The sequence below is a fragment of the Halovulum sp. GXIMD14794 genome (assembly GCF_054457455.1).
Map to the genome: position 1 here is coordinate 505,270 of NZ_JBTLNF010000003.1, position 57,472 is coordinate 562,741.

At 66.4% G+C, this 57,472-nt stretch carries 45 protein-coding genes and 2 pseudogenes (2 of these 47 running past the window's edge); 25 read left to right on the top strand and 22 right to left on the bottom strand.

Features of this window, described 5'->3' with window-relative positions; genetic code table 11:
• Nucleotides 1–1,060, bottom strand: the 5' portion of a protein-coding gene (locus ACW9UR_RS04740; RefSeq protein ID WP_458915767.1) for a Na(+)-translocating NADH-quinone reductase subunit A. Its footprint begins 191 nt before the window's first position; 1,060 of the gene's 1,251 nt are visible here — the first part of the coding sequence; the start codon lies at nt 1,058–1,060; its stop codon lies beyond the left edge, outside the window.
• A 126-nt stretch (nt 1,061–1,186) separates the two neighbouring features.
• On the opposite strand from ACW9UR_RS04740, the gene ACW9UR_RS04745 reads away from it, so the two are divergent.
• Nucleotides 1,187–2,248, top strand: coding sequence for a polyheme membrane-associated cytochrome C (locus ACW9UR_RS04745; RefSeq protein WP_458915768.1), 1,062 nt, complete (start codon nt 1,187–1,189; stop codon nt 2,246–2,248).
• An 8-nt stretch (nt 2,249–2,256) separates the two neighbouring features.
• Here the strand turns inward: ACW9UR_RS04745 and ACW9UR_RS04750 are convergent, their stop codons facing one another.
• Nucleotides 2,257–2,769, bottom strand: coding sequence for a hypothetical protein (locus ACW9UR_RS04750; protein ID WP_458915769.1), 513 nt, complete (start codon nt 2,767–2,769; stop codon nt 2,257–2,259).
• Nucleotides 2,770–2,906: 137 nt separating this feature from the next.
• A complete protein-coding gene (locus ACW9UR_RS04755) occupies nt 2,907–4,337 on the bottom strand; it encodes a Do family serine endopeptidase (protein ID WP_458915770.1) in 1,431 nt (476 codons plus the stop codon).
• Nucleotides 4,338–4,513: 176 nt separating this feature from the next.
• Here ACW9UR_RS04755 and ACW9UR_RS04760 point away from each other — a divergent pair, with 176 nt between their 5' ends.
• Genes ACW9UR_RS04760 through pyrC form a run of 3 tightly spaced genes read left to right on the top strand, consistent with a single transcriptional unit; the run spans nt 4,514 to nt 7,671 of the window.
• Entirely contained in the window at nt 4,514–5,194 is a 681-nt protein-coding gene (locus ACW9UR_RS04760; protein ID WP_458915771.1) for a response regulator transcription factor, read from the top strand.
• Nucleotides 5,191–6,567, top strand: coding sequence for a sensor histidine kinase (locus ACW9UR_RS04765; protein WP_458915772.1), 1,377 nt, complete (start codon nt 5,191–5,193; stop codon nt 6,565–6,567). Before ACW9UR_RS04760 ends, ACW9UR_RS04765 begins: the two co-directional genes overlap by 4 nt.
• Nucleotides 6,568–6,627: 60 nt before the next feature.
• The gene (gene pyrC, locus ACW9UR_RS04770) at nt 6,628–7,671 is read left to right on the top strand and encodes a dihydroorotase (protein ID WP_458915773.1); all 1,044 of its coding nucleotides are present in this window, start codon (nt 6,628–6,630) and stop codon (nt 7,669–7,671) included.
• Here the strand turns inward: pyrC and ACW9UR_RS04775 are convergent.
• Nucleotides 7,668–8,474, bottom strand: a complete 807-nt coding sequence (locus ACW9UR_RS04775) for a sugar phosphate isomerase/epimerase family protein (RefSeq protein WP_458915774.1) — start codon at nt 8,472–8,474, stop codon at nt 7,668–7,670. The two genes, pyrC and ACW9UR_RS04775, sit on opposite strands and share 4 nt — an antisense overlap.
• Entirely contained in the window at nt 8,471–10,168 is a 1,698-nt protein-coding gene (locus ACW9UR_RS04780; protein ID WP_458915775.1) for an FAD-dependent oxidoreductase, read from the bottom strand. The genes ACW9UR_RS04775 and ACW9UR_RS04780 overlap by 4 nt, the downstream gene beginning before the upstream one ends.
• A 111-nt stretch (nt 10,169–10,279) precedes the next feature.
• Here ACW9UR_RS04780 and ACW9UR_RS04785 point away from each other — a divergent pair, with 111 nt between their 5' ends.
• The 6 genes from ACW9UR_RS04785 to ACW9UR_RS04810 all read left to right on the top strand — a co-directional run bounded on the left by ACW9UR_RS04785 (nt 10,280) and on the right by ACW9UR_RS04810 (nt 17,246).
• Entirely contained in the window at nt 10,280–11,200 is a 921-nt protein-coding gene (locus tag ACW9UR_RS04785; RefSeq protein ID WP_458915776.1) for a LysR substrate-binding domain-containing protein, read from the top strand.
• Between the two features lie 118 nt (nt 11,201–11,318).
• Nucleotides 11,319–12,320, top strand: a complete 1,002-nt coding sequence (locus tag ACW9UR_RS04790; protein ID WP_458915777.1) for a Bug family tripartite tricarboxylate transporter substrate binding protein — start codon at nt 11,319–11,321, stop codon at nt 12,318–12,320.
• 102 nt (nt 12,321–12,422) lie between these two features.
• Nucleotides 12,423–12,992 carry a tripartite tricarboxylate transporter TctB family protein gene (locus ACW9UR_RS04795; RefSeq protein WP_458915778.1) on the top strand — a complete coding sequence of 190 codons (570 nt, stop codon included), beginning with the start codon at nt 12,423–12,425 and terminating at the stop codon, nt 12,990–12,992.
• 8 nt (nt 12,993–13,000) lie between these two features.
• Nucleotides 13,001–14,509: a tripartite tricarboxylate transporter permease gene (locus tag ACW9UR_RS04800; RefSeq protein WP_458916166.1), complete on the top strand. Its 1,509-nt coding sequence runs from the start codon at nt 13,001–13,003 to the stop codon at nt 14,507–14,509.
• Entirely contained in the window at nt 14,506–15,360 is an 855-nt protein-coding gene (locus tag ACW9UR_RS04805; protein WP_458915779.1) for a shikimate dehydrogenase family protein, read from the top strand. Before ACW9UR_RS04800 ends, ACW9UR_RS04805 begins: the two co-directional genes overlap by 4 nt.
• On the top strand, nt 15,357–17,246 hold the full coding sequence (locus ACW9UR_RS04810) for a bifunctional sugar phosphate isomerase/epimerase/4-hydroxyphenylpyruvate dioxygenase family protein (RefSeq protein ID WP_458915781.1): 1,890 nt from the start codon (nt 15,357–15,359) through the stop codon (nt 17,244–17,246). Before ACW9UR_RS04805 ends, ACW9UR_RS04810 begins: the two co-directional genes overlap by 4 nt.
• A 70-nt stretch (nt 17,247–17,316) precedes the next feature.
• Here ACW9UR_RS04810 and ACW9UR_RS04815 read toward each other — a convergent pair whose 3' ends face one another.
• From ACW9UR_RS04815 to putA, 9 genes and pseudogenes are all read right to left on the bottom strand, one after another.
• Nucleotides 17,317–18,825 (bottom strand): aldehyde dehydrogenase (NADP(+)), encoded by a 1,509-nt coding sequence (locus ACW9UR_RS04815; RefSeq protein ID WP_458915782.1) that lies wholly within the window; start codon nt 18,823–18,825, stop codon nt 17,317–17,319.
• A 17-nt stretch (nt 18,826–18,842) separates the two neighbouring features.
• Nucleotides 18,843–19,982: a fumarylacetoacetate hydrolase family protein gene (locus ACW9UR_RS04820; protein ID WP_458915783.1), complete on the bottom strand. Its 1,140-nt coding sequence runs from the start codon at nt 19,980–19,982 to the stop codon at nt 18,843–18,845.
• Between the two features lie 309 nt (nt 19,983–20,291).
• Nucleotides 20,292–21,137, bottom strand: a pseudogene (locus ACW9UR_RS04825) (ABC transporter permease); the annotation flags it as partial.
• Nucleotides 21,138–21,149: 12 nt separating this feature from the next.
• Complete coding sequence (locus tag ACW9UR_RS04830; protein WP_458915784.1) at nt 21,150–22,883, bottom strand: ABC transporter permease; 1,734 nt, start codon at nt 22,881–22,883, stop codon at nt 21,150–21,152.
• A 92-nt stretch (nt 22,884–22,975) separates the two neighbouring features.
• Nucleotides 22,976–24,091 carry an extracellular solute-binding protein gene (locus tag ACW9UR_RS04835; protein WP_458915785.1) on the bottom strand — a complete coding sequence of 372 codons (1,116 nt, stop codon included), beginning with the start codon at nt 24,089–24,091 and terminating at the stop codon, nt 22,976–22,978.
• 108 nt (nt 24,092–24,199) lie between these two features.
• A complete protein-coding gene (locus ACW9UR_RS04840) occupies nt 24,200–25,300 on the bottom strand; it encodes an ABC transporter ATP-binding protein (RefSeq protein WP_458915786.1) in 1,101 nt (366 codons plus the stop codon).
• A gap of 177 nt (nt 25,301–25,477) precedes the next feature.
• A complete protein-coding gene (gene argE / locus ACW9UR_RS04845) occupies nt 25,478–26,629 on the bottom strand; it encodes an acetylornithine deacetylase (RefSeq protein WP_458915787.1) in 1,152 nt (383 codons plus the stop codon).
• A 1-nt stretch (nt 26,630) separates the two neighbouring features.
• Entirely contained in the window at nt 26,631–27,821 is a 1,191-nt protein-coding gene (locus ACW9UR_RS04850) for a M24 family metallopeptidase (protein ID WP_458915788.1), read from the bottom strand.
• A gap of 65 nt (nt 27,822–27,886) precedes the next feature.
• Nucleotides 27,887–31,390 (bottom strand): bifunctional proline dehydrogenase/L-glutamate gamma-semialdehyde dehydrogenase PutA, encoded by a 3,504-nt coding sequence (gene putA / locus ACW9UR_RS04855; protein ID WP_458915789.1) that lies wholly within the window; start codon nt 31,388–31,390, stop codon nt 27,887–27,889.
• Between the two features lie 96 nt (nt 31,391–31,486).
• Here putA and ACW9UR_RS04860 point away from each other — a divergent pair, with 96 nt between their 5' ends.
• Nucleotides 31,487–31,981 (top strand): Lrp/AsnC family transcriptional regulator, encoded by a 495-nt coding sequence (locus ACW9UR_RS04860; protein ID WP_458915790.1) that lies wholly within the window; start codon nt 31,487–31,489, stop codon nt 31,979–31,981.
• Here the strand turns inward: ACW9UR_RS04860 and ACW9UR_RS04865 are convergent.
• Nucleotides 31,978–32,604 carry a glutathione S-transferase family protein gene (locus tag ACW9UR_RS04865; protein WP_458915791.1) on the bottom strand — a complete coding sequence of 209 codons (627 nt, stop codon included), beginning with the start codon at nt 32,602–32,604 and terminating at the stop codon, nt 31,978–31,980. The genes ACW9UR_RS04860 and ACW9UR_RS04865 overlap by 4 nt on opposite strands.
• A 316-nt stretch (nt 32,605–32,920) precedes the next feature.
• Between ACW9UR_RS04865 and ACW9UR_RS04870 the strand changes: the two genes are divergently transcribed.
• Nucleotides 32,921–33,253 carry a hypothetical protein gene (locus tag ACW9UR_RS04870; RefSeq protein ID WP_458915792.1) on the top strand — a complete coding sequence of 111 codons (333 nt, stop codon included), beginning with the start codon at nt 32,921–32,923 and terminating at the stop codon, nt 33,251–33,253.
• 15 nt (nt 33,254–33,268) lie between these two features.
• A complete protein-coding gene (locus tag ACW9UR_RS04875) occupies nt 33,269–35,125 on the top strand; it encodes a M10 family metallopeptidase (RefSeq protein WP_458915793.1) in 1,857 nt (618 codons plus the stop codon).
• 19 nt (nt 35,126–35,144) lie between these two features.
• On the opposite strand, the gene ACW9UR_RS04880 is transcribed toward ACW9UR_RS04875, so the two are convergent.
• Nucleotides 35,145–36,194 (bottom strand): dipeptidase, encoded by a 1,050-nt coding sequence (locus tag ACW9UR_RS04880; RefSeq protein WP_458915794.1) that lies wholly within the window; start codon nt 36,192–36,194, stop codon nt 35,145–35,147.
• Nucleotides 36,195–36,420: 226 nt separating this feature from the next.
• Between ACW9UR_RS04880 and ACW9UR_RS04885 the strand changes: the two genes are divergently transcribed.
• Nucleotides 36,421–36,921, top strand: a complete 501-nt coding sequence (locus ACW9UR_RS04885; protein WP_458915795.1) for a GNAT family N-acetyltransferase — start codon at nt 36,421–36,423, stop codon at nt 36,919–36,921.
• A 98-nt stretch (nt 36,922–37,019) separates the two neighbouring features.
• Here the strand turns inward: ACW9UR_RS04885 and ACW9UR_RS04890 are convergent, their stop codons facing one another.
• The 3 genes from ACW9UR_RS04890 to ACW9UR_RS04900 all read right to left on the bottom strand — a co-directional run bounded on the left by ACW9UR_RS04890 (nt 37,020) and on the right by ACW9UR_RS04900 (nt 42,945).
• On the bottom strand, nt 37,020–40,379 hold the full coding sequence (locus tag ACW9UR_RS04890) for an error-prone DNA polymerase (RefSeq protein WP_458915796.1): 3,360 nt from the start codon (nt 40,377–40,379) through the stop codon (nt 37,020–37,022).
• Between the two features lie 267 nt (nt 40,380–40,646).
• Entirely contained in the window at nt 40,647–42,251 is a 1,605-nt protein-coding gene (locus ACW9UR_RS04895) for a Y-family DNA polymerase (protein WP_458915797.1), read from the bottom strand.
• Complete coding sequence (locus ACW9UR_RS04900) at nt 42,136–42,945, bottom strand: ImuA family protein (protein WP_458915798.1); 810 nt, start codon at nt 42,943–42,945, stop codon at nt 42,136–42,138. Before ACW9UR_RS04900 ends, ACW9UR_RS04895 begins: the two co-directional genes overlap by 116 nt.
• Nucleotides 42,946–44,440: 1,495 nt before the next feature.
• On the opposite strand from ACW9UR_RS04900, the gene ACW9UR_RS04905 reads away from it, so the two are divergent.
• The 8 genes and pseudogenes from ACW9UR_RS04905 (at nt 44,441) to ACW9UR_RS04940 (ending at nt 51,514) form a co-directional block, all read left to right on the top strand.
• Nucleotides 44,441–45,658 (top strand): amino acid ABC transporter substrate-binding protein, encoded by a 1,218-nt coding sequence (locus ACW9UR_RS04905; protein ID WP_458915799.1) that lies wholly within the window; start codon nt 44,441–44,443, stop codon nt 45,656–45,658.
• 69 nt (nt 45,659–45,727) lie between these two features.
• Entirely contained in the window at nt 45,728–46,594 is an 867-nt protein-coding gene (locus tag ACW9UR_RS04910; protein WP_458915800.1) for a branched-chain amino acid ABC transporter permease, read from the top strand.
• Nucleotide 46,595: 1 nt separating this feature from the next.
• Nucleotides 46,596–47,507 carry a branched-chain amino acid ABC transporter permease gene (locus tag ACW9UR_RS04915; RefSeq protein ID WP_458915801.1) on the top strand — a complete coding sequence of 304 codons (912 nt, stop codon included), beginning with the start codon at nt 46,596–46,598 and terminating at the stop codon, nt 47,505–47,507.
• A complete protein-coding gene (locus tag ACW9UR_RS04920; protein WP_458915802.1) occupies nt 47,504–48,232 on the top strand; it encodes an ABC transporter ATP-binding protein in 729 nt (242 codons plus the stop codon). The genes ACW9UR_RS04915 and ACW9UR_RS04920 overlap by 4 nt, the downstream gene beginning before the upstream one ends.
• On the top strand, nt 48,225–48,938 hold the full coding sequence (locus ACW9UR_RS04925; RefSeq protein WP_458915803.1) for an ABC transporter ATP-binding protein: 714 nt from the start codon (nt 48,225–48,227) through the stop codon (nt 48,936–48,938). The genes ACW9UR_RS04920 and ACW9UR_RS04925 overlap by 8 nt, the downstream gene beginning before the upstream one ends.
• A pseudogene (locus ACW9UR_RS04930) lies at nt 48,823–50,142 on the top strand (aldehyde dehydrogenase); the annotation flags it as partial. The gene ACW9UR_RS04925 and the pseudogene ACW9UR_RS04930, both read left to right, overlap by 116 nt.
• A 254-nt stretch (nt 50,143–50,396) precedes the next feature.
• A complete protein-coding gene (locus tag ACW9UR_RS04935) occupies nt 50,397–50,885 on the top strand; it encodes a twin-arginine translocation pathway signal (RefSeq protein ID WP_458915804.1) in 489 nt (162 codons plus the stop codon).
• Between the two features lie 17 nt (nt 50,886–50,902).
• The gene (locus ACW9UR_RS04940; protein WP_458915805.1) at nt 50,903–51,514 is read left to right on the top strand and encodes a ferric reductase-like transmembrane domain-containing protein; all 612 of its coding nucleotides are present in this window, start codon (nt 50,903–50,905) and stop codon (nt 51,512–51,514) included.
• Between the two features lie 46 nt (nt 51,515–51,560).
• Here ACW9UR_RS04940 and ACW9UR_RS04945 read toward each other — a convergent pair whose 3' ends face one another.
• The 3 genes from ACW9UR_RS04945 to ACW9UR_RS04955 form a co-directional block, all read right to left on the bottom strand.
• Nucleotides 51,561–52,334, bottom strand: coding sequence for an ion channel (locus tag ACW9UR_RS04945; protein ID WP_458915806.1), 774 nt, complete (start codon nt 52,332–52,334; stop codon nt 51,561–51,563).
• 96 nt (nt 52,335–52,430) lie between these two features.
• On the bottom strand, nt 52,431–52,886 hold the full coding sequence (locus ACW9UR_RS04950; RefSeq protein WP_458915807.1) for a hypothetical protein: 456 nt from the start codon (nt 52,884–52,886) through the stop codon (nt 52,431–52,433).
• A gap of 255 nt (nt 52,887–53,141) precedes the next feature.
• Nucleotides 53,142–53,432: a hypothetical protein gene (locus ACW9UR_RS04955; RefSeq protein WP_458915808.1), complete on the bottom strand. Its 291-nt coding sequence runs from the start codon at nt 53,430–53,432 to the stop codon at nt 53,142–53,144.
• Nucleotides 53,433–54,681: 1,249 nt separating this feature from the next.
• On the opposite strand from ACW9UR_RS04955, the gene ACW9UR_RS04960 reads away from it, so the two are divergent.
• From ACW9UR_RS04960 to ACW9UR_RS04970, 3 genes are all read left to right on the top strand, one after another.
• Nucleotides 54,682–56,283, top strand: a complete 1,602-nt coding sequence (locus tag ACW9UR_RS04960; protein ID WP_458915809.1) for an ABC transporter substrate-binding protein — start codon at nt 54,682–54,684, stop codon at nt 56,281–56,283.
• A 117-nt stretch (nt 56,284–56,400) separates the two neighbouring features.
• Nucleotides 56,401–57,342, top strand: a complete 942-nt coding sequence (gene nikB / locus ACW9UR_RS04965) for a nickel ABC transporter permease (protein WP_458915810.1) — start codon at nt 56,401–56,403, stop codon at nt 57,340–57,342.
• Nucleotides 57,339–57,472, top strand: the beginning of a protein-coding gene (locus ACW9UR_RS04970) for an ABC transporter permease (protein ID WP_458915811.1). The gene runs 745 nt beyond the window's last position; only the first 134 of its 879 coding nucleotides appear in the window; it begins with the start codon at nt 57,339–57,341; its stop codon lies off the right edge, out of view. The genes nikB and ACW9UR_RS04970 overlap by 4 nt, the downstream gene beginning before the upstream one ends.

Sequence of the window (57,472 nt, forward strand, 5' to 3'; positions counted from 1 at the left end):
CGAGGTCCAGCGCGCGTGTCGGAATGACGGCTTCGGGGCGCGCCTGCCGGTGATCCGCAGGCCAGAGGCTCCGCCGGCGCGGTGGTGGGGCGGGACGGTCGGGCAGGGCGGTGATCTGCCAGTGATGCCGCCCCAGGAAGCTCTGCCCCCGTCCGGAGATCGGCGAGCCGGAGATGAGATGCCAGTTGCCCTTTCGCATCTCTCCCACGGCAAGCGCCGCGAGCGAGGCTCCCCCGGGCACCCGCAGCAGCCGCGGATCCTCGAGCCCGGGGCCGGAGAGCGCGATGACCCGGTTGGCGGGGAGCGTGCCGGTTTGCAGCAAGTGCCCCAAAGCGACGACTTCCTGTGCGTGGATCTGCCAGACGCTGCGATCTTGCGCGACCGGGTGCAGGTGCTCGATGTGGGTGCCTGGCAGCCCGGCGGGGTGGACGCCGGAAAAGCGCGCCACGCGCACGCGGCCACGCTCGAGGGTGAGGGCGCCGCCCGGAGGCTGGCACAGGTAGACCGGCCCATCTGTCAGCAACTCCAGCGCCGCAAGCCCGCGCTCGAGCAGCGGCGCCGATCCGGCCAGCGCCGTGGGTATGTCCGCCGCCAACGGCTCGGTATCCATAGCGGTCACGAAGATCGCCCCGGGACGCGCGCCCGGGTCAGGCACACGCCCGAATGGCCTGGTGCGGAACGCCGCCCAGAGCCCGGAGGCCTGCATCGCGCCTTCGACCGCGCCCGCGTCATCGCCGCTGCTGTCGAAGGAAACCGGGGCAGGCGGCGCGTCGGTCGCCCTGATCTCGATCCAGGCCAGTCGGCGGCGGGCGCCGATCTCGATCCGTGCCACATGGCCCGCCATCGGGGCGGTGATCAGAATTTCGGGCCGGTGCCGGTCGCGAAACAGCGGCGCGCCCAAGCCCACCGCGTTACCTTCGGCCACGAGGACCTCGGGCCGCATTCCCGGATAATCGCTGCCAAGCACCCCTGCAGAGGCAACGTGGCGTTCATCGCCGATCGCCTGTCTCGGCGCACCGGGCAGGCGGATCTGCAAGCCGCGACGAATCCTGTGCTCCATAATGCCTTGTCCGAATCCCTTTTGCGGCACCTTGGGCAGCGGCGCCGTCCACCGCTTTGAGCCAGATCAAGGCCTCGCAGTCACGTGTGCCCTAGTCACTCGGTATACTGCCACCGGGGGTAAGCCATGAGATTTTCATTCTTTTCCTACCCCGCGATCCTCACTGCCGGGGTATTCGCGGCTTCAGGCGCGTTCGCGCAGCAGAACGCCGAATCCATTGTCGCGGAATGGGCCGCGTCTGCCCATGCAAAGGCGGACGCTGAGGCTTTCACCCATTGGAACGACGAGGGGGAGATTCCCGCGGAATGCGCGCTCTGCCATGCAGGTTCGGGCTTCCGCGACTACTACGGGCTCGACGGCAGCCCGGTGGGCGAGATGTCCGGCCCACATGCGATCGGTGGCGTGATCGACTGCGACACCTGCCACGCGGACGGGGTGGCGGCGATCTCCGAAGTCACCTTCCCTTCGGGCGTGGTGCTTCCCGCACCCGAAAACAACGCCACCTGCTTCACCTGCCACCAGGGTCGCCAGTCTGGTACCGGAATCGCCGGGGCGGTCGAAGGCATGGAACTCGACACCGTCAATGCGGATCTCGGGTTCATGAACCCACACTATCTGCTGGCGGCCTCGACGCTGCACGGGGCGCAGGCGAACGGGGCCTACCAATACGACGGCAAGTCGTACGCCGGCCGATTCGACCATGTCGAGGGTGTCGACAGCTGCACCGATTGCCACAGCCCGCACAGCCTGGAAGTCGCGCAGGAGGAGTGCGCCACCTGCCACAAGGTCGACGATCCCCGGTCGATCCGCGCCGGTGTGACCGACTGGGACGGCGACGGGGATTCCGGCGAGGGGCTGTCCGGCGAGATCGCGACGCTGCTCGAGCAACTGAAGCCCGCGATCATCACCTATGCGTCGGAGACCGCCGGCACGCCGATGGTCTACTCGGGCAGCAGCTATCCCTATTTCTTCATCGACACCGATGCGGATGGCGAAGTCGACGACGGTGAAGCCACCTTTCCGAACCGCTATGCCAGCTGGACGCCGCGGCTGCTGATGGCAGCCTACAACTACCAGTTCGCCGCCAAGGATCCGGGCAACTACGCACACAACCCGCACTACGTGCTGCAGGTCCTGATAGACAGCATCGACGATCTGACCGGCGAGGCGCCCGGCACACGTCCCTGAATTTGGGTCTAGTGGCGGTTAACCTGCTGCGGCCAGACCGGGGTCGGATGGACGGTTCCTGGTCGCGCGGGCGAGGGGGTGAGGCCAAGCGCGGCCTCGCGCCCAAGGCCGACCAGCACCGGCGCCATGTCCGCGCGCACCAGCAGACTCGCGATCATCATCGCATCTTCGTCCTCGCCTTTCGCGGTCAGGGCGAGGAACTGCGCGAAGACAGCCTCGTCCGCGCCGACGCAGCCGCAGCCGATCGAGTGTCGCATCAGGCCCCGGCGACCATGTTCGAGGATCAGGTTCAATACCCGTTCGAACGCGGTGAGGCTGGCGGTTGCCCGTCCAGCGCCAAGGCTCGACGAGGCCGACGCCCAAACCTGCGCCTGCCCCTCGGGACCGTCGCACCAGAGCCGTAGCCAGGTGACAGCCCGCGCCTCGCAGGGCGGCAGCGTGTCCAGCACGGCCACGGGCGCGCCGCCGCGGCGGGCTTCACGGTGGTCAGGGCTTCGGGACGTGTCGGTCGGAAAGGTCATGGCTCGCGCTCCAGGTTGCGTGAGTCATTTCTGACCAATTAACTCGGATATGTCAATTCCGACAAAATTAGTCATAAAAAAGGCGGCCGCATGTCGGGGATCCATGCGGCCGCAAGTTGGCAGGGTCGTAGTGGTTGTCAGGCGTTGGCAAGCGTCAGCGTCAGGAACCGCCGGGCGCCGTCGCGCTCGACCAGCAGCAGGACGCTTTCCCGGTCGTTCTTCTTCGCTGCCTCGATCACCTCGGAGAGCGCGTTGCTGTCAGACACCTCAGTCTGATTGACCGAAACGATCACGTCGCCAGGGCGCAGGCCGTTCTCGGCCGCCGGCGAGTTCGGCTCGACTTCGGTCACGGCCACACCGCCCTCTGCGCTTTCGACGCCGAGTCCAAGGTCGGGCAGATCGAACTTCGCGGGTGCGATCTGTGGTGTGGCCTCATTCTCGGCCGAAGCGGTTTCCATCAGCGCCGGGCGGATTTCCAGCGTCTGCCGTTCCTCGGCGCGCCAGACCTCGATCTCCGCTTCGGCGTCGATCTCCGAGGCCGCAACGGCGCGGGTGAGGTCGCGCACTTCGTCGATCTCGGAACCTTCGAAGGCGAGGATCACGTCGCCGGGCTTCAAGCCAGCAGCCTCGGCCGGGCTGTCGGGCATGACTTCGGCGACCAGCGCGCCGGTGGCGTCGGCAAGGCCCAGGCTTTCGGCGATGTCCTTGTCTACCGGCTGGATCGACACACCGATCCACCCACGCTGGACCATGCCGTCGTCCAGCAGGTCCGCGACGATCATCTGCGCTTGCTCGGCCGGGATCGCGAAGCCGAGCCCGATGTTGCCGCCCGAAGTCGACAGGATGGCGGTGTTCACGCCGATCACCTTGCCGTTCATGTCGAACAGCGGCCCGCCCGAGTTGCCCCGGTTGATCGCGGCGTCGACCTGCAGGTAGTCGTCATAGGGACCCGACCGGATGTCCCGCCCACGCGCCGACACGATCCCGGCCGTCACGGTGCCGTCGAGGCCCAGCGGGTTGCCGATGGCCACGGCCCAATCGCCGACGCGCACGGCATCCGAGTCGCCCCAGTCCACGGTTGGCAGGTCGCCTTCGGGTTCGATCTTCAGTACCGCGATGTCGATACGGTCGTCGGTGCCGACGACCTCGGCCTCGTATTCGGTGCCGTCATCCAGCACGACGCTGACCTTGCTGGCGCCGTCCACCACGTGGTTGTTGGTGACGATCACGCCGTCCTCGCTGATGATGAAGCCCGAGCCGAGGCCCTGCTGCGCGCGGCCGGGGGCGTCGGGGCGCGGCATCCGCTCTTCAGGGAAGAAGCGGCGCATGAACTCTTCCATTTCGGGGGGCATGTTGCCGAAGCCCTGGATACCATTCGCCTGCGGCGTGGCTTCGATCTCGCTGACCACGGCGACCACGGCGGGTTTGGCGGCTTCGACCAGGGGCGCGAAGCTCTGCATCGCGACGGGTGCCTGGGCATGGGCGGGCAGGGCCGGCAGGGTCGCCATCGGGGCAACGGCAACGGCGCTGGCCACGAGTACGGATTTTAGGGTCTTGTCGGAAGGCATGTTCGTCTCCGGCTGGTTTGCATCCTCCCCGTCTTCGGGGCACAGGTTGCAATCTGGGACGGCGATCTGTCGCCCTCATTGCGGGGGCATTAAAAAATCTTCATCTGCGCGGGCGGTGCTTGCGCTCGGGCACGGTCCGGCGCAAATCGTAAGCCGGACAAGAGCTTGAGGGAGCCATGCGTCTGCTGATCGTCGAAGATGACGTGGAAACCGCCCGCTACCTTTCGGACGGGCTGCGTGAGAGCGGACATGTCTGCGATGTCTGCCATACCGGCCCCGAGGGGCTGGCCGCTGCGCTGACAGGGAGCCACGACGCCATCGTGATCGACCGCATGCTGCCGAGCATGGACGGTCTTTCGGTCGTGCGCACGCTGCGGGCCGAGGGCAGGGCAACGCCGGTGCTGGTGCTTTCGGCGCTGGCGCAGGTGGACGACCGGGTTCAGGGTCTGCGCGCGGGAGGCGACGACTACCTGACCAAGCCGTTCGCCTTTTCGGAGCTGCTGGCGCGGCTCGACGCGTTGACGCGGCGCGGCGGCGCGGGCGATGCCGAGGCGACCACGCTCGAGGTGGGCGATCTGGTGCTGGACCTGCTGGCCCGCACGGCCACAAGGTCGGGGCAGGAGATCCCGTTGTTGCCGCGCGAGTTCAAGATCCTCGAGTATTTCATGCGCCGCCCCGGCCGCGTCGTCACCCGCACCATGCTGCTCGAAGGCGTCTGGGACTACAATTTCGACCCGCAGACCAACGTCATCGACGTGCACATCAGCCGGCTTCGGCAGAAGATCGACAAGGGATTCGACAAGCCGCTGCTGCACACCGTGCGCGGCGCCGGCTACATGATGAAGGCTGGCGCTTGAGCCTGCCGCGCGGTCTCTGGCGCACCACTCCGGTGCGTTTCGCTGCCGTGCTGACGCTGCTCTTCTGCCTTGTGCTGGGCGGCGGTCTGGGGGCGGTCTATTTCGGCACGGTCGCCGTCGTGGACCGGCAGACCGAGGCGACGCTGGACGCCGAAATCCGGGCATTGTCGGAGCGGTTCGAGGAAGGGGGGCTCACACGTCTCGTCGAGGCGATCGAGGCCCGCACCGGGCCGGACGCGCGCGGTGACAACGTCTACTTGCTGATCGGGCCCGACGGACGACGGCGGGCGGGGAACCTTTCGGCCTGGCCTGCAGGACACGACGAGCCGGGGGAAGTCAGCTTCCCGGTGACCAAACGCGACGGCGCGTCCAGTACCGAACGCCGGGTCAGGGCGCTGACCTTTGATCTTCCCCGCGGCTATCGACTGCTGGTCGGCCGCGACAGCGAGGATCAGTTCATCGTTCGGCAGCGTTTCATCCGCACCGCCGTGTGGGTGATCCTCGGCGCCATCGCGCTGGGCCTCGTATCAGGCGTCCTGCTGGGCCGCCGGGTGCTCCGCCGGGTCGAGGTCGCCGCCGAGGCGGGCGAGCGTATTGCCGCCGGAAACCTCGAGCGCCGCGTGCCGCTCGCGGGCTCGGGCGACGAGTTCGACCGGCTGGCGGGCAGCGTGAATGCGATGCTCGACCGGATCGAGGCCTTGATGAGCGGCATGCGGTTGGCGACCGACGCGATCAGCCACGACGTTCGCAAGCCGCTGACCCGCGTCCGCGCTGAACTGGAACTGGCGCTGCTTCGAAACGCCGAGGGCGAGGACGCGCAGGTTGTCATGACCCATGCGCTGGAGCAGATCGACGCCGCGATGAAGATCCTCGCGAACCTGCTGGATATCGCGCGCGCCGAGGCACGAGTGCCGGGCGACGCGTGGAAGCCGCTCGACCTTGCCGCCATCGCCGAGGATGCCGCCGAGCTGTACCAGCCGGTCGCAGAGGCGCGTGGCATCGAGGTCGCATTGGATGTGCAGCAGGCCCCGGCGCGGGGTGAACCGCAACTAGTCGCGCAGGCAGTCGCCAACCTGATCGACAACGCCCTGAAATACGCCCCGGCGGGCGAGGGGCGGGTAGAGGTGCGCGCCCACCCCTTGAAGGACAGCGGCGCCTGCGTCGAGGTGGCGGACAATGGTCCCGGCATCCCCGACAAGGACCGTGCCACGGTCGCGGACCGTTTCGTACGACTCGACAGCGCGCGGGGCGGCGATGGTTCGGGGCTGGGGCTGAGCCTCGTTCGGGCTGTCGCCCATCTGCACGGCGGCAGGCTTGAACTGCTCGACAACGCTCCGGGGCTGCGCGCGCGGATCACTCTGCCGCCCGCCTGAGCTTGCGCGGGCGCCCGGGCCATGCCAGACAGCCGCAACCCCTGCCAGCCGGAGAGCCCGATGACCCGCACCCTGACCCTGCCGCTGCCCGACGACATGCACCTACACCTGCGCGACGGCGCAATGTTGCGCACGGTCACTCCGGTCACGGCGGCGCATTTCGGGCGGGCGATCATCATGCCCAACCTCGTACCCCCGGTGGTCACGGGCGCTGACGCCGCCGCCTATCGCGAGCGGATCCTCGCGGCCCTGCCCGAGGGCAGCACGTTCGAGCCGCTGATGACTCTCTACCTGACCGAGACGACGGATCCCGATGATCTGGCTGCCGCGGCGGAATCGGGGCTGATCAAGGCGGTGAAGCTCTATCCGGCGGGGGCGACGACCAACTCGGACTCGGGTGTGCGCGACATCGAGAAGGTGATCCCGGTACTGGAGCGCATGGCCGAGATCGGCCTGCCACTTTGCGTCCACGGGGAGGTGACGGACCCGGATATCGACATCTTCGACCGCGAGGCGGTTTTCATAGACCGGGTGCTCGACCCCGTACGCCGCCGCGTGCCCGGCCTGCGCGTGGTGATGGAGCATGTCACCACGAAGGATGGTGTCGACTACGTGGCCTCGGTGGAGCAAGGGCTGGGCGCGACGCTGACCACGCACCACCTGATCATCAACCGCAACAACCTGCTGGCGGGCGGCATCCGGCCGCACTACTACTGCCTACCGATCGTCAAGCGCGAGGAGCATCGACAGGCGCTGCGCAAGGCGGCGACCTCGGGCGACCCGCGCTATTTCCTCGGTACCGACAGCGCGCCGCATCTCGACGAAGGCAAGCTCAGTCCCTGCGGCTGCGCGGGGTGCTTCACGGCGTTGAATACGCTCGCCTGCCTCGCGCATGTCTTCGAAGAAGAGCGCGCGCTCGATCGCCTGCCTGATTTCGTCGGCGCGTACGGCGCGGCTTTCTACAGGCTCCCGGCCCCGACCGAGACGATCCGGCTGGAGCGGCTGGATACGCCTGTGGACCTGCCGAGTTCGCTTGAAACCGGGGAAGGCCCGCTGACGGTCTTCGATCCCGGCTTCGCCCTGCACTGGCACGTCGCGCGCTAAAGCCCGTTTAGTAGCGTGCGGGTCGCGGTCATCACTTCGCCAATGACGGCATCAGCTCCGATTTCTTTCGTTCGGGCCGTCATCGGGACCTCCAGCCCCAGCGGCAGATCTGGCGGAAGCGCGGTCAGGAACGCGCGCAGGTCGATCTGGCCACATCCGGGCGGCAGCCGTTCGGCGCGCCCGGCGTGGAGCAGGTCCTCGGTCGAATAGGGCGGGTGCACCGGGGCGTCGCAGAGATGCGCGAACCTCAGGCGATGAGGCGGGACGGTGCGCAGGCTTTCTAGGCTGCTGCCCGACCGGTCGAAATGCAGGCTGTCCGCGAGGATTCCGACCGATGCGCCGGCCTCGCCCGCCAGACTGAGAGCCACGTCGAGGTTCGGCACCACGGTCCAGGGGAAGAATTCCAGCGAAACGCCAACTCCACGTCGTGCGGCCAGTTCAGACAGTTTCCCAAGCGTATCGGCCAGCCGGGCGAGGTCTGTGTCATAGGGCGCGGCGATAACTTCACGCGCGCCCAACTCGGCCCCGGCGTCCAGGAACGCTTCCAGTGACCTTGGAACAAGTTTCGGCGTGATCCGGACGAACTCGATGTCGTGAACTGCGAGGCCGGTTTCGGCCAGCGTCGCGCGGGTTTCACGCATCATCGCGGGATCGTCCATCAGCGGATAGCCGGGGCTGTCATCCGTGACACGGATCAGGCGAAGACCCACGGCGTCGAAGCCCGCGCGTGCCGCTGCGTGGATCAGCGCCGGTGGAGGCAGGCCGATGGCGGTCAGGTGCGCCAAGGACAGCAGGCGGCTCATGGCGCAACCCCGGCGGCATTGCGCCCGGCGATATATCCGAAGGTCAGCGCCGGGCCGAGGTTGATGCCCCCGGCGGGATAGTGCCCGCCCATCACGCTCGCCATGTCGGTGCCCGCGGCATAGAGCCCCGGGATCGGCGCGCCGTCCGCGTCCAGCACGCGCGCCTGCCCGTCAGTGCGCAACCCCGCGAAAGTGCCGAAGCTGCCGGGGACGACACGAACGGCGTAGAACGGCGCGCGCTCGATCGGCGCGAGGCAGGGGTTGGGGGCGATCTCCGGATCGCCCTGAAGCCTCATGTAGGGCGTGGTGCCCCGCGCGAAGTCGGGATCGTTGCCTTGCCGTGCACCTTCGTTGTAGCGCTCGATGGTAGCGGCCAGCCCGCCCGGGTCGATGCCGCAGGCCCGCGCCAGTTCCTCGACGCTCCGCGCGGTCTTGAGATAGTCGCTGCGCAGCCATGGCCCGATGGGCAGCGGGGCGGGGCGTACGATACCGAGGCCGTAGCGGCGCAGGAAACGGTGGTCGCATACCAGCCACGAGACGGGTTGTTTGCCCTCGGGCGTCGCCTCGAACATCGCTTGCACGTAGTCGTGGTAACCCAAGCCTTCATTGCAGAACCGCTTGCCGTCCGCGCTGACGCCGATCACGCCCGGCTTGCCGCGGTCGATGATGTGCGGGAACACGCCCTTCCTGCCGTCGGGCCAGGTGACCTCGGACACCGGACACCACGCGCCGGGCGCGGCGAGGTTCATGGCTTGCTGCCCGCCCGCGGCTTCACCGAGGCGCAGCCCGTCGCCGGTGGCGGAGGGGACGGCCAGCGGCAGGTGCACCTCGGGATGCGGGAAACTCGCCGCGCGCCGCGGCAGGTCGTGAGGGTACCCGCCGCAGGCCAGCACTACGCCGCGCCGGGTTCGAATGGTCGTTTCGGTTCCGGCGGAGGTCTGCACGACACCGCAGACGCCGGTCTCGTCCATCTCAAGCCGTGTCACGGCATGGCCGGGCCGCAGGTCGATATCCAGATCGAGCGCCGAGCGGATAAGACGTGCGACCAATGCGTTGCCGTTCCGGACCTGCATGCCGCGCCCGTACCGCGCCCGCTCCCACAGGTGGCGTGCCAAGCGGCGCGTAGCGTAGAGCGCCGAAGACGGCGACCGGGAGGCGGTCATGAAGGCGCGAAGGTCGGGGCCGGCCTGAATCGTCATGCCGAGGAAACTGGTCTCGGGCAGTGGCTCGCGCAGAAGCTGCCTCTCCGCACCCAGTGCGCGGGCGTCGTAGGGCCGGGCGATTACCGAGCGGCCGCCGGTGCCGGCGCCGGGCAAATCACCGTAGGTGTCGGGGATCTTCGCGCCGCACTCGAACTCCAGAGCAGTTTCGGCTTCGAGGAAGCCGATCATCTCGGGCGCGGCCGAAAGAAAAGCATCGACCAGCTCTGCATCGAAGTTGTTTCCGAGCACAGCTTCGAGATATCGCCTCGGTGAACCGTCATCTTCGGTGATGCCGAGGCGCTGCGCGACCGGATTGCCGGGCGCCCAGATCCAGCCACCCGACCAGGCGGTGGTGCCGCCGAGCACGGCCTCCTTCTCGGTCAGGATGACCTTCAGCCCATGGTGTGCGGCGGTGACGGCGGCGGCCAGCCCCGCAGCGCCGGATCCGGCCACGACGAGGTCCGCCTCCTCGGTCCACGCGGTTGTCGTCACGTTCGCTCCCCGTTCGTTTCCCAAAAGGTCGAGCAGCGGCGACTTAACGTCAAATGCTTGTCGGTTCTCGTCGTTAACGTCATGTTAAGCCAAGCGGTACCGGAGGACGCCATGCCCGAGATGACCCTGCGCCAGATCGAGGTGATCCGCGCGGTCATGATGACCGGCACGATCAGCGGGGCGGCGGAGATGCTGCACGTCTCGGCCCCCGGAATCAGCCGCCTCGTCAAGCATACCGAGGAATCGCTGGGCCTGAGGCTGTTCGAGCGCAAGGCCGGACTTTTCGTGCCCTCGGTCGAGGCGGGCCGTGTCTTCGATCAGGTGCGCGAGGTCTACAAGGGGGTCGAGAACCTGCAACATGCGGTCGGTGCGCTGCAAAAAGGGGAGGACGTTCGGCTCGCCTTCGCTTCGGCGCCTTCCATCGCGCAGTTCATCGCGGCAAGGGTGCTGCGGCAGGTCCGTAGCCGATATGCCGATCTGTTCATCGACCTCAACATCCTGAAGATCGAGGAGACGGTCGACTACCTGCTGCTCGAACGTGGCGAGTTCGTGATCATGAGCTCTGCCGTCCAGAGCGCCGCCATTGAGAACGAGCAGATCGCCGAGGGGAGACTGGTGGTGATCCTGCCCGAGGGGCATCGGCTTGCCAACGAACCGGCCGTTTCGGTTACCGATCTGCGGAACGAGGACCTGATCGGCGTCGATCCCTCGGACCCCTACGGCGCGCTGCTCGCAGAACCGTTCCAGCAATCCGGGATACCTCTACGCCACTCGATGCGGGGCCGGTTCGCGCAGACGGTGGTAAGCTTGGTCCGGCACGGGCTGGGCGTCGCCGTGATCGACGAGTTTTCGGTTGCCGAGATCTACATGCCCGGGCTGGTGCGCCGCCCGCTTGCCGAGGAGGTCAAGGTTCGTAGCTACGTCGCGCGCAAGAAGGGGCGGGTGTTGTCCGGCTTCGCCGAGGAAACGATCCAGCACTTTCGGCGCGAGCTTGGCCGCGCGATCCGCCAGCGGCCTTGGGAGCGAGCATAACATAAGGTTAATCTGCGGGATGAACGGGTATTTGACGTTATGCTCGTTTGTGGCGATCCTTGTCCCCACAACAACGCCGGCCCGACCGGCGCATAACGGCACGCAAGGGAGAGATGCCATGAAACGACTGCTGATCGGCGCGCTTGGTGCGCTGGCGCTGAGCGCGACCGCCGCTAACGCGGAATATCCCGAGAAAGAGATCCAGGGGATCATCCAGTGGGGGGCGGGCGGCTCCACCGATACCGTGATGCGTTCGGTCACGCCTCATGCCGAAGAGGCGCTTGGCGGTACGGTCGTCATGCAGAACATGACGGGCGCGGTGGGTGCGATTGCCTTGAACCACGTCGCGGAGTCGGACGCCGACGGCTACACCCTGCTGATGGGCGCGGAAAACCCGATGCTCTACAAGGTGATGGGGCTGGGCGAAAAGGACTACGGCGAGTTCGTCCCGATCTCGATCCTTGCCCGCGGCACGCCGATCCTGGTCGCCAACCCGGAAGCGCCGTTCGCCGACTACGCCGAGATGGTCGCCTACATCAAGGAGAATCCCGGCGAGGTCCGCTTCGGCTCGACCGGTCCCGGCGGTTTGCCGTCGGTAATCAACGCCATGATCGGCGCGGTCGAGGGCGAACTGGAGGTGATCTCGGTTCCCTATGATGGCGACGGCCCGGCGCTGACCGCGCTTCAGGGTGGCGCCATCGACGTGATGCCTGCGGTGTTGGGCGCCGCGATAGAGGGCATCCGCGCTGGCAACATGAAGCCGCTGGCGGTCTTCGACGTGGCGGCGAACGAGAAACTGCCCGACGCGCCCTTCGTCACTCAATTCAACGACGCTTACAGCACCTATCTGCCCTGGGGGCCGTTCTTCGGAGTATTCGCCCCGAAGGGCACGCCGGACGACGTGATATCCAAGTTGTCGGCCGCCTACGCAGAGGGCGCTCAGCATCCGGATTTCGTGCAACTGATGGATGACCGCGGCTTTACGCTGATGGGAATTTCGGGCGCAGAGGCCGAAGAATTCCTGACCAAGTGGCAGCAGGGCACTGCCTGGCTGTTGCAGGACGCCGGCCTGACCAAGGCTTCGCCCGAGGAATTCGGGATCGCCCGTCCCGGCGAGTGAGCCGGCCCGCGGCGGTCCGAACGACCGCCGCGGCCTCTCAGGTGCCGTGTGTTCCCATCGCGGCTCCCGATTTTTCCTGACGCACGCGCAAGGGAGACCACGATGCAACGCATCGATCCCGACCATCATGATGGCACCTCGGACGCGACACCGGGCGGCGAGCCCGGTCTGCGCCGCCCGGGAGAGTTGGCCTTCGGCATCGTCATGCTCGCTGCCAGCCTGTTCCTGCTCTGGAGTGCCTACGGCATCTCGGGCTTCGAGGCACTGTCCGCTCCCGGCTCGGTTCCGATGGCGACGACCTTCGCGATGGTGGTCAGCGCCGCAATCATCGTCCTGCGAACCGCCCGGCTGCCGCTGGACCGCGCCGAGACGCTGGCGCGCGACATCCTTCCCGGCGTCGTCCTGATCTTCGCGGCCTTTCTCGTCGCCTACGGTGCGCTGCTTCGCCCCTTGGGCTTCCTGCCGACCTCGGCACTGTTCCTCGTCGCTTCGATCAAGATCCTCTCGCGCCGCAGCTGGTTCTGGACCGTCACAGTGTCGCTGGGCAGCCTGGCCGCGATCTGGCTGATCTTCCGCATTGTCTTCACTGTGCTGATGCCCGCAGGGATCGTCCCCGAGGCCGAGTTCATCCAGATGTTCCGTGATCTCATGGGCGAGGAGCCGTCCCAGTGACCTCGCTGATGGACTTCCTCACAGTCTTCACCCAGCCAAAGCTTCTGATGCTGGTGGGCCTCGGCACCTTCGCAGGCGTCTACGTGGGCGCGATCCCGGGTCTGTCGGTGACGATGGCAGTCTCGATCCTGATCTCGTTCACCTTCTCATGGGACGTTTACCCTGCAATATCGCTTATGATCGGGATCTACATGGGGGGCGTCTACGGCGGCTCGCGGACGGCGATCCTGCTGAACATTCCCGGCGCGCCCTCGGCCATCGCGACGGCGCTCGACGGCTATCCGATGGCCAAGCGCGGCGAGGCCGGGACCGCGATCGGCGTCACCACGGTGATGTCGTTCATCGGCGGCTTCGTCGGCATAGGCGTGCTGGCTCTGGCAGCGCCCATGGTCTCGGACTTCGCGCTGCGCTTCCAGCCCAGGGACTACATGCTGCTGGCGATCCTCGGCATCCTGCTGGTCGGTTCGCTCAGCCAGGGCAGCCTCGTCAAGGGCATCTTCGCCGGCGCGCTTGGCATCGCCATCGGCGCGGTCGGTCGTGACCCGCTGACCTTCGCCGAGCGCTTCACCTTCGACCTCCGGCTGATGGAGGGCGGGATCTCGTTCATCGCGGTGATGATCGGCATGTTCGGCATCTCTGAGGCGCTGCTGCAACTGCACCATGTCGACAAGGACGCGGTGCGCCAGAAGATCAGCCGCATTATCCCGTCGCTGGCCACGGTGAAGAAACATCTGCCGCTGTCGCTCCAGACTTCGACCATCGGCGTGGTGATCGGCGCGCTTCCGGGGACTGGCGGAGACATCGCGGCGCTGATGGCCTACGACCACGCCAAACGGGTCACGAAATCGCCTGAGCGGCCCTTTGGCGATGGTGCCATGGAAGGGTTGGTCGCCCCCGAGACCGCCAACAACGCCGCCGTTGGCGGGGCCTTCATCCCGATGATGACCCTGGGTATTCCCGGCGATGCTGTGACCGCGATCATGATAGGGGCGCTTTTCATCCACGGTCTGAACCCGGGCCCGATGCTGATGATCGACAAACCGGACATGTTCTGGTTCATCGTCGGCTGTCTGGTGATGGCAAACATCTTCATGCTGATCTTCGGCCTGACCGGGATCCGCCTGTTCACCAAGATCGTCGAGATGCCGCGCGCAGTGCTGATCCCACTGATCATGCTTCTTTCGATCGTCGGTGCGTACGCGGTGAACAACTCGATCACCGACGTCTATTGGATGCTCGGCTTCGGCATCTTCGGCTATTTCATGCGGCATTACGGTTATCCGCTCGGACCGGTGATCCTGGGCGTGATCCTGTCGCGACTCCTGGATGACAACTGGCGGCGGGCCATCATCTCGGAGCGGGAGGACCTCGGCCGCTTCTTCGAGGGGATCGCGACCAGCCCGCTGTCGCTGATCCTGTTCCTGTCAGTGATCCTGATCTTCGTCTCGCAGACGCCGCTCTGGGCGCTGGCCAAGGGCAGGGGCTTCGCGGGCGGCAAACGGAGCGTGAAGAAATGAGCCAGGTCAAATCCCTCAAGCTGGGCCTGATCGGAGACAACATCGCCCGCTCCCGCGCCCCGGTGCTGCATGGGCTGGCGGGGCAGCAGGCCGGCGTGGCGGTGACCTACGATCGGCTGGTTCCGAAACAGATGGAGCAGGAGTTCGACGCGGTCTTCGACGGCTGCGTAGCCGGCGGCTTCGAAGGGATCAACGTCACATACCCTTACAAGGAGCGGGTGGTGCGCCGGGTTTCCATCGAGGATCCGTTGGTGCGGGCGATCGGCGCGGTCAACACCGTGCTGTTCCGCCCCGAGGGCCCGCAGGGGTTCAACACAGACTACACCGGTTTCGTCGCCGCCTACCGGCTCGTGCGCGGGCAGACCGCGCCCGGCGTCTGCTGCCTTGTCGGGACCGGCGGCGTAGGCCGGGCCCTGGCTTTCGCATTGGTCGCGCTCGGGGCCGAGGAAATCCGATTGGTCGACTTGGACCTAGGGCGCGCCGAGGCGTTGGCCGACGACATTCGCTCCGGCTCCGATGGCGTCCGGGTGCTGACCATGACCGACGCGGGCGAGGCCGCGCGGAACGCCGCGGGCGTCCTCAACGGTACGCCGGTAGGTATGGTCGGCTATCCCGGCTCGCCGGTCCCCAGGGACGCGCTGGTCGCGGCCGAATGGGTCTTCGATGCGGTCTACACACCGGTCGAGACCGAGTTCCTGACCGATGCGCGGGCGGCTGGGGCGGCGATCATCTCGGGCTATGAGCTGTTCTTCTTTCAGGGCCTGCACGCCTGGGACCTGTTCGCCGGACTGCCGCTCGACGAGAACGCGCTGCGCGCCGCGCTTCTGGAGGAACGGGAGGAACCGGCATGAAGACTTCGATCGCCACGGTCTCGATCTCGGGCAACCTGCGCGAGAAGCTGGACGCAATCGCCAAGGCGGGTTTCGACGGGATAGAAATATTCGAGCAGGATTTCATCGCCGACGCGGGCAGCCCGCGCGAGATCGGGCAGCTGATCCGTGACCACGGGCTGGAGATCACGCTTTTTCAGCCGTTCCGCGATTTCGAGGGGCTGGCCGGGTCCGCGCGTGACAAGGCGTTTGACCGGGCGAAGCACAAGTTCGACACGATGGCCGAACTGGGCACCGATCTGATGCTGGTCTGCTCGTCGCTGCACCCAGAGGCGCTGGGTGGTATCGACCGGGCCGCCGGGGACTTTGCAGAACTCGGCGAGATCGCCGCTGCACGGGGCATCCGCGTCGGTTACGAGGCGCTGGCCTGGGGGCGGCACGTCAACGACCACCGCGACGCCTGGGAGGTGGTGCGACGGGCCGATCATCCAAACATCGGGGTGATCCTGGACAGTTTTCACACCTTGTCGCGCGGGATCGACCCGGACACGATCCGGCGCATCCCCGGCGACCGGATCTTCTTCGTGCAACTGGCCGATGCTCCGCTGATCGAGATGGACCTGCTCTACTGGTCGCGCCATTTCCGCAACATGCCGGGCGAGGGCGATCTGCCAGTCACGGACTTCATGCGTGCGGTCGCGGCCACAGGCTACGACGGGCCGATCAGCCTCGAGATATTTAACGATCAGTTCCGTGGCGGGCGCCCCGAAAGCCTCGCCCGCGACGGCTACCGCTCGCTGGTCGCATTGATGGAGGACGTTCGGCGCGCCGAGGCTGACATCCGGATCGAGGTGCCCGACATTCCTTCCCGGGTACAGATCGAGGGCGTCGAGTTCATCGAATTTGCCGCCCAAGGGGGCGAGGCCGAGGCGCTGGCCACGTTGCTCCGAAGCATGGGCTTTGCGCATGTCGGCGATCACATTGGCAAGAATGTCGCGCTCTGGCAGCAGGGCGGGATCCGGATCGTGATCAATCAGGAAACGTCGGGCTACGCCGGGTCGGCCTATGCCACCCACGGCACCACGATCTGCGATCTCGGGATCCGGGTCGCCAGCGTGGACGACACGATCCGCCGCGCGGTGGCACTGGGAGCGACGCCCTTCAGCCAGCCGCTCGGTCCCGGAGAACTGGACATTCCCGCGATCCGCAGCGTCGGGGGCGGTGTCACCCATTTCGTCGACGAGCAGAGCGGCCTTGCGGACGTCTGGTCGATCGAGTTCCGGGATACCGGGGCGGTGACCCCTCAGGATGCTGGACTGACCGGGGTGGATCACCTCGCCGAGACGATGAACTACGACGAGATGCTCAGTTGGGCGCTGTTCTACACCTCGATCTTCGACATGGAGCGCGCGCCCATGGTCGACGTCGTCGATCCGGACGGGCTGGTGCGCAGCCAGGCGATCCGGGCGCGGCAGGGCGCCATGCGCATCACCCTAAACGGCGCTGAAACCCATCGCACGCTCGCCGGCAGTTTTCTGGCCGAAAGCTTCGGCAGCGCGATACAGCACGTCGCCTTCAGCACCGGCGACATCTTCGCAACCGCGCGGCGGATGGCTGCCTTGGGGTTTCGGACGTTGCCGATGACCGTGAACTACTACCGCGATCTCGAGGCTCGGTTCACGCTCGACCCGGCGCGGCTGGACGAGATGAAGGCGCTCGACATTCTCTATGACGAGGACGCGGACGGGGCGTTCCTCCAGCTCTACAGTCAGCCTTTCGCGGGGGGGCTCTTTTTCGAGATCGTCCAGAGGGTGGGCGGCTATGGCGGCTACGGTGCGCCGAACTCCCCGTTCCGGATCGCCGCGCAGAAACGGCTGATGCGCCCAAAGGGGATGCCGCGGGGTTAGGCCGACCGGTTAGCGAGACTGGCGCGGGAGGCGAACAGGGCGGCGCGCGATGCGCGCCGCCCGGAATAAATTACTGCAGGTCTTTCGGCAGCAGCGCGTCGGGCATGTTCTGGTAGCACACCGGCCGCAGGAAGCGACGGATCGACAGCGTTCCAACCGAGGTCGCGCCGAAGTTCGTCGAGGCGGGGTAGGGGCCGCCGTGTACCATCGTGTCGGACACTTCCACTCCCGTTGGGAAACCGTTGACCAACAGCCGGCCGGCCTTGCGCTCCAGCACCGGCATCAGTGCCTGCGCCAGCCCGGTATCGCCGTCGTCCATGTGGATCGTGCAGGTCAGCTGACCCTGCAGCGAGCGGGCAACGGCCTGCATCTCGGCTTCCGAGGTCGCGGTCACGATCATGCCGAGGGGGCCGAAGACTTCCTCGCCCAGTTCTTCATTCTCGAGCCACTGCTTGGCCGTGGTCCGGTAGAGATAGGGCGTCGCGTTCCGCAGGTCGCAGGTCGAGGTCAGCACTTCCTGCACACCGGCCGAACCCGCGATCCGGTCGCGGCCGTCGCGATAGGCCTGGGCGATACCGTCGGTCAGCATGGTCTGCGCATCGGCGCCTTCCAGCGCGCCGCGAGCTGCCTCCACGAAGCTGTCGACATCCGCGCCTTCCAGCGCCACCGCGACGCCGGGGTTGGTGCAGAACTGGCCCGCGCCCATGGTCAGCGACCCGGCCCAGCCCTTGGCAATGTCATCGCCGCGTGCACCCAGCGCATTCGGCAGCAGGAACATCGGGTTGACCGAGCCTAGTTCGCCGAAGAACGGGATCGGTTCAGGGCGCTGCGCGCAAAGGTCGAACAGCGCGCGGCCACCGCCAAGGCTGCCCGTGAAGCCAACGGCCTTGATCCTCGGGTGCTGCACCAGCGCCTGGCCGACGTCGCGCTTGCCGCCCTGGATGAGGCTGAAGACGCCCGGGTGCATGCCGCAGGCGCGCACCGCGGCGTCCACGGCCTGTGCAACGATCTCGCCGGTGCCGGGGTGGGCGGAGTGGCCCTTGACCACGACCGGGCAGCCGGCGGCCAGCGCCGCGGCGGTGTCGCCCCCGGCGGTCGAGAAGGCCAGCGGGAAGTTCGACGCGCCGAACACGGCGACCGGGCCGATGGGCCGCTGCACCATCTTCAAGTCCGGGCGCGGCAGCGGCTGACGGTCGGGCAGGGCGGCATCATGCCGGCGGTCCAGGTAATCACCTTTGCGGATGTGCTCGGCGAACAGGCGCAACTGCCCGGTGGTGCGGCCCCGCTCGCCGTTGAGCCGCGCCTCTGGCAGGCCGGTCTCCTGGGTGCCGATTTCGGTGATGGCGTCGGCGCGAGCCTCGATCTCGTCGGCGATCTTGTCGAGGAAGGCGGCACGCTCTCCCCGTGTGGTGTAACCGTAGGACCAGAACGCCTCTTCGGCGGCCTCGGCGGCGATGTTCACCAGCTCGGGCGTGCCGACTGCGAACTCGTGCGCGGGACCATGCGCCGGGTCGGATTTGAACGTGGTCTCGCCTGCGACCCAGTCGCCAGCGATCAGGTGCTTGCCGGTAATGCTCATGTCGTCCTCGCTTGCAGTCAAAGAAGGTTGCGCCCGGAGAGGTTCCGCATCAGCGCCGCGGCGCCGAAGGTCCATTCCGGGCATTCGGTGGAAAGACGGACCGTGTTGGTCAGCGTGCCGAGCCCGGCACAGGAGATGCTGACCACGTCGCCGGCCTTGTGAGTGAACCCCTGGCCCGGCGTGTCGCGGTCTTCGGTCGGGGCGAACAGCGTGCCAAGGAACAGTACCAGCCCGTCCGGGTACTGGTGATGCCGCCCGATGGTTTGCGCGACCAGATCGGCGGGATCACGGCTAATCTCCTTCATCGAGGAATGGCCGTGAAGCACGTAGCCGTCGGTGCCCTCGATGCGCATGTCCAGTTCGGCCATGCGCACGTCGTCCAGCGTGAAACCGTCGTCGAAAAGCCGGATCATCGGCCCCACCGCGCAGGAGGCGTTGTTGTCCTTCGCCTTGCCCAGCAGCAGCGCCGAGCGGCCCTCGACATCGCGCAGGTTCACGTCATTGCCCAGGGTCGCGCCGACGATCTGCCCGCGGCTGTTCACCGCCAGTACGATCTCGGGCTCCGGGTTGTTCCACTTCGAGATCGGGTGCAGGCCCACGTCCGCGCCCCAGCCCATTGCCGAAAGCGGCTGCGCCTTCGAGAAGACCTCGGCGTCGGGTCCGATCCCGACTTCCAGGTATTGCGACCACATGCCCAGCCGGATCAGCTCGGCCTTGACTTGCGCAGCCTGCTCGCTGCCGGCCTCGATCTGGTCGAGGCTGTCGCCGATGATCTCGGACACCTTGGCACGAATCCCGGCGGCCTTGTCCGGATCGCCCGCCGCCTGTTCTTCGATCACCCGCTCGACCATCGACCGGGCGAAGGTCACGCCGCAGGCCTTGACCGCCTGCAGATCGCAAGGCGACAGAAAGCGCGCATCGTCGCCCGAGCCGCCCATTGCGGCAAAGTCATCCGGCGTGCCAACGGCCTCGCCCTCGGCGCCGCGCACGTGGGCCGCCGGGTCGTCCAGTTCCATCACGTCCCGCACCGTCGGCGCGGCCTTGCTGGTGATGTCTACAAGCTGCCCGTTGCGCAAGGTGACGACGCAAGGCCCGATGCCCGGCCGCCAGATGCGGCCGAGCCAGAGGCCCGCCGCTTCGTCCCGATCAAGGATCATTTTCCCCCCGGTTTCATTCCGTGAGACCGATGTAAGCGACCGCGGCGGAGAAAGCCACCACCACCGCACGAAACTTCCCGCCATTGCGCGAACTTACCGTGGTGGATGCTCCTTGCGGGGGCAAGCTGGCGCAAGCTTCCAGGCTTGCCTGCCGATGCTTAGCGTTGCGGCGACGCTGGCGCCTTTCCTCGTTCCCAACCGGCAGAAAATACCGGGGCGCCCGTCAAGTGACGTGCGCCCCGCTTTCTTCATCCCCGCAAATACTCCCGCCGGAGGCGTCCCGAGGTGGCGGCGCGTGCGTTCGCCCGGTCAGCCGGGCGACATGCCCCGCAGCCGCTCGGACCGGCGGCGCAGGATCTCGACCGTGGTCAGCAGCAGGATCGAGACAACCACCAGGATCGTGGCCACTGCGAGAATGGTCGGGCTGATCTGCTCGCGCAGGCCGGTGAACATCTGCCAGGGCAGGGTCTTCTGCCCGGCCGAACCGACGAAGAGCACCACGACCACCTCGTCGAACGAGGTGATGAAGGCGAACAGCCCGCCCGAGATCACACCGGGCAGGATCAGCGGCATCTGCACCTTGAAGAAGGTGCGCACCGGGTCCGCGCCCAGGTTGGCCGAGGCGCGTGTGAGCGAGCGGTCGAAGCCGACCAGCGTGGCCGTAACGGTGATGATCACGAACGGAATGCCCAGCGCGGCGTGTGCCAGCACAACGCCGAGATAGGTCCCCTGGAGCCCGATCCGGCTATAGAAGAAGTACATGCCCGCCGCCGAGATGATCAGCGGCACGATCATCGGCGAGATCAGGATCGCCATGATCGCCCGGCGGAAGGGGACATGCGACTGGCTGAGCCCGATCGCTGCCAGCGTGCCGAAACTGACCGCCAGAAATGTCGCGACCGGCGCGATCAGCAGCGAGTTCCGCAGCGCTGCCTGCCAGTCGCTGTTGCCGAAGAAGTCCTTGTAGTGCTTGAGCGAATAACCCTCGGGGTCAAGCGCGAGCATCTTCGGCGTGAAGGTGAAGAAGTCCTCGGCGTTGAAGCTGAGCGGGATGATCACCATGATCGGCGCGATCAGGAAGAAGAAGATCAGCCCGCAGATCACCCGAAAGGAATAGTACCAGACCCGCTGGCCGGTGGTGGCATAGGGGGGAAGTCCCGACATGGCTCAGCCTCCCAGCTTGACGTTGTCGATGCCGACCATACGGTCGTAGACCCAGTAGAGTGCCAGCACGACCGCCAGCAGGATCGTGCCCAGCGCCGCCGCCAGACCCCAGTTGAGCGAGCTGGAGATGTGATAGGCGATCCGGTTCGAGATGAAGACACCGGTGGTGCCGCCGACCAGTTCGGGCGTGATGTAGTAGCCGATCGACAGGATGAACACGAGGATCGATCCCGCGCCGATGCCCGGCACCGAGTTCGGGAAATAGACGCGCCAGAACGCTGTCCAGTTCGTCGCCCCCAGAGATTTTGCCGCCCGCAGATAGCTTGGCGGTATCGTCTTCATTACTGAGTAGAGCGGCAGGATCATGAACGGCAACAGGATGTGCGTCATGGCGATGATCGTACCCAGCTGATTGTTGATCAGCGCCAGCCGTCCGGCGTCCGAGACGATCCCCAGCCAGACAAGAGTGTCGTTGATCACCCCCTGCTGTTGCAGCAGCACCTTCCAGGCCGAGGTCCGCACCAGCAGCGAGGTCCAGAACGGCAGCAGCACAAGGATCATCAGAAGGTTCGCACTGCGCATCGGCAGGTTCGCCAGCAGCCAGGCGACAGGATAGCCCAGCAGGATGCAAGACAGAGTGATCGCCAGCGACATGAACATCGTGCGCTGGAACAGGGTCACATAGATCCGCTCGCCCTCGTCTCGCGCCTGTACTCCGTCCGCAGTCAGTTGAAGATCGACCGAGTTCAGGAAATAGCCGCTGGTGAAGGGCGGGGAGTAGGTCTTGATCGTCTCCCAGTTGACCCGTTCGCCCCAACCGTCGTCGACCTCGATGAAGGTCTCGCGGAAATCGGTGACGGGAAGCTGATCGACGGCGGCGGCGGCTGCCTGCAGGGCGTCCGCACCGGGACCACCGTAGCCCTGCACGCGCTCGGCACCTCCGTTCTGCAGGTCCAGTGCCAGCGCTGCATAAACTGCTTCCCAAGGGTCTTCCTCGGCGACCACGTCTTCGTCGACGATGGCGGTGAAGATCGCGAAGGCGGTGTATTCCTGCGCGGTCAGCGGCAGCATCTCGGCGATTTCCACAGAGGGTGCGAAGCCCACGTCGCCAGCCATGCTCTCGCGCGCCAGCGCGGCGAGCCGGGCGCGCTGCCGCTCCAGCAGTGCGGTATCTGCGTCGCCGCTACCGGTCATCATCTCGTGCCAGAACGCACCATCCTCGAAGCGCTCGTCGATTTCTTCCAGTGCGTCCTGGTAGGGCTCGCCGACGTTGTCCATGTCGCGCCCGGAAGAGCGGAACATCGACGAAATCCCGGTGGTCTCATAGTTCAGCCGGGTGCCGAGCCGTGTGTGCGACTTGGCCTCGGCCGCCAGGAACAGGTCGAAGAACAGCGCCTGGTAGACCGGTTCCGGCGGCAGTTCGTCCGCGTCAGCATCCCAGTCGTTCAGCGAGGCGACGGTCGCCGGCAGCGTGTCGCCGACGATCTGGTTCTCGACCGAGCGGAACAGCATGTCCGCGATCGGCGCGATGAAGGTCACGAGCACGAAGATCAGCAGCGGCGCGATCAGCATCAGGGCGCGCAGTTTCTCGCGCCTCAGGGCCCGTTGCAGGCTGCGCTTCAGCGGCGTGCCGTCCGCAGCCAGCACCGGGCCCGACTTTTCGCTGTCGGCGATCCGCAAGCCATCGTCGGGTGTGGGCGCGGTCCGCCCGGTCGTCGCGTCGGTGACGTCGGCCATGTCGTGTCCTTGTCGCTCCGCTTCCAGTCTTGCCGCCGACGGCGGCGGGGCAGGGGCCGCGCTACGGCCCCCGCCCGTCTCATGTCAGGCGATCAGCCCTGCGACAGCCAGGCCTGGAATTTGGCATCCAGATCGTCGCGATAGTCAGCCCACCACTCGTAGTTGTAGAGGAAGGTGTTCTGGGCGTTAGCCGGGTCGGTCGGCATGTGCGGCGCCATCTCGATACCCAGTTCTGCGTGGGTCGAAACCAGCGGAGCCGAGCTGTTCCGGGCAGGGCCATAGCTGATGTACTTGGCCTGGTCGGCCAGGCGCTGGGTGTCGGTGGCGAACTTCAGGAAGTCCATCACGCGGGCCAGGCGATCCTCGGGCAGACCGGCAGGAACGATCCAGCCGTCGAGGTCGAACACCTGAGCGTCCCACATCATCGCGACCGGCTGACCCTGCTCCTCGATCACCGAGAACAGGCGACCGTTGTAGGTTGAGCCCATGAAGACTTCGCCGTCGGCCAGCAGCTGCGGCGTCTCGGCACCGGCAGACCACCACACGACGCTATCCTTGATCGTCGCCAGCTTGTCGAAGGCGCGCTGCTGACCTTCGTCGGTCTCAAGCACGTCATAGACGTCTTCCTTGGCGACGCCGTCGCAGAGCAGTGCCCACTCCATGTTGTTGATCGGGCGCTTTTCCAGCGCGCGCTTGCCCGGATAGGTCTCGAGGTCGAAGACATCACAGATGTCGTTCGGCGGCTCGACGCCATCGGGCACCATGTCGGTACGATAGCCGAAGGTGGTCGAATAGACGATCTGCGGAATGAAGCAGTCCGAGACGATCAGGTCGCCAAAGTCTTCCGAGGCGTCGGTGCCGTCGGGTGCGGCGGCCAGGACCTCGTCATGGTCGATTTCCATCGCCAGGCCCTCGTCGCAGAGGCGCATGGCGTCCGAGGCCACGACATCGACCAGGTCCCAGGTGATGTTGCCGGCTTCGTCCATGGCGCGCAGCTTGGCGACGGCCTCGTTCGAGCTTTCGTCCCAGACGGCGCTGACGCCCGAGTTGTTGGCCAGGTAGGGCTCGACATAGGCCTTCTGCTGACTCTCCTGGTAGGCGCCGCCCCAGGATACCAGCGTCATGTCGTCCGCCATGTCCTGCGCAGTGACCACGCCGGCGCCCAGTACCAGCGCGGTCGAGGCCATAAGCGTTGTGCTCAGTTTCATGTGTTTCTCCCAGTTAGACCCGTCATAGGCTAAGCGGGGGCCTGCGCCACGGGCGGGGTCGGCAGGCCCCGGATGCCGGAACGCGAATCCGCGTACCGGCGTGTCCAGTCACGCGTCGAGCGCCCGGCAGTCTGCCGGCAGCCAGCCGATTTCCAGCTGTTCGCCCGGCGTCAGCCGCCGCTGGTCGGGGGCGTTGCGGGTCTTGATGATGAAATCATCGTTCCCCGCCACCCGCAGCCGCGTGCGGTAGATGTCGCCCATGTAGATGAACTCCAGCACCTCGGCCTTCAGCGTATGTGCGTCAGGCGACAGCCGGTCCTTGTTGTACTCCACCCGCTCGGGGCGGATCGAAACGCGGGTGCGCTGTCCGGGCTGCGAGACGTTCACCGGCTTGCAGTCGATGATCTCTCCGCCGTCGAGCCGGACGATCGCGATATCGCCGCGGATCTCCTGGACCTCGCCTTCGAGTGTGTTGTTCTCGCCGATGAACTGGGCGACGAAGCTGTTCTCTGGCTCTTCATAAAGCGTGTCGGGCGGCGCAAGCTGCTGGATGCGGCCGTCGTTGAACACCGCGACCCGGTCCGACATCGTCAGTGCTTCGGTCTGGTCGTGGGTGACGTAGACCACCGTGATGCCAAGGCTGTCCGCGATGCGCTTGATCTCGAACTGCATGTGCTCACGCAGTTGCTTGTCGAGCGCGCCGAGCGGCTCGTCCATCAAGACCAGCTCCGGTTCGAACACCAGCGCGCGGGCGAGGGCCACACGCTGCTGCTGACCGCCCGAAAGCTGCGCCGGACGGCGGCCGCCGAAGGCCCCCATCTGCACCATGTCGAGGGCGCGCTTCACCTTGGCCTCGCGCTCCGACTTGTCCATGTTCCGCACTTCCAGCGGGAAGGACAGGTTCTCGGCCACGGTCATGTGCGGGAATAGGGCGTAGTTCTGAAACACCATGCCGATTCCGCGCTTGTGCGGCGGGATGTTGTTGATGCCATTCCCATCCAGAAGGATGTCGCCGTGGGTCGCGGTTTCGAACCCGGCCAGCATCATCAGGCAGGTCGTCTTGCCCGAACCCGAGGGGCCGAGCATGGTCAGAAATTCGCCCTTGCCGATTGAAAGATTGAGGTCTTTTACGACGAGAGTTTCCCCGTCGTAGCTTTTCTGCACGCGGTCAAAGACCACGAAACCATCGGGCGTCGCTTGCTGTGCCAAATTATTCCCTGTTGGTCTTGCGCCAAGTATTTCCGGAAGCCTGCCACGATAATGAGCAGGAACACAACAGCTACGTTCGGGTTTGACCGGTTTTTCATCAAGATCGCGTACCGCTTTGAAATTTATATGTAAAAACGGCGGACGGTTGGCGCGCGTTGGGCGGCCTTAAAGGTTACGCTAGGTAAGGTGTGATGCGAGCCCCTTCAGCATCGTGCAGCACTGCGCAAGCTGCTCGGCCTCGACGAACTCGTCCGGTTTGTGAGCCTGCGCGATCTCTCCAGGCCCGCAAACCACGCAATGAGTCCCGAGGCTCTGGAACAGGCCTGCCTCGGTGCTGAACGGCACCAGCTCCGCCGCGTCGCGACCGGTCAGTTGAGCGACCAGGCGGCGGGCGAGGTTCTCTTCCAACGGCTCCAGCCCCACGACCTCGCCGATTACCTGCGTCTCGATCCGCGCTTCCGGGGCGACGCGGCGCATCGCGGGCAGCAGCTCCTCCTCACAGTACCGCACCAGCGCGTCCCGCACGAAATCCGCATCGGCGGCATGGACCGGGCGCATCTCCCAATCCAGCGTAGCCTCTCCGGCAATGACGTTGTGCGCGGTGCCGCCCGTCAGCCGACCAAGGTTCACCGTCGTCCAGGGCGGTGCGAACCGGCTCCCCGAGGGCGCCCGGCCTTTGAGCGTCTCGCGCAGCTCAAGCAGGCGTCCGGCATAGCGCACCGCCATCTCGACCGCGTTCACGCCCGCATCGGGGGCCGAGCCATGACCCTCGCGCCCGGTGAACCGCGTGGTGTACTCGTGGCACCCCTTGTGGCCCTCGACCACACGCATCCCCGTCGGCTCGCCGATGATCGCCACTGCCGGCCGCAAGCTGCGATCGGCCAGGTGCGCGACCAGCTGCTGCCCGCCGAGGCAGCCGACCTCCTCGTCATAGGTGAACGCGAAATGCAGTGGGCGGCGAAGCCGGTCCGGCTGCACGTATGGTAGTAGGGCGATCGAGGCGGCGATGAAGCCCTTCATGTCGCAACTGCCCCGCCCGTAGAGCCGACCGTGCCGCGCTTCCATCACGAACGGATCGCTGTTCCAGGGCTGGCCGCCCGCCGGCACCACGTCGGTATGGCCCGACAGAACCACGCCGCCGTCGCCCTCCGGCCCGAGCGTTGCGAAGAGGTTGGCCTTGCTGGCGCTCTCGTCGTGGCTCAGCTCGATCCGCGCGCCCGCGTCCGAAAGTCGCTCGGCCAGCCAGGCGATCATCCCGAGATTGCTGTCCGACGAGACTGTCGGAAACCCGATCAGCGTGCCCAGGATGTCGATCGTCTCGTCCAGCATGTCAGTCCTTCACGATAAGCGCGCGGGGACGGTCGCAGAAGCATTCCGCCGGCCCATAGTCCTTGATCAGGATGCTCTCGGTGATCTCCATGCCCCAGTCGTCCATCCAGAGCCCCGGCATGAAGTGGAAGGTCATGCCCGGCTCGAGCACGGTGTCGTCCTCGGCCCTGAGCGAGATTGTCCGTTCGCCCCAGTCCGGTGGATAGCTCAGCCCGATCGGATAGCCGCAACGTGCGCCGCGCCGGATCCCCGCCGCCTCCAGCGGGGCGGCGAGGGCGGCGGCGATGTCGCGGGCACGGTTGCCGGCGCGGGCCGCGTCCAGCCCGGCTTCCAGTCCTTCGACCAGCGCGGCCTCGGCGCGCAGGATGTGGTCGGGCGGTTTGCCCAGGAAGACCGACCGGCAAAAGGGGGCGTGATAGCGACGGTAACAGCCAGCCAGCTCGAAGAAGGTGATCTCGCCGCGCTGAAACTCCGAGCCGTTCCAGGTCAGGTGCGGCGCCGAGGCCGACTCGCCGCTTGGCAACAGCGGCACGATGGCCGGGTAGTCGCCCCAATCGTCCCCGGCGCCGTCGATCAGGTCGTGCATGATGTCGGCGACCAGCTCGTTCTTGCGCAGGCCCGGCTCGACGCGCTCGGCAATGCCGTCCACCGCACGCTCGGCGATGCGGGCGGCCTTGCGCATGAAAGCGATTTCCTCGTCCGACTTGATGCCGCGCTCCCAGTTCACCAGCCCGGTCGCGTCGATCAGTGTCGCCTCGGGCAGGGATTCGAGCATCGTCAGATAGGCGCGGGCGCTGAAATAGTAATTCTCGGCTTCGACGCCGACGCGCGCGTCAGCGAGGCCGAGATCGCGCAGCACCTGCGCCAGGTCCTGCATCGGATGCCGCTCGCGCGATTGCACGAAATTGTCGGCATAGCCGAGGATACAGTCCTCGGGCATCCAGACCGTCTTGCGGGCGCCGTTGGAATCCTGGAAGCGGCCCCACCAGATCGGATCACGGTCCGGAAAGACCAGAACGCCCTGGTGCACATAGAAGGACCAGCCGTCATAGCCGGTGATCCAGGCCATGTTGGACGGGTCGGTCACGAACATCACGTCCAGATCCTGCACCGCCATCGCGGCGCGGATTTTTGTCAGTCGCCGCGTGTACTCGGCGGCCGAGAACGGGGCGCGGAAAGGCTCCTCGGTCATTGGCGGCTCCTGGGCAGCGGTCGCCGGAAATGGCGGCCACTGCCCAGCCTAGCGCCGGAACCGCTCTAGGCGTCAATGGGTTGCGGCACTTCGTGGCTCGCCTGCGCCAGCAGCGTTGCGTTCCCGCCCGCCGCCGTGGTGTCGATACACAGGTGCCGCTCCAGCCGGCAGCGGGGGCCCATGTCCGGCCCGGTCAGCAGCGGGATCAGCGCGCCGTCACGCTCCGAAAGCGCCACGCGGGCAGCGCGCAGGTCGTCCTCGCCGCTCCACAGCGCCACGCCGTCGAAGCCCTGCAATTCGGTCAGAGCGGCGCGCGGCAGGACGCCGTCGATGCCCGGGCTTTCGGCCCCCGGCGCCACCACCACAGCACGGCAGCCGTTCTCGGCGGCGATCCGCACCTGCTCCCGCGCGTCGGCCAGCGTCGGCCCGAGGCACAGGATCACGCCACGCCCGACCTCGGTCAGCCGGTTCGATTCGCCGGTCGGTCCCGGCAGGTTGGTCGCGTGCAGAACCTGCTCGACCGGGGGGCCGACCTTGCGCAGCGCCTCGGCCACGCGGACCGAGTCGGCGTCGGCGGCATGGGGCACCGCGTGGCCGGGCAGGGGCCGTGAGGTGAAGCGCGGCACGTAGTTTGGCCCGCCCGCCTTCGGCCCGGTGCCCGACAATCCCTCGCCGCCGAAGGGTTGAGAGCCGACGATCGCGCCGATCTGGTTGCGGTTGATGTAGAAGTTCCCGACATTCAGCCGCCGGGTCACCTGGTCCACCCGGTCGTCGATGCGCGAGTGCATCCCGAAGGTCAGGCCGAAGCCCGAGCCGTTGATTGCGTCCACGACCTTGTCGAGGTCCCCGGCGCGGTAGGTGGCGATATGCAGGACCGGGCCGAAGATCTCCTCGGCGAGGTCGCCGATGCCGTTCACCCGGATCACCGCCGGGCCGACGAAACTGCCGGTTTCGGGCGCCGCGACCTGGTGCACCAGCCGCCCTTCGGCCTTCGCCGCCGCGATATGCGTGTCGATCTTCGCCTTGGCGTTGGTGTCGATCACCGGTCCGATATCGGTCGAGATATGCCACGGATCGCCCAGGCGCAGCTCGTCCATCGCGCCCAGCAGCATCTCGGTGAAGCTGTCGGCGATGTCCTTCTGCACGTAGAGCACCCGCAGCGCCGAGCAGCGCTGGCCCGCCGACTGGAATGCCGACATCACGATGTCCTTCACTGCCTGCTCGGGCAGGGCGGTGCTGTCGACGATCATCGCGTTCAGCCCGCCGGTTTCCGCGATCAGCGGCGCGTCCGGGCGCAGCACCGGGGCCATCGTGCGGTGGATCGCCTGGGCGGTCGCGGTCGAGCCGGTGAAGCACACGCCGCCGACGCGCGTATCGCCGGTCAGCGCCGCGCCGACCTTGCGGCCCGCGCCCGGCACAAGTTGCAGCGCATGGCGCGGCACGCCCGCCTCGTGCAGCAACTCGACGGCCCGGTGTGCGATAAGCCCGGTCGATTCCGCCGGTTTTGCCAGCACCGCGTTGCCCGCTGCCAGCGCGGCCGAGATCTGCCCGGTGAAGATCGCCAGCGGGAAGTTCCACGGAGAGATGCAGGTGAACACGCCCCATGGCGCGGCCGAGCCCAGTTCCTCGCCCCGCGCCGCGTAGTAGCGCAGGAAGTCGACCGCCTCGCGTAGTTCCGCGACGGCATCGGGCAGGCCCTTGCCGGCCTCGCGGGCCAGCAGGGCGAAGATCTCGCCGAAGTTCGCCTCGTAGAGGTCGGCGGCGCGGCGTAGCACGGTCGCGCGCTCCTCGGCGCTGGCGGTCCACGGCGAGGCAGCGGCCAGCGCGGCCTCGATGTCGGGCTCGCTCGACTGCAGCACTTGGCCGACCAGGTCATCGGGGCGGGCCGGGTTGCGGACCTCGTGCGCCTCGGTGCCAGTGGTCTCGACCGCAAGGATCGGCCCGGCCTGCCAGCGGTGATCGGCCCACGGACCGCGCGCCGCGTCAATATCGGCCAGAACGTCCGCCTCGCGCAGTTCCCAGCCGCGCGAGTTCGCCCGTTCGGGGCGGAACAGGTCCGCAGGCCTGGTCACCGGCCCGGCGTGGCCCTCAACCCGCGCCAACACGTCGAACGGATCTGCGGCGACCGTCTCGGGCGGCACCCCTTCGTCGACGATCTGGTTCACGAACGAGCTGTTCGCGCCATTTTCAAGTAGCCGCCGCACCAGGTAGGCCAGCAGGTCGCGGTGCGCGCCGACCGGTGCATAGATCCGGCAGCGCGTGCCTTCCGAGGTCAGAACCCGGTCGTGCAGCGCCTCGCCCATGCCGTGAAGGCGCTGGAACTCATAGGAACCGGCATCGGCGCCCATCGCCAGGATCGCGGCGACCGAATGGGCGTTGTGCGTGGCGAACTGCGGATAGATCCGGTCGGTCATTCCCAGCAGCTTCTTCGCGCAGTGCAGGTAGGACACGTCGGTCTCGGCCTTGTGGGTGTAGACCGGGAAACCGGCCAGCCCCTCGACCTGCGCGCGCTTGATCTCGGTGTCCCAATAGGCACCCTTGACCAGCCGCACCATGATCCGCCGATCCAGCCGCTCCGCCAACGCGTGCAGCCAGTCGAGCACGCCGCCCGCGCGCTTGCCGTAGGCCTGCACCACCACGCCGAACCCGTCCCAGCCGGCAAGGCTGTCGTCGCCCAGAACCGCCTCGATCACGTCGAGCGAAAGCTCCAGCCGGTCTGCCTCTTCTGCGTCGATGTTCAGGCCCATGCCCGCGGACTTGGCGGCCTGCGCCAGCTCCAGCACGCGCGGCACCAGTTCGGCCATCACCCGGTCGTGCTGCCCGGTCTCATAGCGCGGGTGCAGCGCCGACAGCTTGATCGATATCCCCGGATTGTTCCGTATGTCTTTGCTTTCACAGGCTTTCGCCAGTCGCGCGATGGCGGTGGAGTAGGCTTTCATGAAGCCGTCCGCGTCCTTGGCGGTCAGCGCGGCCTCGCCCAGCATGTCGTAGGAAAAAGTGTAAGCTTTCTTGGCGCTTGCGCGGCCCCGCTCATGTGCCTCGTCGATCGTGCGGCCCAGCACGAACTGATGCCCCATTTCGCGGATCGCACGGCCCACGGCGGCACGGATCACCGGCTCGCCCAACCGTTTGATCGCTCCGCGCAGGACCGAGGCCGGACCCTCGCCCTCGCGCAGGATGCGGCCCGTCAGCATCAGCCCCCAAGTCGAGGCATTGACCAGCGGCGAGCTGGAATGTCCAAGGTGCGCGCTCCATTCCGAGGGTGCGATCTTGTCCTCGATCAACGCGTCGATCGTGTCGGCGTCCGGCACCCGCAGCAGCGCCTCGGCAAGGCACATCAGCGCGACGCCTTCCTCGGTGGACAGGCCGTACTCGGCCAGAAAAACCTCCATCAGCCCCGGTTTCGAGCGCTCGCGAATGTCGCGCACCAGTTCCACCGCGCGGGCATGGGCGCGGTCGCGCAGGTCCTGTCCGACCGGGGCTTCCTGTGCCAGCCGGGCCAGTACGTCGGCGCCGTCGGCAAGCCTGTCATCCCTGATCCTTTCGCGCGGCGTTGGCGTCGCGGTCATCTGCATTCTCCTTGTACGAAACTTGGAGCCAGTCTATCAGCGCGCCAGCAGGCTGTTTTCCCGAACACGCCTCTCATGCAGGATATGGGGTCGAAGATGGTGGCTGGCAAAGGCGAAATGGCCGCGAAGATGGCGCCTGACGGGCAGGTTGACGCCATCGACCGCAAGATGCTGCAGATCCTCGCCCGGGACGGACGGATCCCGGTGACGGAACTGGCAGAAAAGGTAGGGCTGTCGAAAAGCCCGGCGCAAGTGCGGCTGAAACGGCTGCGCGACGCGGGCTACATCCGCGGCTTCCGCGCAGTGCTGGACGCGCGGAAACTTGGCCTCGACCATGTCGCTTTCGCCGAGGTGCGGCTCACCGACACCTCCGAGGCGGCGCTGGCCGCTTTCAACGCCGGCGTCATGGAGGTCCCCGAGATCGAGGAGTGCCACATGATCGCGGGCGCGTTCGACTACCTGCTGAAGGTCCGCACCCGCGACATTCGCGCCTACCGCCGCGTGCTGGGCGAGACGATCTCGTCGCTGCCGCACGTGGCGGGCACCTCCACCCATGTCTCGATGGAGGCTGTGAAGGACAGCGGCCTCTAGGGCATCGGGATCGGGTTCACCACCTTGGGCACGTCATAGCCGCGCTGCACGGCGGGGCGCGCGGCGATGCGCAGATACCAGTCCTTCAGCGCCGGAAAGGCGTTCAGGTCGACCTGCTGCCACTCGAATCGCGAGATCCATGGCCAGATCGCCATGTCCGCGATGGAATAGGTCCCGGCAACAAATCCATGTTCCTGAATGCGGCGGTCGAGCACGCCATAAAGACGTTCCGCCTCCTTGTGGTAGCGATCTTCGGCATAAGGCGCCTTGCCGGGATTGTGACGCAGGAAGTGATGTGCTTGGCCAAGCATCGGGCCGGCGCCTCCCATCTGCCACATCAGCCACTCGATGGCGCGCCAGCGCGCTTCGCCTTCGGGCATGAAGCGGCCGTGCTTCTCGGCGAGGTACATCATGATCGCGCCCGATTCCATCAGGCTCAGCCCGGTCTCCCTGTCCACGAGCGCCGGTATCTTGTTGTTCGGAGAGATCTTCAGGAACTCGGGGGTGTGCTGGTCCCCGTTGCCGATGTCGATCGCATGGGTCGTGTAGGGGACGTCAAGCTCTTCGAGCAGGATCGAGACCTTTCGCCCGTTCGGTGTGGTCCAGGTGTAGAAGTCGTACATCGGCGCTCCGGAGGTGGTCTGCAGGGTGGAATAAATTGGAAACCAACAACTTCGATCATCGTTTTCAGGTTGGACCCTAGGTCGGTGAAACGCGGAAGGAAAGCCACACTGGAAAGATAGTGACCTAGCAAAGGATGCGGCACCTCGCCGACTCGGGGTGGGCGCGGTAGACTGTGTCAAAACGAAGAACGGGCTGTGGGGGCCCGATAATGGGGGAAGCGTGGGTCATCTCTTGAGTGTGTGCCGGATAACCGTGCTTCTTGCGGTTCTCTTTTCGTCACTTCCGGTTCCTGGCCGGGGCAAAGCGGGCGAACCAGTGATCCTCTACTGCCCGCCGCAAGCCCAGACTGTTGCCGGATTGTGCCAGGCGCTGGCCGATGAACTCGACGGGGCGATTGCGCCGCGGACGGTCAAGATTGCGCCGCAATTCATATTCAACAACGCCGTGAGCCTGGAACTCGGCACCGTTGCCGACGACCGGCTCGAAGGCCGCCTGGTCTGGGTTGACCGGGCGGGCCGGACGGTGACCGGAGAGTGGGTAGAGACCTCGGTTCTGGACGGCGATGTGAACGCGGGCGCTGTTGCCCGTTTCGCGCGGGGGGTGGTGCGGGCAAGTGGCCCGGCGCTTCCACCGCCAAGTAAAAAGTAGATGAGTCGAGCAGTCATGAGTGTAGAGATTACAACGCTTTATCACGGCCTGCCGGAGGACCCCGGCCCAGAGGGCGAGATCGTGACCGAGACCGCCGACGCGGTGGAGGGCCCGGATACCGAGTATTCCATCCAGGTTGGCGACAGCTTCCTCGGGACGATTGCGGCGCCCGGGGATCGCGACTGGGTCGCCGTCACCCTGGTCGAAGGCACGACCTACGATCTTGCGATGACAGCCGGCACGTTGTCCGACGGCTATCTTCGGCTGTACGACGGTGCCGGCAAGTTGCTGGCCGAGGACGACGATTCCGGTGACGGACTCGATCCGGTGATCCGTGAGTTCACCGTCGGCAGCGGCGGCACGTATTATCTCGAAGCCGCAAGCTATGCCGATATCTTCACCGGAAGCTACACGCTGCATCTGCAGGAATCGCCTCCGCCGCGCGTGCTCGATGTCTGGACCGTCGATGAGGTCGCCGAGCAGTTGGCGCACGGCTACTGGGAAGACACGGGGCGGTCTCACCGTTCTTTCGATCTTTCGGACGGAGAGTCGATTACAGCGAACATCACTGGACTGGCCGCTGACGGGCGGGCGCTGGCCAAGAAGGCCCTGTCGGCATGGACCTGGTCTACCGGTCTGGAGTTCGAGATTACCTCAGGGGACGCCGACATCACGTTCGACGACGAGCAGGTCGGGGCGTACACGGTGATGAGCACGGTCGGAGAGACGATCCTCGAATCCGAAGTGAACATCTCGAAGAACTGGCTCCGGACCTATGGCACCTCGGTCGACAGCTATTCCTTCCAGACCTACATCCACGAGATCGGGCATGCGCTGGGGCTGGGACACGCCGGTCCCTATAACGGCTCGGCTATCTGGGGCGTCGACAACAGCTATCTGAATGACAGCTGGCAGATGACGGTGATGTCCTACTTCTCTCAGAACGAGAACGACTGGTTGGACGCTTCGTTCGCATTCATCGTTACTCCGATGATCGCCGACATCGCGGCGATAGACATGCTCTACGATCTTCCGGGAGAGATCCGGACCGGCAAGACGGTCTACGGCGAGAACTCGAACCTCGACGGCTATGCCGCGCGGCTTTCGGGCATGGAAAGCGCGCTGGCCTACACGATCATCGACGATGGCGGGCGGGACAAGCTCGATGGCAGCCGGGAGGAAGCCGACCAGCGCATCGACCTGCGTGAAGGAGCCGCCTCGGACATGTGGGGGATCACCGGCAACGTGCTGATCGCGCTGGGCACGGTTATCGAGATCGCGGTGGGCGGCGACGGCGACGACTGGATCATCGGCAACGCCGTCGACAACCGGCTGGTTGGCAAGGATGGTGACGACCACATCCAGGGTCTGGATGGCGCCGACCATCTGCGCGGTCGCGCCGGCAAGGATCTGCTCGAGGGCGGACGCCAGGCGGATCTGCTGGAGGGTGACGGCGGCACGGATGACCTGCGCGGCAACGGCGGGGCGGACAACCTCTTCGGCGGTGCGGGGCAGGATCTGCTGAACGGTGGCTGGGGGCCGGATCAGATCTTCGGCGGGACCGTCAACGAACTCGCGATGCTGGGTGAGGCGGGCGAGGCGCTGATCAACAGCAAGTGGGACGACGATCTGATGATCGGCGGCGAGGGCGCGGATGTCTTCATTTTCAAGGCGGACTCCGGGACAGACACGATCGTCGACTTCGAGGACGGCCTGGACGTGATCCGGATCCTGACCGGCGCGGATGGGTTCGCGGATCTCGACATCGCGGACGTGGCCGAGGGGGCGTTGGTCACCTTCGCAGAGACAGCGGTAAAGCTGCTCGACATCGCCTCGGCGAAACTGACCGCCGACGACTTCCTGTTCGTCTGAGCGCGGCCGGGGCGGCGGGTCAGCCGCCCCAGGTCCGGCGCAGGAAGTCCAGCCAGTTCAGGTTGCAGATCTTCTCGATCAGCGGCTCGCCGAAGTCGCGGGCGCGCATTTCATCGCGCAATGCGGTCAGCCCGGCGGCGGTGGCGAGTTCCGGCGGGCAGGGTGCCCCGTCGAAGTCCGAGCCGAGGCCGACGTGGTCCTCGCCCGCGACCTCGATCATGTGGGCCAGGTGGTCGACGCAGAACGAAAGCGTGCCCTCGGGCGCGATGCCGCCGTCCGGGCGTAGGAAGAAGACCCCGTAGTTCAGCCCGACCATCCCGCCGGTCTGCCCGATGGCGCGCAGCTGGTCGTCGGTCAGGTTGCGGGCGGTGGGGCAGATCGCGTGCGCGTTGGAATGGGTCGCGACGAGCGGCAGGCCTTCCTCGGCCACGTCCCAGAAACCGCGCATGTTCAGGTGGCTGGTGTCGAACACCATGCCGAGCTGCTTGCAGCGGCGGGCGAGGGCCTTGCCCGCCGGTGTCAGCCCCGGCCCGGTGTCGGCGTCGGACGGGTAGCGGAACGGCACGCCGTGGCCGAACACCGTGGGCCGCGACCAGACCGGGCCGATTGACCGCAGCCCGGCGGCACAAAGCAAGTCCAGCCCTTCGAGATCCGGGCCGATCGCCTCGGCGCCCTCGATGTGCATGACGGCGGCGAGGCGGTTCGCGGCCATCGCGGCCTCGATTTCGGCGACGGTGCGGCAGAGGGAAATCAGGCCGGCGCGGTCGAGGGCGATCAGCACCTCGGCCTGCTCGACCACCGTGACCAGTGCCGGGGCACGCTCGATGGCGGGCGGCAGGGGCAGGTCGTAGGGCGGGTGGCGGAAGGCGGCCCGGTCGGGCAGCGGGCCGGAGGGTACGAAGAGCGCGAAAAAGCCCCCGGCCAGGCCGCCAGCCTGCGCGTGTTTCAGCGTGATCTGCCCGGGCCCGTCGGCAAAGTTCAGCGCGGCGCGCGCCGCCCCGGCTCGCCAGAGCCGCAGAATGGCGTCGTTGTGGCCGTCGAAGATCGGGGGCGTGCGCGGATCTGTCATGCGCCGAGTTGTGGCCCGGCGCGGGGGCGCGTGCAAGGCATGAAATCTGGGGATTTCATCGTGAAAACCCCCTCAAGTATCTGAAATTGCTTTCATGTTAAGTGTTAAAGCTTCGTGAACGCGTCCGGATGGCGGGTTTCGGGGCTGGCGGAGGATGCCTCCGGCGGGGATATTTGGGGAAAGTGGAAGGCGGGCGCGGGACGGGCGCGGTGCTTTGGGGTGCGGTATGGTTCCTGATTTCTTCACGGTTCGGCTGGAGGTGGCGGACTGGGGGCCGGTTCTGGCGAACGGCGAGGCGCGGCGGTGGCTGGAGGCGGAGCTTGCCGGGGTGCTGACGCCTGCGGTCCTGGCGCCGCTGCCGAAAGCGCTGGCGCTGGACGGCGCCGTCGGGGATTGGATCGACGCGCGGGCGGCAGAGAGCCGTGTGATGCTGGTGCGCGATCGAGACGGCGGCGCGTTGCTGGGGCTGCTGATCCTTGCCGAAGCGGCGCCGGGGGAGGCCCATCTGGGCTATCTTCTTGCCGAGCGCGCGTGGGGGCGTGGGGTGGCGACGGAGCTGGTCCGCGGGCTGATGGCCGAGGCCGGGCCGGTGCGCTGGCGGGCCGGGGTGGACGCGGGCAACCCGGCCTCGGCGCGGGTGCTGGAGAAATGTGGCTTCCTGCCCGAGGCGCGGTCGCCGGATGGGGCGACGATGTTCGTGCGGGAGGGGGGCGACGAGGTCTCCTGAGCCACGGATATCCGGCCCGGGGCGTGGCAGGCAGGTTCGACCCGGGGGCGTCATCCTTGAGGCTGCGAGGTGAACTTGTTCCTGTCCGGCGGAGGGCTTCAATGGAAGTTCCGCCCCTTGGGCAGGGCGCGGTTGCGGGCCAGCGCTTCGGCGTCGTTGCGAAGTTCCGGCGCATCCGCCAGCAACCGTGACAGGGCCGAGCCCGCGTGGCGGCGCTGGTTGCGGTTGTCCTCGGCCACGGGGCGGCGGACCTCGTCGGCGTTGGCCAGTGAAGCGAGGCCGATGTCGGCGTCGGAGATCCGCTGCATCAGGCCGGTCAGATCGAACAGCTCGTGCGCGACGACGTGGATCACCCCGTCCTGGCTTTGCAGCCGGCCGCGCACCGCGATGCAGCGGCAGCCCAGCACCAGCGCGCGGTAGCGTTCGAACACCTTGGGCCAGATGATGATGTTGGCAACGCCGGTTTCGTCCTCGATGGTCTCGAAGACGACGCCCTTGGCGGTGCCCGGGCGCTGGCGCACCAGCACGAGGCCCGCGACCGTCACCCATGACCCCGAGCGGCGGCGCTGCAAATCGACGTTCCGCGTGGTGCCGCGCCGGGCCAGCGGCTCGCGGACGAAGGACAGCGGGTGTGCTTTTAGCGACAGGCTGAGGGTCTGGTAGTCGGTGATCACATGCTCGCCCAGCGGCATCGGGGGCAGGGCGATCTCGGCCTCGCGCATCGTGCCGTCGTCGCGGGTGGTGGCGAAGAGCGGCAGGTGTTCGGCGCTGCCCAAGGGGTCGAGAGCGCGCACCGCCCAGAGCGCCGCGCGGCGGTCGAGGCCCAGCGAGCGGAAGCAGTCCGCCTCGGCCAGTTTCTCGATCGCGCTGCGGGTCAGGCCCGAGCGCAGCCACAGGTCGCGCACGCTGTCATAGCCGCGCCCCCGGCGGGCGACGAGGCGCTGCGCGTCCTGCTCGCCAAAGCCCTTCACCTGCCGCAGGCCCAGCCGCACCGCGTGGGAGTGGCGCATGATCCCGACCATCGACTGGTGCTGCATGGCGACGGGCTGCGGGGCGGCGTCGGCTTCTAGCGTGGCGTCCCAGTCGGAGGCGTTGATGTCGACCTCGCGCACCTCGACGCCGTGTTCGCGGGCGTCGCGGATCAGCTGGGCCGGGGCGTAGAAGCCCATCGGCTGCGAGTTCAGGATCGCGGCGCAGAACACGTCGGGGTAATGGCATTTCAGCCAGCACGACGTATAGACCAGCAGCGCGAAGCTGGCGGCGTGGCTTTCGGGGAAGCCGTATTCGCCGAAGCCCTCGATCTGGCGGAAGCAGTGCTCGGCGAACTCGCGCTCGTAGCCGTTGGCGACCATGCCCTCGACCATGCGGGTCTGGAAGCTGCCGATGGTGCCGACGCGCTTGAAGGTCGCCATGGCGCGGCGCAGCTTGTCGGCCTCGCCCGGGGGGAAGCCGGCGGCGACGATGGCGATGTTCATCGCCTGCTCCTGGAAGAGTGGCACGCCGAGCGTCTTGCCGAGGACCTGGCGCAGTTCCTCCTTGGGGTAGGTGACCTCCTCGAGCCCCTGGCGGCGGCGCAGGTAGGGGTGGACCATGTCGCCCTGGATCGGGCCGGGGCGGACGATGGCGACCTCGATCACCAGGTCGTAGTAGCAGCGGGGCTTGAGGCGCGGCAGCATGGTCATCTGCGCGCGGCTTTCGATCTGGAACACGCCCACCGTGTCGGCGCGGCAGATCATGTCGTAGGTCGGCGTGTCGCCATCCTCGATCGAGGCCAGCGTCTCCCACCGCTCGTAATGGCGGGCCAGCAGGTCGAGCCCCTTGCGCAGGCAGGTCAGCATCCCCAGCGCGAGGACGTCGATCTTGAGCATGCCGAGCGACTCCAGGTCGTCCTTGTCCCATTCGACGATGGTACGATCTTCCATCGCGGCGTTTTCCACCGGGATCAGGCTGGTCAGTCGGTCGCGGGTGATCAGGAAGCCGCCGACATGCTGGGACAGGTGCCGGGGAAAGCCGACGATCTGCTGCGCGAGGTCGAGCATCTGGTTCAGGTGCCGGTCCTCGGGGTCGAGGCCGGCGCGGCGGGCATCCTCGGCGTCGACCTCCTTCGACCAGGAGCCCCATTTGGTGGCCGAGATCGCGGCGATGGCGTCCTCGGACAGGCCGAAGACCTTGCCGACCTCGCGGATCGCGGATTTCGCGCGGTAGGTGATGACGGTGGCCGCCAGCCCGGCGCGCTCGCGGCCGTACTTTTCGTAGATGTACTGGATCACCTCTTCGCGGCGCTCGTGCTCGAAATCGACGTCGATATCGGGGGGCTCGCCCCGGTCCTCGGAGATGAAGCGTTCGAACAGCAGGTCGACCTTGGCGGGGTCCACCTCCGTCACCCCCAGCGCATAGCAGACGGCCGAGTTCGCCGCCGAGCCGCGGCCCTGGCAGAGGATCCCGCGTGAGCGGGCGAAGCGGACGATGTCGTAGACGGTCAGGAAATAGGGCGCGTAGTCGAGCCGGCGGATCAGGCCAAGCTCGTGTGCCAGCGCGGTCCGGACCTTGGCGGGCGGGCCCTCGGGCCAGCGGCGCTTGACGCCGAGTGCGGTCAGGCGTTCCAGCGCCTGCTGGCTGGGCATGGCCTCGCCGCCCAGTTCTGCGAACACCGGATCCTCGGGGTACTGGTGGCGCAGCTCGTCCAGCGAGAAGCGTATGCGGCGGAACAGCGTGCGGGCATTGTCCACCGCCTGCGGCAGGTCGGCGAAGAGGCGCATGGTTTCCGCCTCGGGGCGCAGGTGACGCTCGGCGTTCGGCTCCAGCAGGGTGCCGGCGCGGGCGAGGGTAGTACCCTCGCGGATGCAGGTCAGCACGTCCTGCAGCGGGCGGCGGTCCGGGTGGTGATAGAGCACGTCGCCGACGGCCACCGGCGGCACCTGCTGTTCCTTGGCCAGGGCGGCCAGCCGGGTCAGGCGGCGCTGGTCGCCGGGGCCGTGCAGGCGGGTCAGGGCCAGGTGGACGTGGTCGGGCCTTGCGGCGTGCAGCCTGTCCAGCACCTGCGGCAGGCAGGCCTCCACCCGGCGGGCGGGCAGCACCGCCAGCAGCAGCCCGTCCAGATGGCTCAGCAGGTCCGGCAAGGTCAGGTGACACTCGCCCTTGGGCGCGCGCCGCTTGCCAAGGCTCAGCAGCTCACAGAGCGAGCGCCAGCCGCCGCGATCCTCGGGCCAGGCCAGTACGTCGGGCGTGCCGTCGGTAAAGACCAGCCGGCAGCCGGGGGCATAGGCCAGCCGGGCCTCGCGCGCGGCCATGTGCCCGCGCACGACACCCGCGACCGAGTTGCGGTCGCAGATCGCAATCCCCGCAAGGCCCAGTTTCGCGGCCTGGCCGATCAGTTCCTCGGCATGAGAGGCGCCGCGCAGGAAAGAGAAATTCGAGGTGGCCGCCAGCTCCACCCCGCCCGGGGGCAGAACACGCATCTCACCCCCACGATCCCGCGAGTCGGACCCGGGTCAAGGGCTGCCGCAGGCAGCGGCCGTCAGGCCGTTCACCCTTGAGGCGGGCGCGACTCGCATCCCGATGCTTACCATCGGTCTGAGGGACACACCTGTCCCTCAGACCTTCCCCAGCAAAACTCTCCCACCAATCCAAAGCGCCACACCAAAAACCGGGCACCGGGAGCGCAAAGCGATCCCCGCCCCGAAGGGGGCTCGATGCCCCCGCCGGGGCGCGCCCCTCAGGCCCGCTCATCCGAACACCCCGTGCATGTACCAGCGCGGCTGCACCGCCTCGCGCGCGTAAAGCCCGTGGCGGAACATCCAGAACCGGTAGCCTTCGCCATCCTCGACCCGGAAATAGTCCCGTGTCGGCGCGCTGCGCCCGTCGCGCCACCATTCGCAGGCGATCCGCTCGGGCCCCTCGGCGCGCGTCACCGCATGGCCCACTTTCCGCCAGCGGAACCGCAGCGGCGGGCCGTCGGGGACCTGGGCGACGGTCTCGACCGGCTCGGGGCGCGCAAGCAGAAACAACGGGCGCGACAGCGGCGGCACCGGCACCTTGGCGGCGGGACCGGAGGGCGCGCTGCCCGCGCGCAACCGCGACAGGGGCAGGGTGCCGAAGGCGCGCTCGGGGATATGCGTGTCGGCCCCGACGAAGCCGCGCACCCGCTCGGGGCCCAGCCGCGCGCCAAGCCGGTCCACCAGCGCGGCGAAACCGTCCTCGGGGGCGCGGCGGTCCACCAGGTCGCCCTGCGCGCCGCCGAAATGCTCGCTTTCCAGCACGTCCAGCTTCACCAGATCGAACCCGAACCCGGCCTCGATGTCCTGCCGCAGCCCCGCGATCCGGTCCCGGAACAGGCCCGCGATCCGGTCGGCGCGGCGCAACGGCCCGGCCGAGGCGACCTCCAGCCGCTCGACATGGCCGTCGACGCGGAACAGCCGCAGCTCCAGCCGGCGCGCGCCGAGGCCGCGATCCTCGAGGATCGGCACCAGCGCCTCGGCCAGCAGGGCGATGGCGCGGTCGATGTCGCTTTCATGGCTGATCGGATCGAAGAAGGCCTTCTCGGCGCTCAGCGCGGCGGGGGCGCGCAGCGGCGTCAGCGCCTCCTTCTCGCGCCCCAGCGTCCGGTCGAGCCGGGTCATCAGCGCCGCGCCGAAGCGGCGGGCCAGCGGCGCGCGGGGCAGGTCGGCGATGCACCCCACGGTTTTCAGCCCGACGCGGGTCAGCGCGGTCGCGACCTCGGCCCCGATGCCCAGCGCCGAGACCGGCAGCGGGTCGAGCGCGGCGCGGGTCTTTCCCGGCATCGCCACCGCGCGCGGATGGCTGCCGCCCGAGGCGTGCAGCGCCAGCGCGCGGGCCGCGCCTTGCGTGTCGGCCAGCCCCGCACGGGCGTGCAGGCCCTGGCCGCGCAGGCGGGTCAGCAGATCGTCCAGCAAACCGTCCTCTCCTTTCCACAGATGCGCGCAGCCGGTGATGTCGAGCATCAGGCGCGGCGACTCCTCCTCTTCCTTCTCCAGCCCCACCAGCGGCGAATAGCGGTCGCACCAGGCGGCGACCGAGCGCAGCAACGCGGCGTCCGCCTGCGTATCCGCCGGCTGCGCGTCCAGGTCCGGGCGCAGCGCGCGGGCGTCGGTCAGCGTCTGGCCCGGGCTCAGCCCCAGCGCCGCCGCCCCCGGCTCCAGCCCGGTCAGGCGCACGGCGTTCTTCACCGTGTCGGCCACCGCCAGCGGCGGCGCCTCAGGTCGCCCGTCGCAGATCCACGACCTGCCCCAGCGCGCCCGGGCGATCCGGTCGGTGGGCAGGTGCGGGAAGACGAGGGCCAGGTACCTCCTGTTCTGTCTGTCGTGGGCCATGATCGAAGGTCTTGCGCTTGGGGTTCCAGGTGACGGACCAGGCGCCGCTGCGGCCGTCGCGGCTACGTTCCAGCACCAGCCTGTGGCAGGGCAGGCCGATACCCTTGGGAAAGCTGGCGTCGGGGGGCGAGGGCAGGGGCTCCACCCGCCAGCGGGTCAGGGCGGCGTTGGCCTCCTCCTCGCCGCTTTGGCGCAGGATCAGGACCATCACGCCGCTGTCCCGCGCCCGGATCATCAGCCGCCGCGTCGCCACCCGGTCCAGCAGCTTCGGGTTGCCCTTCACGTGCAGCACCACGGCGGCGAGGTCGGTGCACCGCGCCCCCTCGTCCGCCGCCCAGAGCGCGGATTTCAGGTCCACCGGGTGCACCAGGGTCAGCGCGCCCGGATCCAGCCCGTATTGCGCCAGCCCGTCGGGGCAGAGCAGCCCCGCATCGGGCAGCGCCGCCGGGTCGGTGATCCACAGCACCCGCCCGCGCGGCCCTTGGCACAGCTGCGCTAGCAGCGCCGCGACCAGCCCGGTCGCCGCCCCGATGCCGCGCGCCAGCGGGGCGCGGATCTCGTGCAGGCCGGCCTGTTCCAGCCCGCCGCCCAGTACCTCGTCCGGGCCGTTCAGGCCAAGGCGCAGCCGAGCCACCCGGCCCTTGCGATGGCCGAGCGACAGGCGGTCGAGCGTGGCGGCGGCGTGCATCTCCATGCGCTGTCCCTGAGTCGGATGTTCGTGTTATGTTCTCATTACATCTCCTACCCCGCGCCTGAGTCAAGAGCGGCTCGGCCCGGTAGAGACGGGGCCGCGCGCATGGGGCGGAACGGAAAGGAAAATTAATTGAGCGCGCCGGAAAACCCTATTGGCTAGCTTTGCTTTCGAGCAGATAAGCCGATCCTATTCCATGAAACATACGGAGGGCGCCCGTTGCCACATCAGCGTTTTCGCCGTCTTTCGGATGCGCTCGAGACGGTAAGGTCTACCGCACCTTCGCCCCCGAGCCGGAACGCCTCCAGTTCGAACGCGTCGCCGCCTTCCTAGAGTTCCGGGTCGACGTCGACAGTGGCGGCTACCCGGGGGCGGAGCATATCCGGCCCATCGCGGATGAGGACTTCGAGAGGGCGGCGAAGGCGTAGACTACGCAGGGAGTTGTTAGGCCCGGGTGAAGCAAGTCCAGTCGTGGCGCCGCAAGGAGATACACCCACGCCAATGACGGTTTGGGATGGCTAAACCGCAATTGCTAAATGCAGATCTCATGACAGGTTGGCTCGCGTATGGGGCATTCCGCGGGGATGTCGGTTGCGCGGCCGGTCTTTGACGCGTTTGAAGGCGTAACGATTTGCGATCGTCGATGTGCCTGGCGCTAGCAACCTTAGTCCGAAACGGTGCTATCTGGGCGAGGCAATTCCTGGGCTCAGTATACAGCGCTCGTGCGGATTGGTGGTTGTAATGGCTCATGCTTCTTTGACCGAGCGTGGACCGAGATTGACTCGGAGTTGTGCCGCAGCGTCCGCTTTGGCATTGGTGCGGCGTACACTCTATGGCCAGGCCGCGTAGGACTGTTCCCCGGTGCATCGGTCAGCTCTGGCTTTACGTCGGAACCGTGCCCGCGACCGTTCCGAACTGAGACCGTCGATCAGAGTAGCGATGCGACCCTCGGTCTCGATCGGAAAGGTAAGGTCCTGGCCGAGAGTGCGCCGCATCTGCTGACCCAGCGGTGTTGCCGGCAACGCGCCAGCCAGAGCAAGGTTCGGAATCGAGACGATCGTCGCGCGCGTGCCTCCCTCGGCCACGAGTTCTCCTCCGCAGGTTGGAGCCAGCCAAAGGAGGTTCCCAGTCTCAACCCCCTGCGATGCTTCACCGACCGTTGCCCGTATCTGGGCACGACCCGCCGCAACCAGGACGAGCTGCGCGCTCTCCGGCGCTAGGGCGAAGCCTACGTGCGTAAGTGGGCTTCGAAGATAGTGAACACTGGCTGAAGTGCGTGCTGGTAAATGGCGAAGCAGGGTCTCGGGCATGCATCCATCCTACAGCCTTCGACAGCTGTCACCCAGCAAAAGTGCAATTCTTAGCCGCAGATATGCATTTTCTGTCCATGACCGGTGATCTAGCGTCGGTACACGGCCCGGAGGTGAGCAGACATGAGAGTCTCTGTTTGCACTCGGACGAACAAGGGCCCGGGACACGGGCCGATAGGGAGGACAACATGAACAGCCTTTTCCCGCGGCACGCCCTGCGCGCGCTGGCGGCCGGAGCGACGGTCGCCGTCACGCTAGGATCTCAACCGGTTGCCGCACAGGACGAGACCGCCACCATCGGCTATGCGGTCGCGCGCACTGGAGCCAACGCGACTGGCGCAGGTATCACGACCATTCCGAACTATGAACTGTGGGTGAAGACCGTGAACGAGGCCGGCGGCCTGGAGATGCCGGACGGTTCCCGCCGGATGATCGAGGTCGTCGAATACGACAGCCGATCCTCGAACGAAGACCTTGTGCGCGCGATCGAGCGACTGGCCAGCCAGGACAAGGTAGACCTGATCCTGCCGCCATGGGGGACCGGGGCGAACCTCGCCGTTGCGCCGCTGATGGCGCGATACGGCTACCCGCAGCTTGCAGTCACCGCGGTGACGGACAAGGCACCGGAATTCGCCGCCCGCTGGGATCGGAGCTTCTGGATGCTCGGCGGCGGTCATGACTATGCCACCGCGCTTGTCGAAGTTCTCGCCGCTGCGCGCGACGCGGGAACGATCAACAACCAGGTCGCCGTGGTCTCGGTCGCGGACGGGTTCGGGATCGACCTGATCAACGGCGCGCGGCCGGCGTTTGAGGAAGCCGGGTTCGAGTTGGTTTACGATGAAAGCTATCCCCTCGGCACATCCGATTTCGCCGCGATCCTGAGCGAAGCGCAATCATCCGGCGCTGACAGCTTTGTTGCATTCTCCTACCCGCCGGGCAGTTTCGGGATGACGAAGACGGCGCAAACCATGGGGTACAACCCCAAGGTCTTCTACATTTCGGTAGGCGGGGCGTTCCCGATCTATCCGGGCGTAGCCGATGGAAAGGCCGAAGGCGTCATGGCGATCGGCGGCGTAAACGCCGACAGTGCCGCGATCCAGGCCTATTTTGCCAGTCACACGGATTTCACCGGCAATCCGCCAGACAGTTGGGCGAGCGCGATCACCTACGCCTCGCTGGAGATGCTGGGGCAGGCAGTCGCGCGCGTCGGCCTCGATCATGCCGCGCTGGCCGAAGAGCTGTCGAACGGCACATTCGCGACCGTCATCGGCGACGTGACGTTCGAGGACAACCAGCTGCGGGACCTCTGGTGGGTCGGCCAGTGGCAGGAAGGTGCGTTCCGAGCAGTGAGCCCGGCAGACAAGCCGGGAGCGTCGGATCCGGTCATCCCCAAGCCGGAATGGTAAGCGCCGTCTGAATACGGGCAGGCGTGGGCCTCGCAATGGCCCGCGCCACCAAGTCTGCGATCGGATTTCATGTTGCTCACAACCCTCATCCTGGGCCTCGTGCTCGGCGGCACCTATGCGTTGCTCGCTCTGGGGCTGACGCTCCAGTACGGCATCAGCCGCATCATGAACCTCGCCTATGGCGAGTTGACGCTGGCCGCGGCTTTCGTCCTCGTCGCACTCTTCCAGGGGGTCGGCCTTCCGCCGCTTCTGGCGATCGTTCTCATCGCACCGGCGGGATATGTGCTCGGATGGGTGCTCTACGCCGTGATGATGCATCCCCTGGTCGTCAGGTCCGGCGCGCGCGGCCGGCTTGAGGTGGACTCGATCCTGGCGACCTTCGGTCTGCTGTTCCTGATCCAGGGCATTCTTCTGGTGAGTTTCGGCGCTAACTTCACGTCGATCTCTTACCTGGATCAGGGTGTGTCGGTCCTCGGTGTTCCCGTCGCACTGAACAGGCTTATCGCGTTCGGGATATGCGTCGTGGTCGGCGGCGCGCTGGTCGTCGTGCTGGCGCGCACCCGATGGGGCCTCGCACTGCGAGCGGTCGCGCAGACGCCCGGCTCTGCACCGCTCGTGGGGATCGACGTAAATCGGGTTGCCCGGCAAGGCTTCGCGGTCGGGACAGCGCTTGCCGCTACGGCCGGTGCGTCGATTGCGATGTACCAGACCTTCTCGGCGACCGACGGGGTGATCTTCACGATGAAGGCGCTGGTCATCGTCATCATGGGAGGGGTCGGCAATGTCGCAGGCGCGCTTGTCGCCGGCCTGGCACTCGGGCTGATCGAGACAATCGTCGCGACCGCAATCGATCCAGGACTGACGCTGGCGGCGACGTTCACAATCTTCCTGGCGGTGCTGCTCTGGCGACCGCAGGGACTGTTCGGGCGCGGGTGAGATGAGGCTGATACTCCCACTCGCGGCTCTTGCCCTGTTCGCCTTCGCGCCCTTCGCCGTGTCGGACTATATGCTGGGACTGCTGATCGGCGCGGTGACCTACGTTACACTGGCCAGCGCCTGGGCACTGTTCTCCGGCCATACACGATACATCTCTCTCGCCACCGTCGCTTTCTACGGGACAGGCGCCTACGTGGTCGCCGTGCTGAACGAGACGATGCCCTACGTCTTAGTCCTCGGTGCCGCGGGGCTCATCGGTGCTGCAATGGCGCTGCTCATCGGCCTGTCGACGCTTCGTCTGGCCGGTGTCTACTTCGTGATTTTCACCTTCGGCCTGGCCGAACTCGTTCGGCAACTCATCACTTGGTATGAGGTGAACGTAACCGGCACGCTTGGCCGCTATATCTTCCTCGAAATCACGGCGCGCGCCATATACTGGCAGATGCTGGCGCTTGCGGCGGCGACAATTTCCATGACCGCCTGGATCTATCGCTCCCGCCTTGGACTGGCATTGCGCGTCATCGGTGATGACGAGGTTGTCGCCGCGCATTCCGGCATTCCGCTCGCCCGGACCAAGCTGACGATCTTTGTCTTGTCAGCGACCATTCTGACGCTTGCCGGTGCCATTGCGAGCCCGCGCTGGGTCTACGTCGAGCCATCGATTGTCTTCAACCCGACTGTCAGCTTCCTGACGGTGATCATGGCGCTGCTGGGTGGGGCAAACCGGCTGTGGGGACCCGCCCTTGGCGCTGTGCCGCTGTTCCTCGCATTCGAATGGCTGTCGACCAACTTTCCCGACACGTATCCGATCTTTCTTGGTCTGCTCTTCATCGGGGTCGTTTTCGCGCTTCCCGATGGCGTTCTCGCAGGCCTCGAGAAGCTCTGCACCCGCAAGATCGGGGGGGCGCCATGACGACGTTGAAGATCGAGAACGCGACCAAGCGCTTCGGGGGCCTCACGGCCGTGGACCAGGTTTCGTTCGAACTGGCGCCCGGCGAAATCGTCGGCCTGCTGGGACCGAACGGCTCCGGCAAGACGACACTGATAAACCTGATTTCGGGCGCCCTGCCTCCGACCTCGGGCCGTGTCGCGTTGGGCGGTACCACATTGACCGGCAAGCGCGCGGACCAGATCTCCCGCGCCGGGATCGCGCGCACATTTCAGCTTGTGAGGATCCTGCCGTCGCTGACCCTGACAGAGAACGTGATGATACCGGCCGTCTTTGGTGCGAGGTCCCATTGGGGTGACGCCGCGCGCCGGGTCGCGAGCGGCGCCCTCGAGCGCGTCGGCCTCGATGGCCGCGCCGACATGACCGCGGGCGATCTGACCTACATCGATCAGAAGCGGCTGGAGCTTGCGCGCGCGCTGGCTGCGGAACCTGCAGTGCTGTTGCTTGACGAATGGCTGGCGGGCCTGAACCCGACTGAGTTGGTCGAGGGCATCGCGCTGATCAACTCCCTCATCGACAGTGGGATCAGCATTCTCCTGGTCGAGCACATCATGGAGGCGGTCCGGAAACTGTGTCCGCGGGTCGTGGTGATGAACTCGGGCCGGGTGATCGCGGACGAGGCCACCAGCGCGGCTCTGAGCGACCCGCAGGTCATAGCGGCCTATCTCGGGGAGGCGGCCGATGCTTGAGATCGACGGGCTTACCGTCACCTACGGGAAACACGTCGCCCTGGACGGTGTCTCGCTGAACGTCGCTGCGGGCGAAATGGTGGCGATCCTTGGCGCGAACGGTGCCGGAAAGTCGTCGCTGCTCGGTGCCATTGGCGGGCGCATTCGGCCGACGTCCGGAGCGATCCTGTACCAGGGACGGGATATCCTCGCCCTGCCGCAGCACGCCCTGGTCGACGAAGGGATCGCTCTGGTGCCAGAGGGGCGCGGGATATTTCCCGGTCTCAGCGTCGAGGAAAATCTGGCCCTGGGCGCGCACCCGGCGCGCGCGAGGGATCGAGCGTCGGCCAGCAGGGAGGAGGTCTTTGCCTTGTTCCCGAAGTTCGAAGAGCGCCGCAAGCAGATTGCCGGCACCATGTCGGGCGGCGAACAGCAGATGGTCGCCGTCGGGCGCGCCCTTATGTCCGGCCCCGACTTGCTACTGCTCGATGAGCCTTCGCTTGGCCTGGCCCCCATCGTCTCGCAGGAAGTCTTCGCTGCACTCGCCCGGATCCAATCCGGTCACAGGAGAGACCGTGACCGAGGCGGCCGCGGCCAGTGTGGAAGATGCGACGCGAGCGGTCGACGCGGCAGCTCGCGCGTTCCCCGCATGGTCCGAAACCGGGCCCGGCGAGCGACGCGCAAAGCTGCTGGCGGCGGCGGAAAACCTCAAGGCGCGGGGCGATGACATCGTGAATGCGATGAAGGATGAAATAGGCGCAACCGAAGGCTGGGCCCGTTTCAACGTCATGCTCGCCGCAGACATGCTGCTGGAGGCCGCCTCGCTGACGACGCAGATCAAGGGCGAGGTCATCCCATCCAACCGCCCCGGCAGCACTGCGATGGCGATCCGGCAACCGGCAGGCGTCGTGCTGGCGATGGCGCCCTGGAATGCGCCTGTCATCCTCGGTGTCCGGTCCATCGCCGCGCCGCTGGCCTGCGGCAACACCGTGGTGATGAAGACCTCGGAACTCTGCCCCCGGGTCCACGCCCTCATCATCGAGGCAGTCGCCGAAGCCGGCTTCCCGGAGGGAGTCCTGAATGCCATCTCTAACCATCCCGACGACGCCCCGAAGGTGGTCGAGGCCCTGATCGCGCATCCTGCCGTGCGCCGGGTGAACTTCACCGGCTCGACCCGCGTCGGACGCGTCATAGGAGAGCTCGCGGGGCGCCATCTCAAACCGGCGCTGCTGGAGCTTGGCGGCAAGGCGCCCCTGATCGTCCTCGAGGATGCGGATATCGATGCAGCCGTCGCGGCCGCGGGCTTCGGAGCCTATATGAACCAGGGCCAGATCTGCATGTCGACCGAACGGATCATCTGCGTCGGCGATGCCGGAGACCGGTTCGCCGAAGCGTTCGCGACAAAGGTCGCGAACCTGACCGCGGGCGACCCGCGAGAAGGTACTTCTCCGCTTGGATCTCTGGTCAACGAAGCGGCCGCCGATCGCGTGCGGGGCCTTATTCAAGACGCGATCGACAAGGGCGCGACCCTGATTGCCGGCGGCGGAGACGGGACGATCCTGAACGCCGCCGCGCTCGACAACGTCACGCCGGACATGCGCCTCTACACCGAAGAGAGTTTCGGCCCGGTCGCGGCGATCATCCGCACCGCCTCTATCGACGAAGCTGTCCGGGTCGCCAACGAAAGCCAGTTCGGCCTGTCATCAGCGGTCTTCGGCCAGGATGTCATGCGGGCGATGTCCGTGGCGAAGCGGATCGAGAGCGGCATCTGCCATATCAACGGCCCGACCGTCCACGACGAGGCGCAAATGCCTTTCGGGGGCGTGAAGGCCTCGGGCTTCGGCAGGTTCGGCGGAACCTGGGGGATTGCCGAATTCACCGAACTGCGCTGGATCACGATACAGGATGAACCGCTGCACTACCCGATCTAGCCGGCAGGCGGGGCTGCCGTGGGCCTGTCTACCTGCCTACGGTTCGGTTCTGTCGCCAAAACAGGCCCATTCCCGCCTCCCCCGCCGTGTGGAGAAGACGTACACCCTGCGCACGATCACCAAGTCGTGACGCGTGGTGTCGCCTTCTCGACCGCTCCCAACTCGGAATCTCATGAGGGCATGCTATCCTCGGATCTAACGGCCTACCGTGCCGGACCAGTTGGAACGCTGCTCGATCGATAGGAGAACGCTACATGCCCAAAGTTCTGTTCACCCGTCGCACTCTGCTCTCAGTCGGTGCCGCCACCATGGCGAGCATCGCCTCCGTCCCCCTCGCTCCGGCCCAGGCGAAAGGTCTCGAGCCGACGCGCTCGATGCGAGGCGGCTCGAACAATTACCGTCCCGGCGCCCCGATCGTGGACCAGATCGGCGGCGGCGGTTTCTGGATGCGCGGAACCGTGAGGCGTGCCGGTGACGGTGCCCCGCTTGCAAACCAGCGGATCCAGATCTGGGCGCACACGACCGAAGGACACGAGCGGGATCAGCGAAGCCACGGCGCGACGCTCACAGATGCGAACGGGGTGTACCGGCTGGAGATGCCACAGATCGTCCCTGCGTTTGGTCAGCCCCATGGCCATCTCGCCTATGACAGCGGGGAGTTCGAAACCGTCTTCCTTCGTCCCGTTATGGGCAGTTCAAGCGATACCAGCCTCGAGGCGCACTTCGTTCTGCAACCGGCCTGACCGGAGACGTTGTACGGATGAGCGGGGTCCGCTCGGCGCTCGCGTGGTTGGCGCTATTGCTGGCGATTGCCGTGCCTATCGTGGAGGCGGCAACCAGTCCGTTGCTGGAATGGCGGGCTCCGATCTACATCGCGGGGGGCTTCGCCGGGATCGTCGCCATGGCCCTGATGCTCTTGCAGCCGCTACTGGCGGGCGGGTACCTGCCCTGGCTGTCCACATTCCGTGGACGACGCATCCATCGATGGACGGGGAGCTTTCTGGTGATCGCGGTGGCCGTCCATGTCCTCGCGCTCTGGATCACGAGCCCGCCGGACGTGATCGACGCATTGCTGTTCGTCTCTCCGACGCCGTTCGCCGCCTGGGGCGTGATCGCCATGTGGGCTGCCTTTGCGGCGGCGCTTCTCGCGCTTTTCCGCCACCGCATGCGCGCGCACCTGCGCCTTTGGAGGCGTGGGCACACCGCCCTCGTGGTCGTCACGGTGCTGGGCAGCGTGGTCCACGCCATGCTGATCGAGGGCACGATGGAGACCATGTCGAAGACGCTGCTCTGTGCACTTGTAATCGCGACGACCCTGAAAGCGGTGGCGGACCTGCGGGCCTGGGCCGGACGCTCAAGTCGTGGCGCCTAGCCTGGCGGTTTGGCGGCCGCGTTGACCTGCGAGCAGCCAGCGCGCTTCAGTCCGCTCCTTGCGTTTCGATGGCCAGTATTTCACCGCAGTGCTTGCAATGCACGGCGTCCGGATCATGCCGCGTCAAGCCGCAGCGCGGGCAGGGATGGTGCACCCGAGACGGCTTGAAGACCGTCCCGGCAAGACGCAGGAACAACGAGACGCCGACGACCATGATCGCGACCGCTCCCAGCTTGGCCAAAGGAGTCTGAGGCGTGAGGTCGCCGTAGCCTGTCGTGGTCAGGGTCGTCACGGTGTAATAGAGCGAGTCCACATAGGCACCCGCGCCGCCTCCTGTGCCCGCAAAGAACAGGAAGACGACCGAGGTGGTGAAGAAGACGAAGACAAGCAGGTTGAGCGCCGCCACAAGGGCATCCTCGTGCTCCCTGAAGAACCGCCAGTCGCGCCTCAGATCCTGCAGGAGATATTCGGATTGACCCAAGCGAACTGCACGAAGGATTCTGAGGAACGTGAGGTCGACGTGCAGCAAAGGGTCCAGGACCAGCGACAGCAAGACCACCAGGTCGGCCAGAACATAGATCTGCGAAAGGTGGTGCCTGCGATTGTCAGAGATCCAGAATCGACAGACGAAATCGATGGCGATCAGTAGCGCGAGTATGAAATTCACGGCCCGCAGCAGAGGCGCCGCAGGTAGTGGCACCGTGGCAATGAAGTAGACGACGGTGGCAAGATCGAACAGGATCAGCCCGTAGCGCAGCCTCCGCGCGGCAGTCGACTGGCCCGTATAGAGTTCTAATACCTTGGCCTTCAGCCTCTCCATCCAGATCTCCCCGTTACTCAGGAAGACTAGGCCAGCGTGGCCGTATCTGACCAGCTTCTACCGTTAGTGAGGCTCTTGAGGTCCTCGGGAGCGATTTCAGTAGCAGCTCCGCGAGTGAAGATCATAGTGCAGAGTGGGATACTCGCGTGCCCGCAAATCCGGCGCTTCCCTTGGCAGACTTGGCTCGAGGATCGGCTCGGGAATGGGGGGCAAACTGTCCAGGTCCAGCGCGAGCCGCTGACAGATGGCGATATCCTGTACTGCGATGTCCGTCGGGATCCGCAGATCGATGAGATGTCCCTCCCTTCGGCTTACACTTGCACGGAAGCTCAGCGGGGGATCCAGCACGAAGGTCTCCGTTGCGGGACCAAAGAGCGCTTCTTCCCCTTGCCAGTCGGTACCTGAAGCGAACATCACGTGGTATTGCCCCGGTGGCACAAGCACCCGAAAGAACTCGCCGCCACGGACATAGGCTGCCAGAACCGGCTGCTCTGTATCGACGGGTTGAATTTGAAGCAGGTAATCGGCCCCCGGCTGTGTCTTGACCTGCAAGGGGAGTGTCGCCGCGAGGCCGGAGCGGTTCCACAACAGCCCCTGTGGGCGTTCCTCAGCACCGCTGACGCCCGCCAACAACAGGCAAATGATACATGCTGCTTGGGCGCTCCGCATAGCTACAATATGGTAAGTCTAGGCACCGTTATCGAGGTCTGATGATGCACCCGGTTCATCTTGATGCGATGCACACCTTCGGTCTCTCCCCTTCGGTTTCATTCGAGTAGAGCTTCGTCCTTCTCACGAAGTCTTTGTTCAACTGGCCCCGGACCAGTCGACCAGCTTCGATTTGTAGTCGGAGCGCGGCAAGGTTCCGAAGGGTACAAGCTCGATTTCCGTTGTCACGATCAGGTCTTCGCGTAATCGCTGGCGAATGCGGGTTCCCAACACAGGGTCAGGTTCCGCGTCACGCGCCAACTCAATGACCACCGGCAGGGGTGGCGCCTGCTTCACGCCCTTCGCCTTTGGGCGTATTGAGATCGCCCCGCTCAGGCTTTCACCCATCTTGCCGATGACATCCCGCACCGCGGACGGAAAGACGTTCACACCCCGGACAATCAGCAGGTCGTCGGTTCTTCCGATGCAGCGAACCCGTGGCGTTGTCCTGCCGCAAGGACAGGCACCAACGGATACACGCACTCGGTCACGCGATCGAAAGCGTAGGAGCGGGGCCGCCCGGTGCCTGAGGTGCGTATAGACAAGCTCCCCCTCTGCGCCTTCCTCCAGGGGAACGGGAGTTCCGGTGTCGAGGTCGATCGGGGTGCGACCTAGTTTGGGCTAGGCGCGCGGATGTCGCAATGGCAGCGGCATCTCTGGGGTTTGCAGAATGGTCTGAGCATCGGGCACAGGATCCGGGCCAGCATAGCGGTGCCTGTGGAGCCCGGCGCGGAATGCGCCCGACCCGGTCGCGGTGCGGACCCTGTCCCGCGTTGGACTCTTTCACCGGGATACCCGTGGCTGCGAAATTGAGCGTCGCCGCAGTGTAGCAGTGCTTGAAGGGGAGCATCTCGATTGTCCGCCTTGCGATGGCGGCACTGCCGACAAGCGGTTCGCGCAGCGGATCGCGCCATCTGATGCCGGCGTTTCCGCCGACGGATTCTCGTACGGTCCCGCAGGTGAGATAGCCGAAACGGGGTGCCCATTGCCCTTTCGGAGCGTGCTGTGTGGAGACTGACCGAGGATCACGAGCACCCATCCTCGACAAGAGCGGCCAAAAGCGCCTCTCCCCGGTGAAGACGGACAAGGGGGAGGAAGCTCGAAGCGCCGGCAGCACTGGCTTCAACAGCGGATGTCGGTTGTTCCGGTCTTCCTGAACGCGCCTGAACTCAGCGGCAAACCGGGCTCGGCGAACCGGGCCTGGCGCGTGGGTCTGCCGGCTAGGTTTTGCGGTGCTTCAGAGACGAGATATCGGGACAATGTCAGTTCAGCCGTGGCGGCCCCTGCTTCGGTCGCGGCCGACACCGCCCATGTGGCATACACCTCGCGCGTATCGCCCTATCGTGTGCCGCTTTCTTCGGTCGTTCCACGCCCTGCCTCCCGTCAAGAACCTCGGCTCGAATCTCGCCCCGTGGGCTGAGGGGTCTCGGTGTCAGGTTTGGGCACGGGTTCAGAAAATCGGAAGCCAATCCGACTGCTGGCCGCGTTCTAGATTGTAGATCGAATATCGTCCACCGGATTATGTCGACCTGTTGACTGTCGACAATTATCGTGCAAGGATTTTGGTATGCCGCTCAAAGAAGCGGCTCCAACAGGGGGCTCCGGCCCGATTTGCAACTCTCCACAGAGAGGACTGACCATGACCGGAAAACGACTTGCGGCCCTCAAGGGCTGCGTGGCCGGGATCGCCTTGCTGACGTCTGCCGGCGTCGCGACAGCAGCGGGTGATCTGGTGATCGCGATGCCGTCCAACAACGAACCCGCGACCTTCGATGGACAGATCGACCCCTACCAGTCGACCTGGCTGGTAGACTCGCTGATCACCGATCCGCTGGTGGTGATGGCGCCGGACGGGCAGTACATCCCCGGGCTGGCCACGGACTGGGCCGTCGATGACGACGGAAAGACCTGGACTTTCACGCTTCGCGAAGGGGTCACCTTCCACGATGGAACACCCTTCGATGCCGCTGCCGTCAAGGCGAACTTCGAGCGGGTCCTGGCGCCCGAAACCGGGTCCGCGCAATTGGCCAGCGACATCGGGCCGATCGCCTCGATGGAGGTGGTGAGCCCGACCGAGCTTGTCGTGAAGTATGACGAACCCTGGATCACGCTGCTTGATGCCGTGCGGCGCGCGCCGCTGTGGTCGCCGAAGGCGCTCGAGACGGCCGAGCCTGGCGACATGGACGCGATCCTGATCGGCACCGGCCCGTTCAAGTTCGTCGAATGGGCGCAGAACGATTACATCCTGCTTGAGAAGTGGGAGGATTACGGCGGCTGGAACGCAATGATGGAGGCGCCGGGTCCGGTCGGCCTGGACAGCGTCAGGATCCGCTTCATCGGCGAGGCCGCAGTGCTGGGACAGATGCTTGCCACCGGCGAGGCGACCATGGTCTACGACCTGCCGCCGCTGTTCTCGGACCAGTATGTCGGCAACGATGCCTACCAGCTGATGAGCAAGGGGCAGGCGGGCACCGGGCTGCAAATGGTGATGAACGTCCGCAACCCTCCGCTGAACGACATCCGAGTGCGCCAGGCCCTGCAGCACGCGAAGGATTCCCCGGCGATCAACGACCTGCTCTACGATGGCCTGTACCAGGCGTCGGACGGCCCGCTGAACAACATCCATCCCTGCTTCTGGGAAGGCGCCTCGAGCCTCTATCCGCATGACACCGCCAAGGCCGCCGCTCTGCTGGACGAGGCCGGTTGGGTCGACGACGGATCGGGCATGCGCGTCGCCAAGGGCGTGGAAGGTGTCGAGGACGGAACGCCGCTGACCCTGCGCTGGTCGGTGCTTCACCACCAGGAGATCGGCGAGGTCGTGCAGGCCCAGTTCAAGGAGGTCGGAATCGGCCTCGAGGTCCAGGTCGTGCCCGGGCCGGTCCAGCTGGAGATGGTCACCAACCGCGACTTCGAGCTGATCTACGAGCGGCAGAGGTCACCGAGCCCGCTGATCCTGGACCAGGTCTGGAACTCCAAGTGGGATCAGCCGGGTGGCTGGGCGTGGACCGGCTATGCCGACCCGGAACTCGATGCCCTGCTGGAACAGCTCCGTGCGATCGCGGATGCCGACGCGCGGTGCGAGGTTGCCCGCGAGGCGCAGAAGATCATCATGGAAAACGCCCTGATGCTGCCGACCCTGAGCCAGCCGATCACGGTCGGTCTGGATCAGTCGGTGAAGGGTTTCCAGATGGGGGCCGAAGGCAACTGGTTCTTCCTGCACAACGCTTCGATCGAAGACTAGGTCGAAGGGCACGTCGGGCGGCGGTACGACCACCGCCGCCCGGCGGCTTCCATACTTGTACAGGATCGAGAACGTCATGACCGGTTTGTCTGACCGCTGCTGGACGGTGCGCGCCTGATGGGCCGCTATGTCACGAACAGGCTGCTTCAGCTGGTGCCCGTGCTGCTTCTGGTCTCGCTTTTCGTCTTCGCGGTGATGCACCTGCTGCCGGGTGACCCCGCCTTGCTGATGCTGGCCGGGGCCGAGGGCGGCGCGATTTCGCCCGAACGCTTGCAGGAACTGCGGGCCCAAATGGGGCTGAACGACCCGTTGCCTGTCCAGTACCTGAACTTCCTGACCAATGCGCTACAGGGCGATCTTGGCAGTTCGGTCCGGTTTCAGAAGCCGGTGACCGAGTTGATCGGGGACCGCTTCGGAAGCACGCTGGAGCTTGCGGTGGCGGGCCTGCTGGTCGCGATTGCGATCGGTCTGCCGCTGGGCATGGTCGCCGCCGCGCGGAAGGGCGGCTGGATCGACACGCTCTGCATGACGCTGTCCTATGTGGGCTCGTCCATGCCGGTCTACTGGCTGGGCCTTCTGCTGGTCCTCGTCTTCTCGTTCACCCTTCACTGGTTCCCGTCCGCCGGTGGGACCGGCCTGCGCTCGCTGGTGTTGCCGGCGGTAACCTTGGGCCTTTTGTCCGCCGGGGTGCTGGCGCGTCTGATCCGGTCGAGCATGCTGGAGGTGGCGACCGAGGACTACATGCGCACGGCACATGCCAAGGGGCTGCCCACGCGGCTGGTGATCCTGCGGCACGGGCTCAAGAACGCGATGATCCCGGTGCTGACGATGATCGGGCTGCAGTTCGGCGCGCTTCTTGCCGGGACCGTGGTGACCGAGACCGTGTTCAGCCGCCCGGGGCTGGGCCGGCTGATCGTGAATGCGATCCTGTCCAAGGATTACCCGCTGGTACAGGGCACGATCCTGTTCCTCGCGGTGGTCTATCTGCTGGTCAATCTGCTGGTCGACATTGCTTATGCCTGGCTTGATCCGCGCATTCGATTCGGAGCACGGGGATGAGTGTAACGACCGAACTCCCCGAGGAGACGGTGCAGGCCCCCTCCCGGCATAGCGGCGCTGCGGCGCGGCTCCTGAGCCATCCCGGCGCGGTCATCGGGTCATGTATCCTGCTCGCCTGGATCCTGATCGC

What these genes read in the sequence shown, in the direction of transcription:
- ACW9UR_RS04745 (WP_458915768.1), top strand. Translation starts at nt 1,187, where the DNA reads ATGAGATTTTCATTCTTTTCCTACCCCGCGATCCTCACTGCCGGGGTA.
- ACW9UR_RS04750 (WP_458915769.1), bottom strand. Translation starts at nt 2,769, where the DNA reads ATGACCTTTCCGACCGACACGTCCCGAAGCCCTGACCACCGTGAAGCC.
- ACW9UR_RS04755 (WP_458915770.1), bottom strand. Translation starts at nt 4,337, where the DNA reads ATGCCTTCCGACAAGACCCTAAAATCCGTACTCGTGGCCAGCGCCGTT.
- ACW9UR_RS04760 (WP_458915771.1), top strand. Translation starts at nt 4,514, where the DNA reads ATGCGTCTGCTGATCGTCGAAGATGACGTGGAAACCGCCCGCTACCTT.
- pyrC (WP_458915773.1), top strand. Translation starts at nt 6,628, where the DNA reads ATGACCCGCACCCTGACCCTGCCGCTGCCCGACGACATGCACCTACAC.
- ACW9UR_RS04775 (WP_458915774.1), bottom strand. Translation starts at nt 8,474, where the DNA reads ATGAGCCGCCTGCTGTCCTTGGCGCACCTGACCGCCATCGGCCTGCCT.
- ACW9UR_RS04785 (WP_458915776.1), top strand. Translation starts at nt 10,280, where the DNA reads ATGCCCGAGATGACCCTGCGCCAGATCGAGGTGATCCGCGCGGTCATG.
- ACW9UR_RS04790 (WP_458915777.1), top strand. Translation starts at nt 11,319, where the DNA reads ATGAAACGACTGCTGATCGGCGCGCTTGGTGCGCTGGCGCTGAGCGCG.
- ACW9UR_RS04795 (WP_458915778.1), top strand. Translation starts at nt 12,423, where the DNA reads ATGCAACGCATCGATCCCGACCATCATGATGGCACCTCGGACGCGACA.
- ACW9UR_RS04800 (WP_458916166.1), top strand. Translation starts at nt 13,001, where the DNA reads ATGGACTTCCTCACAGTCTTCACCCAGCCAAAGCTTCTGATGCTGGTG.
- ACW9UR_RS04805 (WP_458915779.1), top strand. Translation starts at nt 14,506, where the DNA reads ATGAGCCAGGTCAAATCCCTCAAGCTGGGCCTGATCGGAGACAACATC.
- ACW9UR_RS04810 (WP_458915781.1), top strand. Translation starts at nt 15,357, where the DNA reads ATGAAGACTTCGATCGCCACGGTCTCGATCTCGGGCAACCTGCGCGAG.
- ACW9UR_RS04815 (WP_458915782.1), bottom strand. Translation starts at nt 18,825, where the DNA reads ATGAGCATTACCGGCAAGCACCTGATCGCTGGCGACTGGGTCGCAGGC.
- ACW9UR_RS04820 (WP_458915783.1), bottom strand. Translation starts at nt 19,982, where the DNA reads ATGATCCTTGATCGGGACGAAGCGGCGGGCCTCTGGCTCGGCCGCATC.
- ACW9UR_RS04830 (WP_458915784.1), bottom strand. Translation starts at nt 22,883, where the DNA reads ATGGCCGACGTCACCGACGCGACGACCGGGCGGACCGCGCCCACACCC.
- ACW9UR_RS04835 (WP_458915785.1), bottom strand. Translation starts at nt 24,091, where the DNA reads ATGAAACTGAGCACAACGCTTATGGCCTCGACCGCGCTGGTACTGGGC.
- argE (WP_458915787.1), bottom strand. Translation starts at nt 26,629, where the DNA reads ATGCTGGACGAGACGATCGACATCCTGGGCACGCTGATCGGGTTTCCG.
- ACW9UR_RS04850 (WP_458915788.1), bottom strand. Translation starts at nt 27,821, where the DNA reads ATGACCGAGGAGCCTTTCCGCGCCCCGTTCTCGGCCGCCGAGTACACG.
- putA (WP_458915789.1), bottom strand. Translation starts at nt 31,390, where the DNA reads ATGACCGCGACGCCAACGCCGCGCGAAAGGATCAGGGATGACAGGCTT.
- ACW9UR_RS04860 (WP_458915790.1), top strand. Translation starts at nt 31,487, where the DNA reads ATGGTGGCTGGCAAAGGCGAAATGGCCGCGAAGATGGCGCCTGACGGG.
- ACW9UR_RS04865 (WP_458915791.1), bottom strand. Translation starts at nt 32,604, where the DNA reads ATGTACGACTTCTACACCTGGACCACACCGAACGGGCGAAAGGTCTCG.
- ACW9UR_RS04875 (WP_458915793.1), top strand. Translation starts at nt 33,269, where the DNA reads ATGAGTGTAGAGATTACAACGCTTTATCACGGCCTGCCGGAGGACCCC.
- ACW9UR_RS04880 (WP_458915794.1), bottom strand. Translation starts at nt 36,194, where the DNA reads ATGACAGATCCGCGCACGCCCCCGATCTTCGACGGCCACAACGACGCC.
- ACW9UR_RS04885 (WP_458915795.1), top strand. Translation starts at nt 36,421, where the DNA reads ATGGTTCCTGATTTCTTCACGGTTCGGCTGGAGGTGGCGGACTGGGGG.
- ACW9UR_RS04890 (WP_458915796.1), bottom strand. Translation starts at nt 40,379, where the DNA reads ATGCGTGTTCTGCCCCCGGGCGGGGTGGAGCTGGCGGCCACCTCGAAT.
- ACW9UR_RS04895 (WP_458915797.1), bottom strand. Translation starts at nt 42,251, where the DNA reads ATGGCCCACGACAGACAGAACAGGAGGTACCTGGCCCTCGTCTTCCCG.
- ACW9UR_RS04900 (WP_458915798.1), bottom strand. Translation starts at nt 42,945, where the DNA reads ATGGAGATGCACGCCGCCGCCACGCTCGACCGCCTGTCGCTCGGCCAT.
- ACW9UR_RS04905 (WP_458915799.1), top strand. Translation starts at nt 44,441, where the DNA reads ATGAACAGCCTTTTCCCGCGGCACGCCCTGCGCGCGCTGGCGGCCGGA.
- ACW9UR_RS04910 (WP_458915800.1), top strand. Translation starts at nt 45,728, where the DNA reads ATGTTGCTCACAACCCTCATCCTGGGCCTCGTGCTCGGCGGCACCTAT.
- ACW9UR_RS04915 (WP_458915801.1), top strand. Translation starts at nt 46,596, where the DNA reads ATGAGGCTGATACTCCCACTCGCGGCTCTTGCCCTGTTCGCCTTCGCG.
- ACW9UR_RS04920 (WP_458915802.1), top strand. Translation starts at nt 47,504, where the DNA reads ATGACGACGTTGAAGATCGAGAACGCGACCAAGCGCTTCGGGGGCCTC.
- ACW9UR_RS04925 (WP_458915803.1), top strand. Translation starts at nt 48,225, where the DNA reads ATGCTTGAGATCGACGGGCTTACCGTCACCTACGGGAAACACGTCGCC.
- ACW9UR_RS04935 (WP_458915804.1), top strand. Translation starts at nt 50,397, where the DNA reads ATGCCCAAAGTTCTGTTCACCCGTCGCACTCTGCTCTCAGTCGGTGCC.
- ACW9UR_RS04940 (WP_458915805.1), top strand. Translation starts at nt 50,903, where the DNA reads ATGAGCGGGGTCCGCTCGGCGCTCGCGTGGTTGGCGCTATTGCTGGCG.
- ACW9UR_RS04945 (WP_458915806.1), bottom strand. Translation starts at nt 52,334, where the DNA reads ATGGAGAGGCTGAAGGCCAAGGTATTAGAACTCTATACGGGCCAGTCG.
- ACW9UR_RS04960 (WP_458915809.1), top strand. Translation starts at nt 54,682, where the DNA reads ATGACCGGAAAACGACTTGCGGCCCTCAAGGGCTGCGTGGCCGGGATC.
- nikB (WP_458915810.1), top strand. Translation starts at nt 56,401, where the DNA reads ATGGGCCGCTATGTCACGAACAGGCTGCTTCAGCTGGTGCCCGTGCTG.